Annotated in this window: 56 protein-coding genes and 1 pseudogene (2 of these 57 cut by a window edge); 31 read left to right on the top strand and 26 right to left on the bottom strand. The window is 59.2% G+C overall.

What is annotated here, in order from left to right; translation table 11 throughout:
* A protein-coding gene (gene hemB, locus HX830_RS14395) for a porphobilinogen synthase (protein WP_103496072.1) crosses the window boundary here: on the bottom strand, positions 1-651 show its 5' portion. Its footprint begins 363 nt before the window's first position; the window shows 651 of its 1014 coding nt (coding positions 1-651); the start codon lies at positions 649-651; its stop codon lies beyond the left edge, outside the window.
* 207 nt (positions 652-858) lie between these two features.
* On the opposite strand from hemB, the gene HX830_RS14390 reads away from it, so the two are divergent.
* On the top strand, positions 859-1461 hold the full coding sequence (locus HX830_RS14390) for a DedA family protein (protein ID WP_100942109.1): 603 nt from the start codon (positions 859-861) through the stop codon (positions 1459-1461).
* Here HX830_RS14390 and HX830_RS14385 read toward each other — a convergent pair.
* Positions 1439-2680 carry a sterol desaturase family protein gene (locus HX830_RS14385; protein ID WP_177100873.1) on the bottom strand — a complete coding sequence of 414 codons (1242 nt, stop codon included), beginning with the start codon at positions 2678-2680 and terminating at the stop codon, positions 1439-1441. The genes HX830_RS14390 and HX830_RS14385 overlap by 23 nt on opposite strands.
* A gap of 348 nt (positions 2681-3028) precedes the next feature.
* Positions 3029-4927: a cytochrome c/FTR1 family iron permease gene (locus HX830_RS14380; RefSeq protein ID WP_177100871.1), complete on the bottom strand. Its 1899-nt coding sequence runs from the start codon at positions 4925-4927 to the stop codon at positions 3029-3031.
* Positions 4928-5130: 203 nt separating this feature from the next.
* On the opposite strand from HX830_RS14380, the gene HX830_RS14375 reads away from it, so the two are divergent.
* From HX830_RS14375 to HX830_RS14355, 5 genes are all read left to right on the top strand, one after another.
* Positions 5131-6477 (top strand): COG3014 family protein, encoded by a 1347-nt coding sequence (locus HX830_RS14375; RefSeq protein ID WP_177100869.1) that lies wholly within the window; start codon positions 5131-5133, stop codon positions 6475-6477.
* Between the two features lie 181 nt (positions 6478-6658).
* On the top strand, positions 6659-8056 hold the full coding sequence (locus HX830_RS14370; protein ID WP_177100867.1) for a COG3014 family protein: 1398 nt from the start codon (positions 6659-6661) through the stop codon (positions 8054-8056).
* 17 nt (positions 8057-8073) lie between these two features.
* Positions 8074-8451 carry a YcfL family protein gene (locus HX830_RS14365; RefSeq protein ID WP_177100865.1) on the top strand — a complete coding sequence of 126 codons (378 nt, stop codon included), beginning with the start codon at positions 8074-8076 and terminating at the stop codon, positions 8449-8451.
* Positions 8452-8493: 42 nt separating this feature from the next.
* A complete protein-coding gene (lpoB, locus tag HX830_RS14360; protein WP_100942115.1) occupies positions 8494-9084 on the top strand; it encodes a penicillin-binding protein activator LpoB in 591 nt (196 codons plus the stop codon).
* A 3-nt stretch (positions 9085-9087) separates the two neighbouring features.
* The gene (locus HX830_RS14355; protein WP_177100863.1) at positions 9088-9831 is read left to right on the top strand and encodes a penicillin-binding protein activator LpoB; all 744 of its coding nucleotides are present in this window, start codon (positions 9088-9090) and stop codon (positions 9829-9831) included.
* Positions 9832-9983: 152 nt separating this feature from the next.
* Here HX830_RS14355 and HX830_RS14350 read toward each other — a convergent pair whose 3' ends face one another.
* Complete coding sequence (locus tag HX830_RS14350) at positions 9984-10616, bottom strand: LysE family transporter (RefSeq protein WP_152736710.1); 633 nt, start codon at positions 10614-10616, stop codon at positions 9984-9986.
* 78 nt (positions 10617-10694) lie between these two features.
* Complete coding sequence (locus tag HX830_RS14345) at positions 10695-12605, bottom strand: ATP-binding cassette domain-containing protein (RefSeq protein WP_177100861.1); 1911 nt, start codon at positions 12603-12605, stop codon at positions 10695-10697.
* A 50-nt stretch (positions 12606-12655) separates the two neighbouring features.
* Between HX830_RS14345 and HX830_RS14340 the strand changes: the two genes are divergently transcribed.
* Positions 12656-13120 carry a TIGR02444 family protein gene (locus HX830_RS14340; protein WP_177100859.1) on the top strand — a complete coding sequence of 155 codons (465 nt, stop codon included), beginning with the start codon at positions 12656-12658 and terminating at the stop codon, positions 13118-13120.
* Here HX830_RS14340 and HX830_RS14335 read toward each other — a convergent pair.
* Positions 13117-14214: an AlgP family protein gene (locus HX830_RS14335; protein WP_177100857.1), complete on the bottom strand. Its 1098-nt coding sequence runs from the start codon at positions 14212-14214 to the stop codon at positions 13117-13119. The two genes, HX830_RS14340 and HX830_RS14335, sit on opposite strands and share 4 nt — an antisense overlap.
* Positions 14215-14387: 173 nt before the next feature.
* Here HX830_RS14335 and HX830_RS14330 point away from each other — a divergent pair, with 173 nt between their 5' ends.
* Complete coding sequence (locus tag HX830_RS14330) at positions 14388-15053, top strand: FKBP-type peptidyl-prolyl cis-trans isomerase (protein WP_152736706.1); 666 nt, start codon at positions 14388-14390, stop codon at positions 15051-15053.
* A 63-nt stretch (positions 15054-15116) separates the two neighbouring features.
* Here HX830_RS14330 and rsd read toward each other — a convergent pair whose 3' ends face one another.
* The 8 genes from rsd to HX830_RS14290 form a co-directional block, all read right to left on the bottom strand.
* Positions 15117-15575, bottom strand: a complete 459-nt coding sequence (gene rsd, locus HX830_RS14325; RefSeq protein WP_103499007.1) for a sigma D regulator — start codon at positions 15573-15575, stop codon at positions 15117-15119.
* Positions 15576-15769: 194 nt separating this feature from the next.
* Positions 15770-16279 carry a disulfide bond formation protein B gene (locus tag HX830_RS14320; RefSeq protein ID WP_103499008.1) on the bottom strand — a complete coding sequence of 170 codons (510 nt, stop codon included), beginning with the start codon at positions 16277-16279 and terminating at the stop codon, positions 15770-15772.
* 225 nt (positions 16280-16504) lie between these two features.
* Complete coding sequence (locus HX830_RS14315; protein WP_177100855.1) at positions 16505-17728, bottom strand: heme biosynthesis protein HemY; 1224 nt, start codon at positions 17726-17728, stop codon at positions 16505-16507.
* Positions 17725-18852: a uroporphyrinogen-III C-methyltransferase gene (locus HX830_RS14310; RefSeq protein ID WP_177100853.1), complete on the bottom strand. Its 1128-nt coding sequence runs from the start codon at positions 18850-18852 to the stop codon at positions 17725-17727. Before HX830_RS14310 ends, HX830_RS14315 begins: the two co-directional genes overlap by 4 nt.
* 18 nt (positions 18853-18870) lie before the next feature.
* Positions 18871-19638 (bottom strand): uroporphyrinogen-III synthase, encoded by a 768-nt coding sequence (locus HX830_RS14305; protein ID WP_177100851.1) that lies wholly within the window; start codon positions 19636-19638, stop codon positions 18871-18873.
* Positions 19635-20576, bottom strand: coding sequence for a hydroxymethylbilane synthase (hemC, locus tag HX830_RS14300; protein ID WP_177100849.1), 942 nt, complete (start codon positions 20574-20576; stop codon positions 19635-19637). The genes HX830_RS14305 and hemC overlap by 4 nt, the downstream gene beginning before the upstream one ends.
* Positions 20577-20713: 137 nt before the next feature.
* On the bottom strand, positions 20714-21460 hold the full coding sequence (locus HX830_RS14295; protein ID WP_100942125.1) for a LytR/AlgR family response regulator transcription factor: 747 nt from the start codon (positions 21458-21460) through the stop codon (positions 20714-20716).
* Positions 21457-22539: a sensor histidine kinase gene (locus HX830_RS14290; RefSeq protein WP_152736704.1), complete on the bottom strand. Its 1083-nt coding sequence runs from the start codon at positions 22537-22539 to the stop codon at positions 21457-21459. The genes HX830_RS14295 and HX830_RS14290 overlap by 4 nt, the downstream gene beginning before the upstream one ends.
* A 185-nt stretch (positions 22540-22724) precedes the next feature.
* Here HX830_RS14290 and argH point away from each other — a divergent pair, with 185 nt between their 5' ends.
* Positions 22725-24119, top strand: coding sequence for an argininosuccinate lyase (gene argH / locus HX830_RS14285; protein ID WP_103499013.1), 1395 nt, complete (start codon positions 22725-22727; stop codon positions 24117-24119).
* Positions 24120-24303: 184 nt separating this feature from the next.
* On the opposite strand, the gene HX830_RS14280 is transcribed toward argH, so the two are convergent.
* Positions 24304-24963 carry a glutathione S-transferase family protein gene (locus HX830_RS14280; RefSeq protein WP_152736703.1) on the bottom strand — a complete coding sequence of 220 codons (660 nt, stop codon included), beginning with the start codon at positions 24961-24963 and terminating at the stop codon, positions 24304-24306.
* A 125-nt stretch (positions 24964-25088) separates the two neighbouring features.
* Here HX830_RS14280 and HX830_RS14275 point away from each other — a divergent pair, with 125 nt between their 5' ends.
* The 3 genes from HX830_RS14275 to HX830_RS14265 all read left to right on the top strand — a co-directional run bounded on the left by HX830_RS14275 (position 25089) and on the right by HX830_RS14265 (position 28819).
* A complete protein-coding gene (locus HX830_RS14275) occupies positions 25089-25373 on the top strand; it encodes a hypothetical protein (RefSeq protein ID WP_152736702.1) in 285 nt (94 codons plus the stop codon).
* A 176-nt stretch (positions 25374-25549) separates the two neighbouring features.
* A complete protein-coding gene (locus HX830_RS14270) occupies positions 25550-25795 on the top strand; it encodes a TIGR02647 family protein (protein ID WP_100942130.1) in 246 nt (81 codons plus the stop codon).
* Positions 25796-25972: 177 nt separating this feature from the next.
* Positions 25973-28819, top strand: a complete 2847-nt coding sequence (locus HX830_RS14265) for a class I adenylate cyclase (RefSeq protein WP_103499016.1) — start codon at positions 25973-25975, stop codon at positions 28817-28819.
* Positions 28820-28835: 16 nt separating this feature from the next.
* On the opposite strand, the gene rnk is transcribed toward HX830_RS14265, so the two are convergent.
* From rnk to cyaY, 3 genes are all read right to left on the bottom strand, one after another.
* Positions 28836-29249, bottom strand: coding sequence for a nucleoside diphosphate kinase regulator (rnk, locus tag HX830_RS14260; protein WP_100942132.1), 414 nt, complete (start codon positions 29247-29249; stop codon positions 28836-28838).
* 158 nt (positions 29250-29407) lie between these two features.
* On the bottom strand, positions 29408-29632 hold the full coding sequence (locus HX830_RS14255; RefSeq protein ID WP_177101007.1) for a DUF1289 domain-containing protein: 225 nt from the start codon (positions 29630-29632) through the stop codon (positions 29408-29410).
* Positions 29632-29988, bottom strand: a complete 357-nt coding sequence (cyaY, locus tag HX830_RS14250) for an iron donor protein CyaY (protein ID WP_103499017.1) — start codon at positions 29986-29988, stop codon at positions 29632-29634. The genes HX830_RS14255 and cyaY overlap by 1 nt, the downstream gene beginning before the upstream one ends.
* A gap of 214 nt (positions 29989-30202) precedes the next feature.
* On the opposite strand from cyaY, the gene lptM reads away from it, so the two are divergent.
* The 6 genes from lptM to HX830_RS14220 are packed head-to-tail and all read left to right on the top strand — an operon-like array spanning position 30203 to position 34801.
* On the top strand, positions 30203-30364 hold the full coding sequence (lptM, locus tag HX830_RS14245; protein ID WP_103499018.1) for an LPS translocon maturation chaperone LptM: 162 nt from the start codon (positions 30203-30205) through the stop codon (positions 30362-30364).
* Between the two features lie 9 nt (positions 30365-30373).
* A complete protein-coding gene (gene lysA / locus HX830_RS14240; RefSeq protein WP_177100847.1) occupies positions 30374-31621 on the top strand; it encodes a diaminopimelate decarboxylase in 1248 nt (415 codons plus the stop codon).
* A gap of 4 nt (positions 31622-31625) precedes the next feature.
* Positions 31626-32456: a diaminopimelate epimerase gene (dapF, locus tag HX830_RS14235; protein ID WP_103499020.1), complete on the top strand. Its 831-nt coding sequence runs from the start codon at positions 31626-31628 to the stop codon at positions 32454-32456.
* Between the two features lie 13 nt (positions 32457-32469).
* Entirely contained in the window at positions 32470-33195 is a 726-nt protein-coding gene (locus HX830_RS14230) for a DUF484 family protein (protein WP_103499021.1), read from the top strand.
* A gap of 2 nt (positions 33196-33197) precedes the next feature.
* A complete protein-coding gene (xerC, locus tag HX830_RS14225; protein WP_177100845.1) occupies positions 33198-34094 on the top strand; it encodes a tyrosine recombinase XerC in 897 nt (298 codons plus the stop codon).
* Complete coding sequence (locus HX830_RS14220; RefSeq protein WP_177100843.1) at positions 34094-34801, top strand: HAD family hydrolase; 708 nt, start codon at positions 34094-34096, stop codon at positions 34799-34801. The genes xerC and HX830_RS14220 overlap by 1 nt, the downstream gene beginning before the upstream one ends.
* Positions 34802-34933: 132 nt before the next feature.
* On the opposite strand, the gene sutA is transcribed toward HX830_RS14220, so the two are convergent.
* The 4 genes from sutA to glnK form a co-directional block, all read right to left on the bottom strand.
* The gene (sutA, locus tag HX830_RS14215; RefSeq protein ID WP_100942140.1) at positions 34934-35266 is read right to left on the bottom strand and encodes a transcriptional regulator SutA; all 333 of its coding nucleotides are present in this window, start codon (positions 35264-35266) and stop codon (positions 34934-34936) included.
* Between the two features lie 102 nt (positions 35267-35368).
* The gene (locus tag HX830_RS14210) at positions 35369-35794 is read right to left on the bottom strand and encodes a secondary thiamine-phosphate synthase enzyme YjbQ (RefSeq protein ID WP_100942141.1); all 426 of its coding nucleotides are present in this window, start codon (positions 35792-35794) and stop codon (positions 35369-35371) included.
* A 212-nt stretch (positions 35795-36006) separates the two neighbouring features.
* Positions 36007-37347 (bottom strand): ammonium transporter, encoded by a 1341-nt coding sequence (locus HX830_RS14205; protein WP_103499024.1) that lies wholly within the window; start codon positions 37345-37347, stop codon positions 36007-36009.
* Between the two features lie 34 nt (positions 37348-37381).
* The gene (glnK, locus tag HX830_RS14200; RefSeq protein ID WP_002555808.1) at positions 37382-37720 is read right to left on the bottom strand and encodes a P-II family nitrogen regulator; all 339 of its coding nucleotides are present in this window, start codon (positions 37718-37720) and stop codon (positions 37382-37384) included.
* A 416-nt stretch (positions 37721-38136) separates the two neighbouring features.
* On the opposite strand from glnK, the gene HX830_RS14195 reads away from it, so the two are divergent.
* The 3 genes from HX830_RS14195 to HX830_RS14185 all read left to right on the top strand — a co-directional run bounded on the left by HX830_RS14195 (position 38137) and on the right by HX830_RS14185 (position 39711).
* Positions 38137-38397, top strand: coding sequence for an accessory factor UbiK family protein (locus HX830_RS14195; protein WP_177100842.1), 261 nt, complete (start codon positions 38137-38139; stop codon positions 38395-38397).
* A gap of 200 nt (positions 38398-38597) precedes the next feature.
* Positions 38598-38897 carry a helix-turn-helix domain-containing transcriptional regulator gene (locus HX830_RS14190; protein WP_177100840.1) on the top strand — a complete coding sequence of 100 codons (300 nt, stop codon included), beginning with the start codon at positions 38598-38600 and terminating at the stop codon, positions 38895-38897.
* A gap of 250 nt (positions 38898-39147) precedes the next feature.
* On the top strand, positions 39148-39711 hold the full coding sequence (locus tag HX830_RS14185; RefSeq protein ID WP_177100838.1) for a hypothetical protein: 564 nt from the start codon (positions 39148-39150) through the stop codon (positions 39709-39711).
* 32 nt (positions 39712-39743) lie between these two features.
* Here HX830_RS14185 and HX830_RS14180 read toward each other — a convergent pair whose 3' ends face one another.
* Together HX830_RS14180 and HX830_RS14175 are read right to left on the bottom strand one after the other, a co-directional pair.
* Positions 39744-40217, bottom strand: a complete 474-nt coding sequence (locus HX830_RS14180; RefSeq protein ID WP_177100836.1) for a helix-turn-helix domain-containing protein — start codon at positions 40215-40217, stop codon at positions 39744-39746.
* Positions 40218-40301: 84 nt separating this feature from the next.
* The gene (locus HX830_RS14175) at positions 40302-40589 is read right to left on the bottom strand and encodes a HigA family addiction module antitoxin (protein ID WP_177100833.1); all 288 of its coding nucleotides are present in this window, start codon (positions 40587-40589) and stop codon (positions 40302-40304) included.
* Positions 40590-41070: 481 nt separating this feature from the next.
* Here HX830_RS14175 and HX830_RS14170 point away from each other — a divergent pair, with 481 nt between their 5' ends.
* From HX830_RS14170 to HX830_RS14130, 9 genes are all read left to right on the top strand, one after another.
* Complete coding sequence (locus HX830_RS14170; RefSeq protein WP_177100831.1) at positions 41071-41601, top strand: BRO-N domain-containing protein; 531 nt, start codon at positions 41071-41073, stop codon at positions 41599-41601.
* A 250-nt stretch (positions 41602-41851) separates the two neighbouring features.
* Entirely contained in the window at positions 41852-42316 is a 465-nt protein-coding gene (locus tag HX830_RS14165; RefSeq protein WP_103497686.1) for a mobile mystery protein A, read from the top strand.
* Positions 42307-42894 (top strand): mobile mystery protein B, encoded by a 588-nt coding sequence (locus HX830_RS14160; protein ID WP_177100829.1) that lies wholly within the window; start codon positions 42307-42309, stop codon positions 42892-42894. The genes HX830_RS14165 and HX830_RS14160 overlap by 10 nt, the downstream gene beginning before the upstream one ends.
* A 334-nt stretch (positions 42895-43228) precedes the next feature.
* The gene (locus HX830_RS14155; RefSeq protein ID WP_256350506.1) at positions 43229-44350 is read left to right on the top strand and encodes a YifB family Mg chelatase-like AAA ATPase; all 1122 of its coding nucleotides are present in this window, start codon (positions 43229-43231) and stop codon (positions 44348-44350) included.
* Positions 44351-44785: 435 nt separating this feature from the next.
* Positions 44786-45631 (top strand): site-specific integrase, encoded by an 846-nt coding sequence (locus HX830_RS14150; RefSeq protein ID WP_256350505.1) that lies wholly within the window; start codon positions 44786-44788, stop codon positions 45629-45631.
* Complete coding sequence (locus tag HX830_RS14145) at positions 45624-47327, top strand: site-specific integrase (protein ID WP_177100826.1); 1704 nt, start codon at positions 45624-45626, stop codon at positions 47325-47327. The genes HX830_RS14150 and HX830_RS14145 overlap by 8 nt, the downstream gene beginning before the upstream one ends.
* Entirely contained in the window at positions 47327-49372 is a 2046-nt protein-coding gene (locus tag HX830_RS14140) for a hypothetical protein (protein ID WP_218171291.1), read from the top strand. The genes HX830_RS14145 and HX830_RS14140 overlap by 1 nt, the downstream gene beginning before the upstream one ends.
* Positions 49353-49790 (top strand): hypothetical protein, encoded by a 438-nt coding sequence (locus HX830_RS14135; protein WP_177100822.1) that lies wholly within the window; start codon positions 49353-49355, stop codon positions 49788-49790. Before HX830_RS14140 ends, HX830_RS14135 begins: the two co-directional genes overlap by 20 nt.
* Before the next feature lie 236 nt (positions 49791-50026).
* The gene (locus HX830_RS14130; protein ID WP_177100820.1) at positions 50027-51268 is read left to right on the top strand and encodes a hypothetical protein; all 1242 of its coding nucleotides are present in this window, start codon (positions 50027-50029) and stop codon (positions 51266-51268) included.
* Between the two features lie 429 nt (positions 51269-51697).
* On the opposite strand, the gene HX830_RS14125 is transcribed toward HX830_RS14130, so the two are convergent.
* Positions 51698-52585 (bottom strand): hypothetical protein, encoded by an 888-nt coding sequence (locus HX830_RS14125; RefSeq protein WP_177100818.1) that lies wholly within the window; start codon positions 52583-52585, stop codon positions 51698-51700.
* The gene (locus HX830_RS14120) at positions 52585-54777 is read right to left on the bottom strand and encodes an AAA family ATPase (protein ID WP_177100816.1); all 2193 of its coding nucleotides are present in this window, start codon (positions 54775-54777) and stop codon (positions 52585-52587) included. The genes HX830_RS14125 and HX830_RS14120 overlap by 1 nt, the downstream gene beginning before the upstream one ends.
* 594 nt (positions 54778-55371) lie before the next feature.
* Here HX830_RS14120 and HX830_RS14115 point away from each other — a divergent pair.
* A pseudogene (locus tag HX830_RS14115) lies at positions 55372-55823 on the top strand (ATP-binding protein); its annotated part runs 97 nt beyond the window's last position; the annotation flags it as partial.

The raw sequence follows: 55823 nt of genomic DNA, 5'->3' as shown, positions 1-55823 counted from the left end.
GGCATCGCGGAAAGGTCCATAGTAGGCGCTGGCGTACTTGGCCGAATAGGCCATGATCCGCACGTTGACGTGATCGGCCAGTTCCAGGGCTTCGCGGATCGCCTGGATGCGTCCGTCCATCATATCGGAAGGCGCCACCACCTGGGCGCCCGCCTCGGCGTGGGACAAGGCCTGCTTGACCAGTGCATCGACGGTAATGTCGTTCTGGACGTAACCGTGCTCGTCGAGGATACCGTCCTGCCCGTGGGTGGTGAACGGGTCCAGGGCGACGTCGGTGATCACCCCCAGTTCCGGGAAGCGGGCACGCAGGGCACGGGTGGCACGCTGGGCGATCCCTTCCGGGTTCCAGGCCTCGCTGGCGTCCAGGGACTTGAGTTCGGGCGGTGTCACCGGGAACAGTGCCAGTGCCGGAATCCCCAGTTCGACCCAGTTCGCCGCTTCTTCGAGCAGCAGGTCGATGGTCAGGCGCTCGACCCCTGGCATCGACGCCACGGCTTCGCGGCGATTCTCACCGTCCAGCACAAACACCGGCAGGATCAAATCATCGACTGTCAGAACATTCTCACGCACCAGGCGGCGAGAAAAATCATCACGGCGATTGCGACGCAGGCGGGTGGCGGGAAACAAGCGATTGGCGGGGGTAAAGCTCACGGCAGACTCCTGAGCCCGCACAAGCGGGCGAGCATGGCAGTTATAAGCGGCCATTATGACGAAGGAATTACAGTTGTGCTTACTCCTGCGACCCGTCGCCACAGCCGCTCCCCTTGTAGGAAATGTTAACGTCGAGACACATTTCGACACTTTCCTCTCTGTCCTCGAAGGGTTAGGCTGCGCGTTCATTTCGCCAGCATCCAGACAATGCTCCAACAATTTCTGCAGGATTTCGGCTACTTCGCCTTGTTTCTCGGCACGTTTTTCGAAGGCGAGACCATTCTGGTACTGGCCGGCTTCCTCGCGTTCCGCGGATACATGGACATCAACCTGGTGGTTATCGTGGCGTTCTTCGGCAGCTATGCCGGCGACCAGCTGTGGTATTTCCTGGGGCGCAAGCATGGCCGCAAACTTCTGGCACGCAAGCCGCGCTGGCAATTGATGGGTGATCGAGCGCTGGAGCATATCCGCCGCCATCCGGATATCTGGGTGCTGACCTTCCGCTTTGTCTACGGTTTGCGCACGGTGATGCCAGTGGCGATCGGCCTGTCGGGTTATCCGCCGGGCCGCTACCTGTTGCTCAACGGCATCGGCGCGGCGATCTGGGCCGCGGCCCTGGCGGCGGCGGCCTATCACTTCGGGGCGATTCTCGAAGGGATGCTCGGCAGCGTGAAGAAATACGAGCTGTGGGTGCTCGGCGGCCTGCTGGTGGCCGGCCTGCTGCTCTGGAGCTGGCGACGCATCCGCAGCGCGCGCCTGGCCCGGGCCGAGGCCCGCCTGGCCGAAACTACGAACCGGCCAGACGAATGACCCGCGGCTTGCTGCAGTAGTACAGGCCGATCAGGCTCAACAGGCTGTAGCTGAACACGCCGATCCAGCCCAATGGGCTGGCCGGCCACAGCCCGACCAACGGTGCCCACCAGACCAACGGCAGGTTGGACGCCAGGCGGACCAGCTCCAGCCGCAACGCCCAAGGGCGATTCTCCAGCGCCGCGCCGAGCACGAACAACCCCAGCACCAGGGTGCCACAGCCCAGCAGCAGCGCCGCCAGCGGCAAATGCTCGCCGAAGTTCATCAGGTAGCTGCCCAAACCGACATAGACCGCGAATTGCAGGGCCAGGTAGATCTGCTGACGGATCTCCAGGGGCACCTCGAATTTGCGGAACTGGCTCAGGTCCGGCTTGTTCAGCGGGTATCTGGCCGCGACATCGGCCGGACGCCAGCCAGTGCGCATAAACCAGATCCGCAGCTTGTCCCAATAGCTTTCCGTACGCCGGGCATCGGCCCATAGCTGCGCATAGAACTGCAGGTTGGCCCACAGCGGGTTCCAGCTGGCCAGCGGCGTGGTCACGCCGAAGATCACCGGCTCGCGTTCGTCCTCTTCCTGGAAGGTGCCGAACAGGCGGTCCCAGAGAATAAACACCCCGCCGTAGTTGCGATCCATATACAGCGCGTTTTGCGCATGGTGCGCCCGATGGTTGGACGGCGTGACAAAGAACCACTCGTACCAACCCAGCTTGGGCACGTGCCGGGTATGTACCCAGAACTGATACAACAGGTTCAGCGAGGCCACGCTGATAAACACCACCAGCGGCACGCCGAGCACGGCCAGCGGCAGATAGAAGATCCAGCTCAGGAGGAAGCCGGTGCTGGTCTGGCGCAGGGCGGTGCTGAGGTTGTAGTCCTCGCTCTGGTGATGCACCGAGTGGGCGGCCCAGAGGATATTGCGCTCGTGCCCCATACGGTGCAGCCAGTAGTAGCAGAAGTCGTAGGCGACAAAGGCGAACACCCAGACCCAGGGCTTTTGCGCGGACAGCTCGAACAGCGCCAGGTGCTGCAGCGCAAAGGCGTAGGTGAGGATCCCGACCCCCTTGGTCAACAGCCCGGTGGTGGTCGACAGCACGCCGGTGCTCATGCTGTTGATGGCATCCGCCATGCGATAGTTGCTCACGCCACGCCAGCGATCGGCGAGCAGCTCGATGACGATCAATGCAATGAAAAACGGTACCGCGTAAGGCACGAAGTCCATGGGGCCAACCTTCCAGAGTCGATCTGCAAAGATTAGGGGCTATGGCGGGAAAATCCGCTGACAATGAATGCCAAAGCTGTAGACATTTAACGCCAGAAACCAGGGAACGTCGAACGCGCTCCCTGTAGGTTCACGCGGCCCCTGTGGGAGCTGGCTTGCCAGCGATGAGGCCCTTGAGCCTTGCGGTGCCCATCCGAACGCCTTCGCGGGCAAGCCCTGCTCCTACAGTACGCCGTCGTTCATCGATTTTGCGTATCACACAACACTGTAGGAGCAGGGCTTGCCCGCGAAGAGTCCCTCGAATCTTGCGCCGCTCATACGAACGTCTTCGCCGGCAAACCCGCATTATCAGGCCGCCTGGACCCGACGCTTTTCCGCCAACCGGCTGCGGCTGTACAGCACCCCAATCGCCAGCAACGCCAAAGCCTGCGCCCCCAGCGAGTAGGCATCGGCATGAATCCCCAACCAGTCGAATTCAAAGAACGCCACCGGCCGCGTACCGAAGATCCCGGCTTCCTGCAACGCCTTGACCCCGTGCCCGGCAAACACCACCGACAAGGCGCACAGCAACCCGGCATTGATCCCGAAAAACAACGCCAGCGGCAGCTTCGCCGAACCGCGCAGGATCACCCAGGCCAGGCCGATCAGCAGCACCAGCGCGGTGCCGGCACCGGCCAGCACGGCGTTATGTCCCGCCGGCCCCGCCTGCAACCAGAGGGTTTCATAGAACAGGATGACTTCGAACAATTCCCGGTACACCGAGAAGAACGCCAGCAGTGCAAAGCCGAAGCGCCCGCCACCACTGACCAGGCTGCTCTTGATGTAGTCCTGCCAGGCCGCCGCGTGCCGGCGGTCATGCATCCAGACCCCGAGCCAGAGCACCATGACGCTGGCAAACAAAGCCGTGAAGCCTTCAAGCAATTCACGCTGGGCGCCACTGACATCGATCAGGTGAGCCGCCGCCGCCCAGGTCAGCAACCCGGCGACCAGCGCCAGACCCCAGCCGACATGTACGCTGCGCACCGCCGACTGCTGGCCGGTATTGCGCAGGAAAGCCAGCACCGCCGCCAGGACCAGGATCGCTTCCAGGCCTTCGCGCAGCAGAATCAGCAACCCGGAGATAAAGCTCAGCGACTGACTCAGGCCATCATTGCCCAGCAGATCGGCGGACTCCTTGAGCTTGCCCTTGGCCACACTCAGTCGCTGCTCGACCTGCTCCATCGGCAAGCCATCCTGCAACGATTGCCGATAGGCCATCAGCGACTTCTCGGTGTCCTTGCGCACCGTGGCATTGACGTTGTCCAGGGAGCTTTCCACCAGCTCGAAGCCTTCCAGGTAAGCGGCAACGGACAGGTCGTAGGCTTGTTCATGCTCGCCGGCGCGGTAGGCCGCGAGGCTCTTGTCCAGGGTCGTCGCGGTGTAGTCGAGCAATTGCCCCGGACCGCGCTTGACCTGGGGCGGCTGGGCGCGCTGGGCACGGAAGGCGACGGCGGCGGCCGGGCCTTCGGCGGCCTGTACTTCAGCCGGCGTCGAACGGGCCAGGTCGGCCAGGTTGTAGGTTTTCCCGTCGTTGGCGGCGGCAGGAGCGGCACTGAATCCGGCAATGTAAGTCGCCAGGTCCCAACGCTGACGCTCATCCAACTGGTCGGCGAACGCCGGCATATCGGTGCCTTCGACACCCAGGCCGAGGGTGGTGTAGATCGCGTAGAGGCTCAACCTATCCAGCCGCGCGGCATCGCGCAGGTTGGCGGGTGGCGGTGTCAGGCCGACACCGGCCGGACCGTCGCCCGCCCCTGCCTCGCCGTGACACACCGAACAATGCTGGGCATACAGCGGCGCACCACGAGTCGGGTCCGGGGTGATGATCGGTGCCTGGCTGACTTCATAGGCCACGGCCAGCTTCGCCCCCAGTTGCCGGGCCTGGCGGGCAACGCGTTCACCCTCCTCCCGAGCCGTCACGGCCGCCTGCAAACCCTCGATACCCTGAACCAGCTCAGCCTGTTCCGGCTTGGCCGGCAACGCGGCGACCAGCCCTTGCAGGACCTTGATAAATTCCAGCTGCTCACGATATTCGCCATCATCGACCACCTGGCCCGCGTGCACCGTGGGCGGGTAATCGGCGCCGATATAGTCCAGCAGATGCAGGGCCTGGGGTGCGCCCTCCGCTGTTTCGGCCAACAGGTTGAAGCTGCAGAGAGCGAACAGCGGCAGCATCAGCCACGCGAGGAAACGAGAGGGAAAAGTCATGGAAAGCCTAAATCTAAATGCGAAGTAACACATTGTTCCCTCTCAATACGTTTGGCTCAACCCTGATCGGTCCGATTCCTCAATGTTTTGCTCTGGGTCATGTATCGAGATGGCCATGAGAATGCCATCTCGACCATGGCTTTGTGCATAATCCCCGCCCTCAAGTCCCACTGCCCGTCAGCCAAGGAAAGGACCGACACGCCATGCCCTCGCGCCTCTTACTCACACTGCTGTCCTGTGCATTGCTCCTGGGCGGCTGCGGGCTGCTGCACAACTACGACCAGGAACTCCAGGCCACCAACGAGCAGCTGATCTCGGGCAACGTCGATGGCGCGCTGCAGTTGCTCGAGCGACACAACCCCTGGGACGACAAGGACCTGCTCTATTACCTGGAAAAAGGTGAACTGCTGCGGGCCAAGGGCGATCTGTCCCGCAGCCAGGACGCCTGGCGCATCGCGGACCAGCGGGTGTCCCAGTACGAAGAAGGGACGCAGGTCGTCGCCACCCTGAAGAACCTGGGGCTCGACCAGATCCTCGGCATCGGACTCATCGGCGACAAGTTTCATCGCTACGAGGGCTATGACTACGAGAAGGTCATGCTGACCACGCAAATGGCCCTCAACCAGCTGGCCCGGAACGACTTCGACGGCGCCCGCGTCGATATCAAGAAAAGCCACGAACGCGAAGCCCTGATCGCCACAGCGCGCGACAAGCAATACCTGGCGGTCGAAGACCAGGCCAAGGCCAAAGGCATCAAGCTGCGCTACAAGGACCTGCAGGGTTACCCGGTGACCACCCTCGACTCGCCGCAGGTCATTGCCCTGAAAAACGGCTACCAGAGTGCGTTCAGCCATTACCTCGCCGGCTTCGTCTACGAAGCCCTGGGCGAGCGCGACCTCGCCGCGCCGGGTTACCGCCAGGCCATCGAGTTGCGGCCCAATACACCGCTGCTGGAAAAAGCCCTGGCCAACCTGGGCAAACCCGCCGACACCTCTCCTGACAGCGACGTGCTGATCGTCGTCCAGACCGGCCTGGCCCCGGCGCTCGTTTCGCTGCGCGTGCCCATCCAGGTGCAAACCGAGGACGGCCAGGCGATCACCGTGAACCAGCCTTTTCCGGTGCTGGTAGCCGACAAGTCGACCGCGCCCCTCAAGCAGATCAGCGTGGATGGCAAACCACAGTCGCTGACCCTGCTCAACAGCACGACCCACATGTCATTGCGCACCTTGCACGACGACATGCCCGCGATCATCAACTTCGCCCTTGCGAGCGTGCGCTTCAATGCCGAACTGCAAGCCAAGGAGAACAAACGCAAACCGGACAAGGCATCGTCGGTTTACCAGGGCTTCACCGGTGACTCCGACACCCGCACCTGGCGCACCCTGCCGGACAACACCCAGGTCGCGCGCCTGCGCCTCAAGCCCGGCGCGCACAAATTGCTGCTGCCAGGTGTCAAAGGCGCGGTGCCGGTCAGCCTGAATATCGAACATCCCTTCCAGGTGGTGAGCCTGCGGGTCATCGGCAACCAGGTCTTCCTCCTGCCCGGATGACGCTAAAAAGCCATTACATAGCCAATAGCCATGGTTATACTGCCCTGCCTTCGTTATTGCGATATGGCATTAAAAGCTCCTCGTTTAATGAGGAATTGGCAGGGTAGCCGCTTTCCCTCTCAATGGGTCCATCTCAGCCCGACCAGCATGCTCGGCTGATTTTTTCATCAGGGAAGATTCCATGGCATCCCGTGCCCTCCTCTCGTTCGCCCTCGGCGCCGCGACCTTGCTGTCCGGCTGTTCGATGATGCGCAGCTACGACACCGAACTGGCGCAAACCAACCAGCAACTGGCCTCGGGCAATGTTGACGGGGCGTTGGCCCTGCTGGAAAAGAACAACGGCGATGCCGACAAGGACCTGCTGTATTTCTTCGAAAAAGGCGAGTTGCTGCAAGCCAAGGGCGACCTGGCCGGAAGCCAGAAAGCCTGGGGCAGCGCCGACCAGATGGTGGGTCAGTGGGAAGACGCGGTCAAACTGGACAGCGCCAGGTACCTCGCCCAGTTCGGCAGTTTCCTGATCAACGACAAGGTCCGCCGCTACGAAGGCTACGACTACGAAAAGGTCATGCTGACCACGCAGATGGCCCTGAACCAGCTGGCCCTGAACGACTTCGACGGCGCCCGTATCGCGATCAAGAAAACCCATGAGCGCGAAGCGGTGATCGCCGATCTGCGCGACAAGCAATACCTCAAGAGCGAAACCGAGGCCGACCAACAGGGCATCAAGACCCAGTACAAGGACCTCCAGGGCTATCCGGTGGCCAGCCTCGACGCACCGGAAGTGGTCGGCCTGAAGAACAGCTACCAGAGCGCGTTCAGCCATTACCTGGCCGGGTTCGTCTACGAAGCCATCGGCGAGAAAGATCTCGCCGCCCCCGGTTATCGCCAGGCCATCGAACTGCGCCCGAACACGCCGCTGCTGGAGCAGTCACTGGTCAATCTCGACAAGCCCGCCGGCAAGGATGACGACAGCGACATCCTGATCGTGGTGCAGAGCGGCCTGGCGCCGTCCCGCGCCTCCATCAGCATCCCGTTGCCGCTGCCGATCGACCAGCATCTGGTCATTACCCCGCTGTCGTTCCCGGTCATCCAGGCCGACACCTCGACGGCCACCTTCGCCCAGATCGGCGTCGACGGCCAGCCGCAGAACCTGACCCTGCTCAACAGCACCACCGCCATGTCCCGTCGCGCCCTGCGTGACGACATGCCGGGGATCATCCTGCGCACCAGCGTGCGGGCCATCAGCCGCGGCGCCGCGCAGGCCAAGCTGAACAAGACCAATCCGCTGGCCGGCCTGGCCGTGGGCATCACTTCCGCGGTCCTAGAAGGCGCCGACACCCGCACCTGGCGGACCCTGCCGGACACCACCCAGGTGCTACGCCTGCGCCTGAAAAAGGGTGAGCACCAGGTGACCCTGCCCAACGCCCTGGGCGGTTCCCGCGTGGCCTTCACCGTCGACCGACGCTATCAGGTCATCAGCCTGCGCGCCGTCGGCAACCAGGTGTTCACCAGCGGCGTCGCCACGCAACAGCTGGCGGATGCCGGGCCAACGGCCGTGGCCAGCCTCAAACAACCTTGAAGAAAGGAGTCTCGTGCATGCGTTTCAAACTGACTGTTGCCGTCGCCCTGGCCCTGCTGGCCGGGTGCGTCACCCCGCCGCCGCCACCACCGGCCCCCGGTAGCGCGGCGAGCAAGATCGTCGCCATGGGCGAAATGGAGAACATCGAGGTCGGTGCCATCCGCGTCGCCCGGGAAAACGGCTTCCTGACCGTCAAGGTGCAGCTGAGCAACACCCGCACCAAGAACAAAATGATGTATTACCGCTTTGCCTGGTTGGGCAACGACGGTTTCCCGGTGAGTGACGACGAAGTCTGGAAGACCCTGAACCTGTATGGCGCCCAAAGCACCTTCCTGCAGGCCATCGCCCCGACGCCCAAGGCCACCGATTTCCGTCTTGAAGTCAAAACCCCCTGAGTCGACGCCGCCCTCTCGCGTCCTTTTGAAGAGAATCAGTCCATGTTTGCACGCCTGTCCCTCCTCGCCGTCGTCGCCCTGCTGGCCAGCGGCTGCGCCAACAACACCTCGCCCGTACTGGGCGGCGGAAACATCAGCTACGGCGATACCAAGGCCGTGGAACTGGTGACCAACGAGTTCGGCTCCACCGACCTGCAGATGATCGCCGAGTCCATGACCCGCTCCCTGGCCCAGTCCGGTGTCTTGCAAGGGCGTCCGGTGGTGCAGGTCTACGATGTGAAGAACAAGACCAGCGAGTACATCGATACCCGCGAGATCACCACTTCGATCAAGACCCAGCTGATGAAGAGCGGCACCGCCCGTTTCGCCAGCGACAACACCGAGATGCAGAGCCAGGTCGACCAGTTGAAGCTGCAGAACCAGAGCGGCCTGTACAAGAAGAGCACCGTCAGCAAGACCGGTAACATGATCGCCGCCAAGTACCGCCTGGAAGGTTCGATCAGCTCGATCGTCAAGCGCAGCAGCGACTACAAGGACGTGTTCTACAAGTTCAGCCTGCAACTGATCGACGTCGAAAGCGGCCTGGCCGAATGGATGGACGAAAAAGAGATCCGCAAAACCACGGAGCGTTGAACAATGCGTGCATGGATTGGCATGATCGGCCTGGTCTGCGCCTTTGGCGTCCAGGCCGCGCCCAAGGTGGCGGTGGCGGACCTGGCGTACCAGGCGCAAGTGGAGCAGTACATCCACACTATTTCGGCGCGGGACAATCACCAGGAAAGTTATTACGGCGCCAACGGCTCGTCGAGCTATGACGAGTACGAAAGCCGCAACAGCTATATCGAGCAGGGCGAGCTGCGCCGCTTCACCGGCGATATCAAGGGCGAGATCCTGCGCAGCGGGATGTTCCAGCTGATCCAGGGCACGCCTTATACCGCCAGTTCCAAGGGCGATGTCTACGACGTCATCAAGCGGATCAAGGGCGGCAGCTTCAAGGGTGCCGACTACGTGCTGTTCGGCACAGTGTCGGACATCGACTTCACCCAGGACATCAACGAGCTGGCCAATACCAACAGTTACTCGGCAGTGCTGGGGCTGACCCTGGTGGGCGATTTCAGCCTGATCAATACCCGCACCTACGAGATCACCTCGGCGTTCACCGCCATGGGCGAAGGCCAGGACACCAAGCTGGTCAACAGCCGGGATGTCCACGTGTCGCTGAACCGTCCACGGGTGATCCGCGATGTGTCCAAGGCCCTGGGCGAGGATGTGGCGCGGCAGTTGAGCCTGCAACTGGGTGGACCGGACATGGGCCCGGGGGCAGCGCCGCCGCTGCGCAACAACCTGCCGCCGGATGAGGCGCCCCGGGTTCTGCACTGATCCGGGACCGAGTCGCCCCCTTCGCGGCGGTGCGGCATCTCGACAAGCTCCGCTCCCACAGAGGACAGGGTGTCCCCGGATTCCGGGGTCGACACAAAACCTGTGGGAGCAGAGCTTGCTCGCGAAGGCGTCCGCTCAGGCAACGATGAGCTTCAGGTGGTCGCCTTGTGCAAGGTCGCCAGAAAACCCGCCGCCCCCACGAACAAGCCAGCAAAGGTACGGTTCATCCGGCGCTGCTGCTTGGGCGTGCGCAACAGGCGCAGGACCTTGGCCGCCAGGCCCGTGTAACCGGCCATGACGATCATGTCGACGGCGATCATGGTCACGCCAAGGATCAGGTACTGATGCACCAGCGGTGCATGGGGATCGATGAACTGCGGCAGCACCGCCAGCATGAACACCAGGGCCTTGGGGTTGCTGACGTTCACCAGGAAACCGCGGAACATCAAGGTCAGCGGCTTGCCCACCGGGCGAATCGTCGACTCTTCGGCCATATTGCTGGGCAACGCGCGCCACTGCTTGACCGCCAGGTACACCAGGTAGACCACGCCGAACCATTTGATGGCGTAGAAAGCCGAGGAAGAGGCTGCCAGGATCGCCCCGACGCCCGCGGCAATCACCGCGATCTGCGCCGCCAGGCCCAGCTGCAGGCCGAGGGCATTCCAGTAGCCACGCAGGAAACCGTATTGCAGGCCGCTGGACATCGAGGCGATGGCGCCGGCACCCGGGGATAGGCTGATTACCCAGCACGCGGCAAAAAAGGCCAGCCATGTCTCAAGCAGCATCACGCACCTCGGATAGAGAGTTGTTACAAACCTCTAAGCTAATCCGTGGGCGTGAAATTGACTATCGTTTTTTGTCGCTCAGGACAACGCTTCCAGCTCCGCCTGCATGCTTTCCAGCAGCTCCAGGGCTTCCATCCACGCCTCTTCCAGCTGGGACTCGCGCACTTTCAACTTGGCCTGTTCGGCCAGCAGATCACGCAGCTCATCCTTGCGCGCCGCCTCGTAGACCGCGCTGTCACCCAGGCTCGCTTCGATCTTCGCCAGCTTCTCGTGCAGCTTGCCCAACTCGGCTTCGAGCTTGTCGGCTTCACGCTTGTGCGGGGCCAGTTGCTGACGCAACGCGGCGGCCTGCTGGCGCTGGGCTTTCTTGTCGGTCTTGTCGGCATTGACTGGCGTATTGCTCACCGGCGCATTGCGCTGGCGATACTCCACCAGCCAGCGAGCGTAGTCTTCCAGGTCGCCGTCGAACTCTTCGACCTTGCCGTCCGCCACCAGGTAGAAATTATCCGTGGTGCTCTTGAGCAGGTGACGGTCGTGGGAAACCACCAGCACCGCACCGCTGAACTCCTGCAAGGCCATGGTCAGCGCCAGGCGCATTTCCAGGTCGAGGTGGTTGGTCGGTTCGTCGAGCAGCAACAGGTTCGGCCGCTCCCAGGCGATCAAGGCCAACGCCAGGCGGGCCTTTTCGCCACCGGAGAAGTTCAGCACCGGCTCGTCGATGCGCGCGCCACGGAAGTCGAAACCGCCGAGGAAGTCGCGCAGGGTCTGCTCGCGCTCGGTCGGCGCCAGGCGTTGCAGATGCAGCAACGGGCTGGCCTTGGAGTCCAGCGAGTCGAGCTGGTGCTGGGCAAAGTAGCCGACCACGGTGTTTTCACCACGGGTCATGCGCCCCGCCAACGGCGACAGCTCGCCGGCGAGGTTCTTGATCAGCGTCGACTTGCCCGCGCCGTTGGGGCCGAGCAGGCCGATCCGGGCACCCGGGGTCAGTTGCAGCTTGACCTTCTCCAGGACGGTCTTGTCGCCATAACCCAGGCGTGCGTCGGACAGGTCGAGCAGCGGGCTGGAAATCTTATGCGATTCGCGGAAGACAAAGTCGAACGGCGAATCGACGTGGGCCGCGGACAGCTCTTCCATCCGCTCCAGGGCCTTGATCCGGCTCTGGGCCTGGCGGGCCTTGGTGGCCTGGGCCTTGAAGCGGGCGATGTAGCTTTCCATGTGCGCACGCTGCGCCTGCTGCTTCTCGTAGGCCTGTTGCTGCTGGGCCAGACGCTCGGCACGGGCACGCTCGAACGCGGTGTAGCCACCCCGGTAGAGGGTGATCTTGCGCTGGTCGACATGGGCCACGTGATCGACCACTTCATCGAGGAAATCACGGTCGTGGGAGATCAGCAGCAAGGTACCGGGGTAACTCTTGAGCCAGTCTTCCAGCCAGATGATCGCGTCGAGGTCCAGGTGGTTGGTCGGCTCGTCGAGCAGCAACAGGTCCGACGGGCACATCAGCGCCTGCGCCAGGTTCAGGCGCATCCGCCAGCCACCGGAGAATGCCGAGACCTGATGGTCCATCTGGTCGTTGGTGAAGCCCAGGCCGGCCAGCAGCTTGCGCGCGCGGGCATCGGCGGTGTAACCGTCAGCGCTGTCGAGCTCCGAGTGCAGACGGGCCTGGGCGGCGCCGTCATGGGCCGCCTCGGCCGCCGCCAGGTCGTGTTGCACCTGGCGCAGGCGCACGTCACCATCGAGCACGTAGTCGACCGCCAGGCGTTCGAGGGTGTCGACCTCCTGGCGCATGTGGGCGATACGCCAATCGGCCGGCAGGAAGCAATCACCCGAGTCCGGATGCAGCTCGCCCCGCAGCAGGGCGAACAGGCTGGATTTGCCGGCACCGTTGGCACCGATCAGGCCGGCTTTATGGCCGGCGTGCAGGGTCAGCTCGGCGTCTTCTAGCAGACGTTGCGGGCCACGCTGTAAAGTCAGGTTCTGAAGTCGAATCATAATGGCGGCGGAGTCTACCAGCTTCCCTCGCAACTGGCGCGGATCTCACCATGCATGCTGACCTGTGGACGTTTTCCCTGAACACTTACGCCAAGCCCGGCGTGGAACAAACCTGCCTGGCGCTCCAGGCCCAGGGGGCGAATGTCTGCCTGCTGCTCTGCGCGGCCTGGCTGGGCCGACGCGGAGTGCGCTGCGAGGCCGAACGCGCGGGGCAATTGCAGGCTCTCGCCGAGCCCTGGCACGACCAGGTGGTGCAGCCACTGCGGCAGTTGCGCACGCAATGGCGCACGGCGGCCTTGGAGGACGTCGAGTTGAAAGTGCTGAGGGATCAGGTCAAGGCGTTGGAACTGGCCGCCGAGCAGCAGCTATTGCAGCGACTGGAAGCGTTGGCTCGGGATTGGCCCGAGGTCGGCGCGGAAGATCTGGACACGTGGCTGGAGGCGGTGACCGCCCAGGCCACAAGCCTGAATAGCGACGCGCTGCAGCAGCTGCGCGTCGCGGTGAACCAGGCTTAGGAAGCGCTGGTCGGGGTTACGGCAGCAGGCGCGGCTGGCGCTGGAGCAGCCGGTGCGGCTGCGGCGACGCTGGCGGGCGCGACCGATGCAGGTGCCGCCGGCTTGGCTGCTACGGCTGGCTTGGCGGCGGTGACAGCAGGCTTTGCGGCCGGTTTGGCAGCCACGGCTTTTGCAGCGGGCTTGGCAGCGGCTGGTTTAGCGGCAACAGCTTTTGCAGCAGGCTTGGCAGCGGCTGGTTTAGCGGCAACAGCTTTTGCAGCAGGCTTGGCAGCGGCTGGTTTAGCGGCAACAACTTTTGCAGCAGGCTTGGCAGCGGCCGGTTTAGCGGCAGCAGCTTTTGCAGCTGGCTTGGCGGCAGCCGGTTTGGCAGCTACAGCTTTTGCAGCGGGCTTGGCAGCGGCTGGTTTGGCAGCAGCCACTTTTGCAGCGGGCTTGGCGGCGGCAGGTTTAGCGGCAGCAGCTTTTGCAGCTGGCTTGGCGGCGGCCGGTTTGGCAGCTACAGCTTTTGCAGCGGGCTTGGCAGCGGCTGGTTTAGCGGCAGCCACTTTTGCAGCGGGCTTGGCAGCAACTGGCTTAGCGGCAGCAGCTTTTGCAGCAGGCTTGGCAGCAGCCACTTTTGCAGCAGGCTTGGCGACAACCGGTTTGGCGGCAGCAGGTTTGGCGGCAGCGGGTTTAGCCGCGGCAGGTTTGGCAGCACGAGTCGACAGTGCCTTGGTGACAGCCTCTTTCACACGGCCAACACCCTGGGCCAGTTTCAGGCTTTCCTGGGCATCGCGCTTGAGTTGCAGGATGTAGCCACGGGTGTCCGACTGGCTGGCTTTCAGCTTGTCCAGCAACTCTTCGAGCTCACCGACCGCGCTCTTGGCCTTGGCTTGTGCCTTGGCTTTTCCGGCAGTGGCCGAGTCCTGCAATTTGGTCCGCGCCTTGTGCAGTTTTTCCTGGGCTTTACCGCGTTGTTTTTCCAGTTTGGCGAGCAGTTTTTCAGCATCAGCCAGGGCCTGGGTGCAAGCAGTTTCCAGATGTTCGAGCAGGCTGCCCGACAACTGTTGGAGCAGATGCAACGGAGTATTTACGGGCTTCTTGGTGGCCGACATGGTGTACCTCCTGACTGATGTGAATGCGGCTCATACTAGCCCTCTGGGACTACCGCCGCTAGGGCATGTTGACAGTATCGAAGGGCCCGCGTTGCATGCCTTGAAAAATGCTTCTTCAACAACTCATCCAGAGCACTGGCATAATCCTCCGAACCTGAGGTCGGAGAGTGCTTATGCCGCGTTATTTTCTGCTGTCACTGTGTGTGTTCTGGTCGCTTGCGCACGCCGCGCCAGAGGTCGCGAACGATGACGCCCACGACCTGGCCTACAGCCTCGGCGCCAGCCTCGGCGAGCGTCTGCGCCAGGATGCTCCGGACCTGCAGATCAAGGCCCTGCTCGACGGTTTGAAGCAGGCCTACCAGGGCAAGCCGCTGGCCTTGAAGGACGAACGCATCCAGCAGATTCTCGCCGCGCATGATGCCCAGGTCGCTCAGGAAGCGGCCAAACCCCAGAGCGAAATCGCGCTGGAAGCCGAGCGAAAATTCCTCACTGAAGAAAAGGCCAAGCCCGGCGTCCACGAATTGGCCGACGGCATCCTGATGACGGAACTGACGCCTGGCAGCGGAGAAAAAGTCGCGGCCAACGGCAAGGTCCAGGTGCGCTATGTCGGACGTCTGCCCAACGGCACGGTGTTCGATCAGAACCGACAGCCACAATGGTTCCGCCTGGACAGTGTGATCAATGGCTGGCGCAGCGCCCTGCCCCAGATGCCTGTCGGTGCGAAATGGCGCCTGGTACTGCCCTCGGCACAAGCGTATGGCGCCGACGGTGCCGGCGATCTGATCGCGCCGTACACACCGCTGGTGTTCGAAATCGAGCTGCTCGGCGTGGCCAGCTGACGCTGGCACCAGAACGAAAAACGGTGCGCCTGAGCGCACCGTTTTCATGTGTAGCCATTGGGATCAGGCCTGGGCTTCAGCCTTTTCCTTGTGCGCGGTATGCAGCACTTCGATCAGGCAATCCTCCAGCTCGAAGCGCTCGTGCAGCAAGCCGCCCAGTTCCTGGAATTTATGCGCCACACACTCGCCTTCATCGCACAGATCGTTGAAGGCCAGCAGCTTCTCGGTAATCACATCGATACGCGGGTAGATCGTCTCCGCCAGCTCCAGGCCACGCTTGTCGCCAAAGGCCTTGGCCTCGCCGGTCAACTGCTCGTAGATCTCGAAGTGGCCGGCCGACACATAGTCAACCAGCAGACCGCAGAACTCCTGCAAGGGCTTGGGGTTCTGCGCCAGTGCACCCGGCTCGGCACCGAGGGCATCGTAGGCCCCCACGAGCTCGTGACGCTCCTTGAGCCAGCGATCGATCAGCAGATGCACTCCACCCCAGCGTTCCTGAGCATTCCGACAACTTTCGAGCATGGTGATCTCTTCCCTTCTGGGTCATGCCGACCGACGCCTCGGACACATCGAGGCTCCTGACTTGGCCAAACAGAACAAGCTGATTGCGATAACGCGATGCGGGCCAGATTATGCCCGCTCGACACCTGCTTCAAGGTACGCAGGAGAGAAAGTTCATACAAGTGTTTAATCCGAGGCACGACTGCCGGTTACTTTTACGCCCCGCCCGACACCGAATCCGGCCCCACCAGCTGATAGATCATCAGCAGGCTCATACCCACGAAAGCCAGCAGGCTCCACTCGGGAATGCTCAGGTCGAAGAGGGTCCACTGGATCTCCGCGCATTCGGCCGTGGCCCGGAACATCAACTTGAACGCCTGGAGGGTGGGTACCTGCTGGATCAGGCAATGCAGGTCAGGCTGGCAGATCATCAGTTGCTCGGCCGGCACCCGCTGCAACAGGACCTGCCGCGCCGCCGTGGCGGCACCGGCGAGGGCCAGCAACAGGTCGAGGCCGCCATAGACCCAGCGGCCGATACGACCCGGGCCGTGCAACACCGCCACCAGGCTGACCAGGCAGAACCCGGCGAGGAAAAAGCGCTGGACGATGCACAGCGAGCAAGGCTCCAGCCCGGTCACACGCTCCAGGTACAGCGACGCCCCCATGACCAGGGCACCTGTCAACAAGGCCAGGGAGAACAGAGAACGTGAGCGGGCCAAGAACATGGCTTATCCGTAACAGGAGAGACAGGCAGTTACGGTAGAGGAAAGCCCTTGGCCCTTTCAAGGCGAGCCAGAGCAGACAATTCCTTAAGCCTGTAAGGAATTACCGACGGACATCCTATGAAACCATTAATTCAGAAGTAGGAATCAGACTTCGTCACGGCAAGGGAAGCATCCTGACACGCAAAGACGGGATGCCTGAAGCCGCATCCCGTCTTCCAGGCCACCTCACACCGGTAGTGGCGAGGCCAGCAGACGCTTGTCCAACAGACCCAGGCCCTCCTGGAACAACTGGTTGCTGCGCTCGGTATCACCGAGTTGGGCCAGCAGTCGCGCCAGCTCCGCGCAGGCTTCAGGGTGGCGCTGCACCCGCAGGCTGCTTTCCAGGTAGTCGCGGGCCTTGCCCCACAGACTGTTTTGCAGGCTCAGGCGTCCCAGCGTCAGCAACAGGCTGGCATCCTCGGGATGGTCTTTCAACCAGCCTTCGGCAGTCTGCAGCTGTCGGGCCGGGTCACGTCCGCGCAACAAGCCGTACAGACGCGCCAGATGGCTGTCGTACTGGCGCTTGAGCGCCGCGCGCAGGGTTTCTTCGGCCTCGGCGTCGGCACCGAGCTGTCGCAGTTGCTCGGCATAGGCCAACACCAATGGCGGCTCCTGGCGCTGGGCCGAGCTCAATTGCTGCCAGGCCCGCTCCAGCGCCTGCAGGCCCGCTTCGCCGTCCTCACGCTGGGCCGCCAGGCTCAGGTTCTCACCCCAGGCACGGCGTTCCAACTCGGCCAGTTCAGCCTTGGCCAGCACCTTGTCCTTGCGCAACTCCGGCAACAGACGGATCAACGCCGACCAGTCGCCACGTTGCTGATACAGGCGCTGCAACTGACGCAGGACCTGGATGCTATGGGGATGACGCTCGTGCATGGCCTGCAGGGTATTCAAAGCCCCCTCGCTGTCGCCACGGTCCACTTGCAACTGCGCGTGACTGAGGGCAATCGCCAACTCGGCCTGGGGCTGGCGGTCGAGGGCGCGCTCCAGCAGGCTGTCGCACTCCTCGTGCTTGCCTTGTTCGTTGGCCGCCCGGGCCGCGCCGAGGTAGTACAGCAGCGGCTGGCGTTCGGCCTCAGCGGCCCGTTGCAAATGGCGCTGGGCACTGGCCCAGCGGCCCTCGGCCAGGTCCATCTGGCCTTGCTCGATGGCCACCTGGGTGCGCCGGCTGCGATTGCGCCGGGACCAGGGATTGGCCACGGAGCCCGAGGTGGTCACCAACCCCACCAGGAATTTCACCAGCCACAGCACCAGCCATGCCAGCAGCAGCACGACCAGGAAGGCCCACAGGCTCGATTCGTAACGGAAGCTGTCATAGGCGATCAGGACGTAACCCGCGTGCCGCGAGATCGCATAGCCGAGGCCCGCCGCAATGGCGGCGACCAGTACCAGGATCAGGAGGAAGCGCTTCATGGGCTGGTCCCCTCGACCGGGGTCACGCTCGGGCTGACCGGGGTCTCGATCTCGACATGTCGCCGCTCGAGATAGGCCTGCACCGCCGCCAGGGTTCCGGCCAGATCAGGCGTGACCACGGTCACCGGCTGTTTGCTCAGCTCGGCCAGGCGCTCGAGCATGACCTTGCTCTGTGGATTGTCCGGGTTGAAGCTACCGGTCAGCACGTCCCGGGCCTCGGTCAAGGCCTGGGTGTAGACCCCGGCCTGACCATTCAAGGCGGCCCACTGGGCCTGTTCCAGGGCCAGGCCGAGGGCCAGGCGGACCTGCGCCAGGCTCTGCCCGGCGAGCAACGGCCGGATGTTCTTGTTGGCATTGAAGTCGATGCGGATATAACGCGAGATCTCATCCCACCACAGGGCCCAGCGGCTGGCGCCATCGCCGTCGGCGGTCAGGCCGAGCAGGGAGTCGCCGCGATCCTTGTACTCCGGCGCCAACTCGTTGAGCAGGGGCAACTGGTCGCGCAGGGCGCCCAGTTGCAGGAACAGGCCGGTACGGTCCGGCTGCTCGGTGCTGCGCAGCGCGGCCAGGCTCCTGGCCACCTGCTCGCGGGCGGCAAAGGAACCCGGATCGTTCTGTTCACGCAGGATATCGTCGGCGCCCTGCACCAGGGCCAGGGCACTGGTGATGTCCTGCAACGCCGACAAGCGCAGGCTCGCCAGGCGCAGCAAATGCTCGGCCTCGGCCAGGCGCCAGTCCTTGCGGCTGGCACCCAGCACGCTTTCCAGCTTCTGGTTCAGACGCTGCTGATCGCCCTGCAACTGCGTCACCAGGCGACGACGCTCCTCCAGTTCACCGGCACCCGGCAACTGATCCAGGCGCGCGGCCAGTTGCTGTTCGGTCAGCTTGAGGGACTGCGCCTGGCTGCCCAGGTCTTGCAGTTGTCCGCTCTGCTGCTGATGGTTGGCTTGCAGGTTGCGCACCTGCCAGACACCCCAGCCACCCGCCGCCGCGCCGGCGGCGCCGAGCAACAGGGCGAGGAGCGCCAGGCCATTGCCACGACGCGCCACGGGCGCCACCGGCGGTTGAACCGGGGTATCGACCACCGGCTGGGCTTCTTCTTTCGGCAAGGCTGTTTCGCTCACGTGTCCATCCTTTGCATTCTAGAGAGCGGGTACGGGATGCTCCCGCAACGCCGCTAGCAAAGCCGTGGCACTGGCACCACGACAATCCACCACATGTTGGGCCCCTGCGGCGCGGGCCATTTCGGCCACCCGCGGGCTTGGAACAAACAACGGCAGGCGCGCCAGTTCCGGCCAGGCCGTCGCCGCCAACTGGAGCAGGTGTTCAAAACCCTGCCCACTGCTGACCACCAGGGCGTTCAGGCGTTCCGCCGCGACGCGCTGGGCCAGGAAGCCCTCGGCATACTCGGGCAACAGCCGACGGTACAACTCAAGGTAGTCGACACTAGCACCCTGGCCGCGCAAACGCTCGGCCAGCAGCTCGCGTCCGCCCTCTCCGCGCAGGATCAATACCCGCGGCTCGGGGCACGCCAGCGCCTGCTGCAACGCCGGCAACGCCAACAAGGCCTCACTGTCGTCGCCCTCGGCGGGATAATCAACCTCGAGGCCGTAATCGACGAGGATCCCCGCAGTCGCGGCACCCACCGTGAACCATGGCAGGAACGGCGGCTGCGGCCAGTACTGGTCCACCAACTCAACAGCCAGGCGCGCCGCCGGCTTGCTGACCACGATCACCGCACTGTAGTGGGCCAGGTCGTAGATCATCGTCCGCCCGGCACCGTCGAGGGGCACGGGTTCGATCTCCAGCAGCGGCAGGCTGCTGCTGAATATCCCGGCCGCGGCCAGGGCGCTCGCCAGCTCCGCCGACTCTGACGCCGGCCGGGTCAACAACAGGCGCCAACCACTCACTCTTCGCCAGCCTCGCCATAGACGGCCTGGAGAATCGCGTCCGCGCCTTGGGCCAGCAGCGCTTGTGCGACCTGCACGCCGAGGGCCTGGGCATCACCTTGCGGAGCCCGGGCATCGGCGCTGAGCAGCAGGCCGCCCTTGGGATCGCCGACCAGCCCACGCAGCCAGATCTGCTCGCCTTCGAGCACGGCGTAACAGGCAATCGGCACCTGGCAACCGCCGTTCAGATGTTTATTCAAGGCGCGCTCGGCGGTGACCCGCACGGCGGTATCGGCATGGTGCAGGGGCGCCAGCAGGGCATGGATTTCCGTGTCGGCGCTGCGGCACTCGATACCCACCGCGCCCTGGCCACCGGCCGGCAAGCTGTCTTCGACACTGATGGCCGAGGTGATGCGATCTTCAAAACCGAGGCGGATCAGGCCGGCGGCGGCGAGGATGATCGCGTCGTACTCGCCGGCGTCCAGCTTGGCCAGGCGGGTGTTGACGTTGCCACGCAGGAAGCGGATCTGCAGGTCAGGCCGACGGGTCAGCAATTGTGCCTGGCGGCGCAGGCTCGAAGTGCCGACCACGCTGCCGGCCGGCAGATCCTCAAGACTGGCGAAGGTATTGGAAACGAAGGCATCGCGCGGGTCTTCGCGCTCGCAGATGCAGAACAGGCCGAGGCCTTCGGGGAAATCCATCGGCACGTCTTTCATCGAATGCACGGCGATATCGGCCTCGTGCTCGAGCAGCGCGGTTTCCAGTTCCTTGACGAACAAGCCCTTGCCGCCGATTTTCGACAGCGGCGAGTCCAGCAGCTTGTCGCCGCGACTGACCATGGGGACCAGGACCACCGACAAACCGGGATGAGCCTGCTCCAGGCGGGCCTTGACGTATTCGGCCTGCCACAGGGCCAGCGCACTTTTACGGGTAGCGATGCGGATTTCGCGAGAAGACATGGATCGATCCGTACTGAATAGATACGGCAGATAATAACAGCTCGGCCCGGCCCGCTTTGACTTGTATCAGCCAATAAGCGGCCTCCCTGGCCTGGAAATACCGGGTAGACGACCTTGCGCCACGCGCAAGGCACGGATTAAAGCTGTTGCATCATCTTGCGCACGCCGGCGACATGGCGTCGGCTGACGATCAGCGCGTCACCGCCCAGGCCCTTGAGGAACAGCTGGAAGTGGCCCAACGGCGTACGTTGCAGGCGCTCGATGCGTTCGCGGGCCACCAGCGCGTTGCGGTGAATACGCACGAAGCGGTCGCCGAACTCGTCTTCCAGGGCCTTCAACGGCTCGTCCAGCAGCACTTCGCCACCCTCGTGGCGCAGGGTCACGTACTTATGGTCGGCAATGAAGTAGATCACCTGGTCCAGGGGAATCAGCTCGATGCCCTTGCGGGTGCGGGCGCTGATATGACTGCGCGGACCGGCACCGGATTCAGCGGCGGGTCGTGTCAGGGCCGCCAGTTGCACGCGGTTGGGACGCTCGGCCTTCTTCAGCGCTTCGAGCAGGTGCTCGGCGCGCACCGGCTTGACCAGGTAACCCACGGCGCTGACCTGGAACGCTTCCAGGGCAAACTCGTCATGGGCGGTGCAGAACACCACGGCGGGCGGTGCTTCGCGCTCGCACAACCGCGCAGCCACTTGCAGGCCATCGAGACCGGGCATGCGGATATCGAGCAGGACCACATCGGGCCTCAGGCTCTCGATCAGGGACAATGCCTCTTCGCCATTGGTGGCGCTGGGCTCCAGGACACTGTAACCCTCGAGTTCGCCGACCAAACGGCTCAGGCGCTCGCGGGCCAGGGGTTCGTCATCAACGATCAGGACATTCATATTGCACTGGATTCCTGCGTGAGTCTCGCACAAGGATAGCGTAGACAGGTGAAGTGACGACCGTCACGGCGATCCACGCTAAGACTAGCGCGAGGCCCGAAAAGTGCCGTAAGTCGGGCACCGATATTTGCCAGTGCCAATTGAGTACCGCCCGACACCTGCCGCGGTGCGGCATCGTCGTAGGGATTGCTGATACACAATATGAACTCTCCCTCTTTATAGTCGGCTTCGACCCTGACCACGCCGCCTTCGATGCGCGGTGCGATGCCGTAGATCAGAGCGTTTTCCAACAGTGGTTGCAAGGTTAATTGCGGGATCGGCAAATCCTCTGGAATTGTGCCCACCCTCCAGTCCAACTGTAGACGGTTGCCAAGACGATATTGCTCAATCGACAAATATCGTTGCGCTAATTCCAGCTCGTCACGCCAGGTCACCAGGTTGCCGGGCCTGGCCAGGCTGGCGCGGAACAGGTCGGACAGATCCAGCACGGCCTGCTCGGCCTGTCGCGGATCGCTCACCACCAGGCTGGCGATACTGTTCAGGCTGTTGAACAGGAAGTGCGGGCGGATCCTCGACTGCAAGGCTTCGATGCGCGCCTGCAACTCCGCCTGCTGCTGGCGACGCCACTGACTCTGCAGATAAAAGTAGCGCAACATCAGGGCCGACATGATGAGGCTGATCAAACCATGGCGCAGATAGTGCCCAAGCGTACCTTCACCCGAGGGCGGGCCGGCCAGGGAAAAGTACTCGGTCAGGCCGGTACAGGCCAGGCTCAACCCGACCACCAGGGCACAGCACAGCACCCCGGCCAGCCCCGGGCGCAAGCGCGCCAACCAGGCCCGGGCACTGCACAACAACGCCGCCGACAACAGCACGATCCACTGCACATACAAGGAAGTCAGCGCCAGGCGCACCCAGTCGAAACCGACGGGCATCGGCTCGGCCAGCACCAGCACCATGACCAGCAGCTCGGCCAACACCACCAGCACCAGCAGCGCCTCGGGCAGGCAGAGTTCCGGAAGGAAGAATTCCTGGGTCGCGGGCGCGTCACGCCCTTCGTTCGATCGTGAAATAGGCATGGGCCCAGTCTCTGCGCCCGCGCCCGTGCCGACAAGCCGTTCGACAGATTCGGTCGAAATTTAATCCACCACGACCGCAAATCCACCCTGTGCACGCCGGCCGGCTGACGGGCCTCGGCGCAACCCTGTTATGATCGGTGACAACTTTTCCGGCAACCCACTTTCAGCAGATCACGAGCGAATCCATGAGCACCGACAAGACCAACCAGTCCTGGGGCGGCCGCTTCAGTGAACCCGTCGACGCCTTCGTCGCACGCTTCACCGCCTCCGTCACGTTCGACCAGCGCCTCTATCGCCACGACATCATGGGCTCCATCGCCCACGCCACGATGCTGGCCAAGGTCGGCGTGCTGACCGATGCCGAACGCGACAGCATCGCCGACGGCCTGAAAACCATCCAGGGTGAAATCGAGGCCGGCCAGTTCGACTGGCGCGTGGACCTGGAAGACGTGCACATGAATATCGAAGCGCGCCTGACCGACCGTATCGGTATCACCGGCAAGAAGCTGCACACCGGTCGTAGCCGCAACGACCAGGTGGCCACCGATATCCGCCTGTGGCTGCGGGACGAGATCGACCTGATCCTGGCTGAAATCACCCGCCTGCAAAAAGGCCTGCTGGAACAGGCCGAGCGCGAAGCCGGCAGCATCATGCCCGGCTTCACACACTTGCAGACCGCCCAGCCGGTGACCTTCGGGCACCATATGCTGGCCTGGTTCGAAATGCTCAGCCGCGACTACGAGCGCCTGGTCGACTGCCGCAAGCGCACCAACCGCATGCCCCTGGGCAGCGCGGCGCTGGCCGGCACCACCTACCCGATCGACCGTGAATACACCGCCCAACTGCTGGGCTTCGACGCGGTCGGCGGCAACTCCCTGGACAACGTTTCGGATCGTGACTTCGCCATCGAGTTCTGCTCGGCGGCCAGCATCGCGATGATGCACCTGTCGCGCTTCTCCGAAGAGCTGGTGTTGTGGACCAGCGCGCAGTTCCAGTTCATCGACCTGCCGGACCGCTTCTGCACCGGCAGCTCGATCATGCCCCAGAAGAAGAACCCCGACGTGCCGGAGCTGGTGCGCGGCAAGACCGGCCGGGTGTTCGGCGCGCTGATGGGCCTGCTGACCTTGATGAAGGGCCAGCCGCTGGCCTACAACAAGGACAACCAGGAAGACAAGGAACCGCTGTTCGACGCCGCCGACACCCTGCGCGATTCGTTGCGGGCGTTTGCCGACATGATCCCGGCGATCAAACCCAAGCACGCGGTGATGCGCGAAGCGGCGCTGCGGGGTTTCTCCACCGCGACCGACCTGGCGGATTACCTGGTGCGTCGTGGCCTGCCGTTCCGTGATTGCCACGAGATCGTCGGCCATGCGGTGAAGTACGGCGTGGAAACCGGCAAGGACCTGGCGGAAATGAGCCTGGAAGAACTGCGCACGTTCAGCGACCAGATCGATGACGACGTGTTTGCGGTATTGACCCTGGAAGGTTCGGTCAATGCCCGCAACCATATCGGCGGGACTGCACCGGCGCAGGTGAAGTTGGCCGTTGCCCGCGGTCAGGCGCTGCTCGCCAGCCGCTGATCCCTGTGTTGTAGCCGGCTTGCTGGCGATGAACAATGACGCGGTGTGTCTGATAGACCGCGTCGCTTGAATCGCCAGCAAGCCAGCTCCCACAGAACCGTGTTTCACCGCGAGATACCGTCGAGCCCCGCTCCTTGCAGGAGCCCGGCTTGCCGGCGATGGCGCCCTGATGAGCGCTACAAAACTATTTCTTGGCCGCAACCATCGCCAGGAACGCCGGCATCCCCGCTTCCTTGTCCGCCGCGATCCGCTGCACATTCGGCCACTGCTGCAAGCGTTCCAGTAACGCTTTGGCCTCAGGCATCTCGGCCAACAAATCAATCCCGAACAGCTTCTGGCCGACCGCGCAGGCCAGGTCGACGCTGTAGAGAAAGTAGATATCCGCCACGCTGAACTCGCTGCCCGCCACATAAGGGCCGAACGTGCCATGACGCTTGAGCGAGGCGAAGCCCAGCAGCAATTCGGCCCGGGTCTTCTCCTTGATCGCCTCCGGCACCGGCATCCCGAAGAAGGCCTCGGCGAACGACGCCCGCGCCGGCAACTCGATGTACAACTCGATTTCCTTGGCCAGCGCCAACACCCGGGCCCGCTGGAAAGGATCGGCCGGCAGCAGCTTCACCCCCGGCTGGGTGTCATCGATATAGGGCAGGATCACCGCGGTTTCGTTGATAAAACCCTGCTCCACGCCCAGCACCGGGACCTTGCCACGGGGGCTTATCGCCAGGGCCTCCGGGGTCTGCCCGGCATAAAACGGCACTTCCTCGAAAGGCAGGCCCTTTTCCAGCAGCGCCAACTTGACCATGTTGTAGTAGTTGCTGACCGCGAATCCATAAAGTTTGAGCATCACAAAGCCTCCAGGCCGTGCAGGGGGTTGGCCCCGGCAGTTATAGAACCTCGAAGGCTCTCTCGCCAGCAGCATCACGCCCCTGAATACAGTTAAACTGGCCGCCTTTCCTTGAGGAGTCCGCCATGAGCGAGCCAACCGATATCGACAACGACGACGAAGCGTTCGCCGAAAGCACCCTGGTCCAGGCCATCGAAAACCAGATCGAGACCGACAACCCGCCGGCGGCCAAGGCGATCTTCAACAAACTGACCCTGGTGGGTTACGAGCGCGAAGAGATCCTCAACCTGATGGCCCACGTGCTGGCGGTGGAGATCGATGCGATGTTGGATGAAGATCGCCCGTTCAATACAGAATGGTACGAGACCGCCTTGCGTGCCCTGCCGGAACTGCCTCCCGAGATTCAGTAACCCCACTGGATTTGCAGCGCCCCCTGTCTACACTGATATCGCCCCCTCACCACTCGGTCCCGGGGCGCTGTCCCCACCGTTCGACCGCATCCACATCGAAGACTGGACAGAGCGCTCAACTGCGATCACCTTAGGGGCGCTGTCGTCCAACAATTCCTAGAAAGTCTGGAGTCCTTATGTCGTATACCCCTGAGTTGGTTGCCGAACTGGAAATCCTTGCACTGTTCAATCTGGGCAATTCCCAGGAAGGCCTGAAAATTCATCAGACCGCCGCGCCAAAAGCCATCGCCGCCGCCCAACGGCTGTTCGAGAAAGAGCTGATCACCCAAGCCGACGGCGGTTACCTGACCAGCCTGGGCCGTGACGCAGCCGAGCATGCCCAAGGCCTGCTGACCATCCTGGCCATCAAAGAAGCCGCCTGACCCTTCGCCGCGCCCACGGGATCTCCTTCTGTCGGATCTCGCGGGCGCCGACGACAAAAACACTGAAAAACCGGCAGCACGAAGAAATTCTGTTTAAGCGTCCTGGCACTTCGGCGCTAAACTGCCAGCCTTGCGAACCCCTTCCTTTCGAGCCCCGCGAGCCGGTTTGAGTTAGACATGACGCGTACCCACGAAATTCGCCCGAATCTGGACGAGGGAATCGATCGCAAAGTCCTCAGCCAACTGCGTGCGCGCTTCCTGAAGCTCAACCAGGGGCGCATGAGTCGTGCCCTCGAAGGTCTGTCACCACGCCAACAGGTGGTGCTCAACCTGCTGCCGCTGTTTTTCCACGTCAATCACCCGTTGTTGCCCGGTTATGTCTCCGGCAGCACACCGGCCGGACTTTCGGACTATGAACCCGGCGAGCTGGCCCTGGCCGAAGCCCAGCGCCTGACCCGCTCGTTTTCCTACAAGACCCGCCACGGCAATCCACCGCGGCCGATCCACGGCCTGTTCCTGATGGGCAGCCTCGGCACCCTGGCCCAGGCCGAGCAGAGCGACATGGACATGTGGGTCTGCCACGCCAGCGATCTGAGCCAGGGCGAGTTGGCCGAACTGCGCAAGAAGTGCCAGCTGCTGGAGGAGTGGGCCGCCAGCCAGGGCGCCGAAGCGCATTTCTTCCTGATCGACCCGAGCCGCTTCGTGCGCGGCGAGCGCGATACGCAACTGAGCTCGGAAGACTGCGGCACCACCCAGCATTACCTGTTGCTGGACGAGTTCTACCGCACCGCCATCTGGCTCGCCGGGCGCACGCCGCTGTGGTGGCTGGTGCCGGTGTATGAGGAACAGCACTACGACCAGTACACCCACACCTTGTTGTCCAAGCGTTTTATCCGCGCCAACGAAACCCTCGACCTCGGCCATCTGGCGCGGATTCCGCCGGGGGAATTTATCGGTGCCGGGCTCTGGCAACTGTTCAAAGGCATCGAGTCGCCCTACAAATCGGTGCTCAAGCTGCTGCTGATCGAGGTCTACGCCAGCGAACATCCCCACGTCGAGTGCCTGAGCCTGCGCTTCAAGCAGGCGGTGTTCGCCAATCACCTGGACCTCGACGAGCTGGACCCCTATGTCGTGGTCTACCGACGTATCGAGGAGTACCTCAAGGCCCGCAATGAACCGGAACGCCTGGAACTGGTGCGGCGCAGCCTGTACCTGAAGGTCAACCGCAAGCTTACCGGCCAGAGCACGCGCAACCAGAGCTGGCAGCGCCTGCTGCTGATGCGACTGGCCGCCGAGTGGGGTTGGGACCGTCGGCAACTGGCGCTGCTCGACAGCCGCAGCCAGTGGAAAGTCCGCCAGGTCAGCGCCGAACGCCGGGCCCTGGTCAACGAACTCAACTACAGCTACCGCTTCCTGACCCAGTTCGCCCGCACCGAGCAGGCGGTCAGCCTGATCAACAAGCGCGACCTGAATGTCCTCGGCCGCCGTCTGTACGCCGCGTTCGAGCGCAAGGCCGGCAAGATCGAGTTCATCAACCCCGGCATCGCCCCGGACCTGGCCGAAGACACCCTTACCCTGGTCCAGTCGCCCAACCGCAAGGAACCGGGGCAAACCCACTGGGCCCTGTACAACGGCAGCCTGAATGCCCTCGAATGGGAAAACTTCGCCCCGATCAAGCGCAGCCGCGAACTGCTGGAACTGCTGGCCTGGAGTCATCGCAATGGTGTGATCGACCCCACCACACGCCTGTCGCTGCACCCCGGTAGCAGCGACCTGACCGAGTTCGAACTGTTCAACCTGCTCGGCAGCCTGCAACAGACCATCGCCCTGCCCCTGGGCAGCGTCAGCGAGGACCAGTTGCTGCGCCCGAGTATTGCGGCCGAAGTGCTGATCCTGGTGAATATCGGGGTCGACCCGCTCAAGCACCACCGCGACCTGAATATCCTGATGACCACCGAGCGCACCGACTCCCTGAGTTACGCCGGCGTCAGGGAAAACCTGGTGCTGACCCTCGACCAGGTCACGCTCAACAGCTGGAACGAAGTGCTGATCAACCGTTACGACGGTCCTCACGCGCTGCTCGACTGCCTGTGCAACTACCTCAACCACCTGCCGGTCGGGCGCCAGCTGCCGCGCTTGCGAGTGCGCTGCTTCTGCCACAACCGCGCGCAGTTCATCGCCCAACGGGTCGAGGAAGTGCTCAACACCGCCCAGGAACTGTTGCTCGGCAACCTCAATCATCGTTATCTGGTCCAGGTCCAGCAGCACTATCACGTCCTGGAGCTGGTGCAGGGCCGTGTCAAACATATCGCCCTGGACAGCCTGGCGGAGTTGCTCAGCTACCTGAACCAGGAACTGTCCGCCTACAGCCCGCTGTACGTGGACATCCGGGCGATGGAGGAGCACGACCTGGCGCTGGTGCTGCCCATGGGCCAGCCCGAATGCGTGCAGGTGTTCTACCGGATCAACGACACCTACGCCGAGCTGTACGTGCTGGATGAGTTCAATGCCCTCTGGCAACAGCGCCTGCCGTTCCATGACGAGCAAAGCCTGCTGGTGCCGCTGCAACGCTTCCTGCAGTCGATTCTCTACCGCCGCGAGGCGCTGATGCCCATGGAGACGACAGCGTCTTCGGCGGCGCTGGAAATCCTCTACTACCAGGTGCTGCCCTCGGGCCCCGGGCGAGCACGCCGGGTTGAACCCCGGCCGGCGCCGCAAACCCCGGTCAACAAGCCGTTCTATGACGTCCAGGCGATTGTCGGCAAAACCGGGACGGATACGGTCCAGGTCACCCTGTACTGCAATCAGCGGGAGTTTTCCGAACTGGAATACGGCGACCAGTTGTTTATCACGGTCGCCCGGGAAATCGTCGGGCAGCGCCGGGAAATCGAACGCTACCGCTGCTACATCACCGACCTGGACCTGAGTGCGCTGATCGGTGACGGACAGGGTTCGAGCAATCTCTACCTGCGCTACAAGGCCGAACTGGAAAGCGCGCTGAACCTGGCACTGGACCAGGTCTGAGGGCGCCAGGGCGGGCTCAGAGGTGGAAGTCGCCGGCGGCTTCCGGCTGATATTCCACTTCCAGCAGGTTCAGCTTCAGGGTCTTGCCGCCCGGAGCGGGCCAATCGATGTGCTGGCCGACCTGCAAACCGAGCAAGGCGCTGCCCACCGGCGCGAGAATGGAAATCCGCCCTTCATCGGCATTGGCGTCCTGCGGGTACACCAGGGTCAGGCGATAATCCTTGCCGCTGACCTCTTCACGGCAGTGCACCCGGGAATTCATGGTCACGACACCGGCCGGCACTTCTTCGTGGCCTACCACGCTGTCGGCACGGTCCAGTTCGGCTTGCAACGCGATGACACCGGGCAGCGTGTCGTCCAGGCTGTCGATCAGGCGCTCCAGACGTTGCACGTCAAGGCGGGTGAGGATGATGGAAGGTGCGGTGCTCATGATCCAGGCAGACTCCTTTTTTCTGCACGATAAAAGCAAAACCCCGCCACGAAAGGCGGGGTTTTCACAGGCCTCGTCGACACGAGGCGTACCCGGACACTACCACAGCGGCGTAAATACACAACCCGAGGAGGAAGGGGTTTGCCCCCGACAATCCGTCAGGCCTGCGCCTGGCGCTGCCGGGCCTGCTCGCAGATCTCCCGCCGGCGCGCATCATCCGCCGCGCGCCACTCGCGGATATCCTCGACGTGCCGAAAACAGCCGATACAAATTTTCTGCTCGTCCAGCCGACAAAGGCTCACACAAGGCGACGGCACGGCCGGGCTGACGTTGCTGTACAACGGCTTGGCGGGGCGTGCCGGAGCGGTTTGCTGCGTCACGATCAGATCTCTTCGAAGTCCAGGTCGACACCGGCCTGTTCCAGGGTAAAGCGCGCCAGGATCTCGTTGAGCTTCTCTTCGCTCTTCACACAGAACCAATAGCTGCCGTCTTCATCCTCGCTGCTGCTTTCCTTGTACTCGAAGTGATAACCACCGGTGGGCTTGGCCGTCGCCAGCCAGAGCTGACGCAGCGGCTCCTGGCGACTGAAGATCAGCTGGCTGCCGCCTTCGAACTTCGCGGTGAGCACACCGGCGGAGTTTTCCAGGTCCACATCCAGGCCACTCTCATCGAACACTTCTTCCAGGTTTTCCAGGGTGGAATCGACCAGATCGTGAAAACGGGCTTCAGTCAAACTCATTGCGCGAACCTCGAAAAATGCGTGTCCCTTCAAGCGCCGCAAGATACGAGCGCTCCCGGACGATTGCAAAGCATAACCACGTGAAGCCAAGAGTGACATCAATAATCCACAAACGGTGCCCGGGTGCCGCCGGACGGGCAGCGGCCCGCATAGGCAAGCCGCCGGGTGGCCGGTATACTCCGGCGCAATTAATGCTTTTTCAAAGGATTTCGCCATGAAGCGCCTGATCTCTTCCCTTGCTGCGCTCCTCGCGATCGCTTGCCTCGTCTCCGCCTGTGGTCAAAAAGGTCCGCTGTATCTGCCCGATGGCAGCCAGAACCCGGACGACCAGGCCAAGTCCTCGCAGGCCAAAGCGCACCAGCACGACACCTACTAAGGGATCACCATGGAAGCTTTTAACTACCGTGGCGGTGAGCTGTTCGCGGAAGGTGTAGCTTTGTCCGCCATTGCCGAGCGCTTTGGCACGCCGACCTACGTCTATTCCCGCGCCCACATCGAGGCGCAGTACAACGCCTATGCCAATGCCCTCGAAGGCATGCCGCACCTGGTCTGCTTCGCGGTCAAGGCCAACTCCAACCTGGGCGTGCTGAACGTCCTGGCACGCCTCGGTGCCGGTTTCGACATCGTTTCCCGTGGTGAACTGGAGCGGGTCCTGGCCGCCGGCGGCAGCGCCGACAAGATCGTCTTCTCCGGCGTCGGCAAGACCCGTGAAGACATGCGCCGCGCCCTGGAAGTCGGTGTGCACTGCTTCAATATCGAGTCCACCGACGAGCTGGAACGCCTGCAAGTAGTGGCCGCCGAGCTGGGCGTGCGTGCGCCGATCTCGTTGCGGGTCAACCCGGATGTCGACGCCGGCACCCACCCGTACATCTCCACCGGCCTTAAAGAGAACAAATTCGGTATCGCCATTGCCGATGCCGAGGATGTCTACATCCGCGCCGCACAGCTGCCGAACCTGGAAGTGCTGGGCGTCGATTGCCATATCGGCTCGCAACTGACCACCCTCGAGCCCTTCCTCGATGCCCTCGACCGCCTGCTGGCGCTGATCGACCGCCTCGGCGAATGCGGCATCTACCTGCAGCACATCGACCTCGGTGGCGGCGTCGGCGTGCGTTATCGCGACGAAGAGCCACCGCTGGTCGGCGACTACATCAAGGCCGTGCGCGAGCGTATCGCCGGTCGCGACCTGGGGCTGATGTTCGAGCCGGGCCGCTACATCGTCGCCAATGCCGGCGTGTTGCTGACCCAGGTCGAGTACCTCAAGCACACCGAACACAAGGATTTCGCCATCGTCGACGCGGCGATGAACGACCTGATCCGTCCGGCCCTGTACCAGGCCTGGATGGGCGTCAGCGCCGTACGTCCGCGCGAAGCCGCCGGGCGGGTCTACGATATCGTCGGGCCGATCTGCGAGACCGGCGACTTCCTGGCCAAGGAACGTCAGCTGGCCCTCGAGGAAGGTGACCTGCTGGCCGTGCACTCGGCCGGCGCCTACGGTTTCGTCATGAGCTCCAACTACAACACTCGCGGCCGCGCCGCCGAAGTGCTGGTGGATGGCGAGCAGATGTTCGAAGTGCGTCGTCGCGAGACGCTCGCCGAGTTGTATGCCGGCGAAAGCCTGCTGCCGGAGTAAGACCATGCTGCTGCGTTTTACCAAGATGCACGGCCTGGGCAACGACTTCATGGTCCTCGACCTGGTCAGCCAGCACGCGCATATCCAGCCCAAGCACGCCAAGCAATGGGGCGACCGCCACACCGGTATCGGCTTCGACCAGTTGCTGATCGTCGAGGCACCGAGCAATCCGGAAGTGGATTTCCGCTATCGGATCTTCAACTCCGACGGTTCGGAAGTGGAACAGTGCGGCAACGGTGCGCGCTGTTTCGCCCGTTTCGTGCTCGACAAACGCCTGACCGCCAAGCGCCTGATCCGCGTCGAAACCAAGAGCGGAGTCATCGAGCTGGATGTCCGCCAGGACGGCCAGATCAGCGTGAACATGGGCCCGCCGCGCCTGGTGCCGGCCGAAATCCCGTTCCAGGCCGAGCAACAGGCCACGAGCTACGCCGTGGATGTCGACGGCCAGAACGTCGACCTGGCGGCCGTGTCCATGGGCAATCCCCATGCGGTGCTGCGGGTCAGCGACATCAACAGCGCGCCGGTGCATGAACTGGGACCGAAGATCGAACATCACCCGCGCTTTCCGGCCCGGGTCAATGTCGGCTTCCTGCAAGTGATTGACCGCCACCGCGGACAACTGCGAGTCTGGGAACGTGGCGCCGGGGAAACCCAGGCCTGCGGGACCGGCGCCTGCGCCGCCGCGGTGGCTGCCATCAGCCAGGGCTGGATGGATTCACCGGTGACCCTCGACCTGCCCGGCGGACGCCTGTCCATCGAATGGGCGGGTGTCGGCGAACCGGTGATGATGACGGGTCCTGCCGTTCGGGTGTATGAAGGACAAGTGCGTCTATAAGCGAGCCAATACCATGACCGACCAGCCTCAGGTTCCAGCCGAACAGCCCAACGAGTCGCCTGCACAGAGCCTTGAGGCGGCGCAGGTCGCCGCCTATCTGGAGGCCAATCCGGATTTCTTCGTCGAGCACGAGGAACTGCTGCCGGCGCTGCGCATTCCTCATCGACGCGGCGATACGGTGTCGCTGGTCGAGCGCCAGATGAAGATCCTCCGCGAGCGCAACATCGAGATGCGCCATCGCCTGTCGCAACTGATGGATGTGGCCCGGGACAACGATCGCCTGTTCGAGAAGACCCGCCGCCTGATCCTCGCGCTGATGGACGCCACCAGCCTGGACGACCTGGTCATGGCCGTGGAAGACAGCCTGCGCCAGGACTTCCAGGTGCCCTTCGTCAGCCTGATCCTGTTCGGCGACAACGCCATGCCGGTGGGCCGCTGGGTCAGCCATGCCGAAGCCCAGCAAGCCATCGGCGGCCTGCTCTCGGAAGGCAAGAGCATCAGCGGCAGCCTGCGTGAGCACGAGCTGGACTTCCTGTTCGGCGAAGAACAACGCAAGCAGATCGGCTCCACCGCGGTGGTCGCCATCAGCTATCAGGGTGTACATGGCGTCCTGGCCGTGGCCAGCCGTGACCCGCAACACTACAAAAGCTCGGTGGGCACCCTGTTCCTCAGCTACATCGCCGAAGTCATGGGCCGCGTGGTTCCGCGCTTCACCCCCGCCCTGCGCTCGGTGCGCTAGCCATGGAGCGGCAGCTGGACGCCTACTGCGAGCACCTGCGCAGTGAGCGCCAGGTGTCGCCCCATACGCTGCTGGCTTATCGCCGCGACCTGGACAAGGTCCTGGGCTTTTGCACCAAGGAACAGATCGGCAGCTGGAGCGCCCTGGATATCCAACGCCTGAGGCGCCTGATCGCCCGCCTGCACCAGCAGGGTCAGTCTTCTCGCAGCCTGGCCCGCCTGCTGTCGGCGGTGCGCGGGCTGTACCAGTACCTCAACCGCGAAGGCCTCTGCACCCACGACCCGGCCACCGGCCTGGCACCGCCCAAGGGCGAACGCCGCCTGCCCAAGACCCTGGATACCGACCGCGCCCTGCAATTGCTGGACGGCGGGGTGGAGGACGACTTTATCGCCCGTCGCGACCAGGCCATTCTCGAGCTGTTCTACTCCTCGGGCCTGCGCCTGTCGGAGCTGACCGGGCTCGATCTGGAGCAGTTGGACCTGGCCGACGGCCTGGTGCAGGTTCACGGCAAGGGCAGCAAGACCCGCGTCCTGCCCATCGGCCGCAAAGCCCGGGAAGCCTTGCAGAGCTGGTTGCCGCTGCGCGCCCTGAGCAATCCCCTCGACGACGCCGTATTCGTCAGCCAGCAAGGCCGTCGCCTGGGTCCACGGGCCATTCAACTGCGGGTCAAGGCCGCCGGCGAGCGCGAACTGGGGCAGAACCTGCACCCGCACATGCTCCGGCACTCCTTCGCCAGCCACCTGCTGGAGTCGTCCCAGGATTTGCGCGCCGTGCAGGAGCTGCTCGGCCACTCGGATATCAAGACCACGCAGATCTACACCCACCTGGACTTCCAGCACCTGGCAACCGTCTATGACAGCGCCCATCCCCGGGCCAAACGCAGCAAGGACAGTGAGTAATGACGATTCAGCTGATCACCTTCGACCTCGATGATACCCTGTGGGATACCGCGCCGGTTATCCACAGCGCGGAGGCCGTTTTGCGTGAATGGCTGGCCGAGCATGCCCCGAACCTGGGCGGCGTGCCGGTGGAACACCTGTGGGCGATTCGCGAACGGGTATTGCTCAAGGAGCCGACGCTCAAGCACCGCATCAGCGCCTTGCGCCGGCGGGTTCTGTTCCATGCCCTGGAAGAGGCCGGTTATCCCCATGCGCAGGCTTTGCAGCTGGCGGAGGAGAGCTTCGAGGTGTTTATCCACGCCCGGCACCAGATCGAGGTGTTTCCGGAGGTCGAGCCGACCCTGGAGGCTTTGGGCCGCTCCTTTGCCCTGGGAGTGGTCACCAATGGCAATGCCGACGTGCGCCGCCTCGGGCTCGCCGACTATTTCCGCTTTGCGCTGTGTGCCGAAGACATCGGCATCGCCAAGCCGGATGAACGGCTGTTCCACGAAGCCCTGGTGCGCGGCGGCAATGTCCCGGCCAGCGCGGCGGTGCATATCGGCGATCACCCCGGGGACGACATCGCCGGGGCCCAGCAGGCCGGCCTGCGGGCGATCTGGTACAACCCGACGGGCAAGGCCTGGGAAGCAGAGCGGCAGCCGGATGCGCAGGTTCGCAGCCTGAGCGAGCTACCGGCACTGCTGGCCGGTTGGAATATCCCTGCCTGAGCGCATGCCCCTGTAGGAGCAAGCTTGCTCGCGATCACCGGCGCAGCCGGTGCCAAACACCTCTGTCCGCCCATGAAAAAGCCCGCAGCGACGGCGGGCTTTTTCAACAAAGCAGAAAACCGACGCTGAGACTCAGATAGGCCGGCTGCCGTATTTGTTATCGGGCTTCTTGGGCGGATCGGCCACCACATTGGCCTCGACTTCCTGCACCTTGCCGCCACGCGCCAGGAACTCTTCCATGGCCTTGGCCAGGGCGTCGCGTTCCTTGTTCTTGGCTTCAACGCTCGGCAGTTCGTCAACCGACACCGCAGCCTTGGCTTTGCCCTTGGCAGTCGGTACCGGTGCATCACCACCGTCGTCATCGGCAACATCTACATCTTCAGCTGACGCCGCTTCCAGACCTTCTTCGGTTTCGTCGTCTTCACCGACCTCGAGGTCGTCGTTTTCCAGATCATCGTCGCTCATGTTCTACCTCATGACTTGCGAAAAGCAGATTAGTTATAGCCCAGCTGTGCCGACTGTCGAAGGCCGCCGGAAAAAAATCAACATCCGCTGCATACCAGCGGCTTATGCCCCGTCACCGTAAAGGGTGGCAAGGACTTTACGAGCACCGCCATGATCCCGGTGCTCGCCCAGATAGACACCTTGCCAGCTACCCAGAGCCAACCGTCCCGCCGTCACCGGCAAAGTCAGCTGACAGCCTAGCAAACTGGCCTTGAAGTGCGCCGGCAGGTCGTCCGCGCCTTCGTCGTTGTGTTCATAATCGGCCTTGACCTGGGGTACCAGCCGGTTGAAAAAACGCTCGAAGTCGCGACGGACCGCCGGATCGGCATTCTCGTTGATGGTCAACGAGGCCGAGGTATGCTGCAGCCACAGATGCAAAAGACCGACCTGGCACGCCTGGAGTTCAGGCAAACCGTCGAGCAACTCCTGGGTCACCAAATGAAAACCCCGGGGCCTGGCCCGCAAGGTAATCAGGGTCTGTTGCCACATACAGTTCTCCGCCCTTCGGCGCGCATTCTAGCGCGCTGTGGAAAAAAGCAAAGCGCCTAATCCTCTTGCTTTGCTGTAAGCAATCGACCCTTACAAAAACGCCCTGGGGTTTTGGCCGTAATGCCTTTGGATAAATCCTTTCAGTCCCTTTTTCAATGACAAACTCCAGGCAAAAAAATGCCCGGCAAGCCGGGCATTTTTTTTCAGTGCGGTTACACGTTCAAGCCACGCTCGTTGTGTTGCGCCAGGTCCAGGCCCACCGACTCTTCTTCGTCGGTCACACGCAGCCCCATCACGGCATCCAGCACCTTGAGGATGATGAAGGTGACGATCGCGGTGTAGATGACGGTGAAGCCGACGCCTTTGCACTGAATCCAGACTTGTGCGGCGACATCGGTGGTAGCGGTGTTGAAGCCGCCCATGGACGGTGCGGCGAACACACCGGTCAGGATCGCGCCGAGCATACCGCCGATACCGTGCACGCCGAAGGCGTCCAGGGAGTCGTCGTAGCCCAGTTTGCGTTTCAGCGTAGTGGCGCAGAAGAAGCACACCACACCGGCCGCCAGGCCGATGATCAGCGAGCCCATCGGGCCCACGGTGCCGGCAGCAGGCGTAATGGCAACCAGACCGGCGACCACACCCGAAGCGATGCCCAGGGCACTTGGCTTACCGTGGGTCAGCCACTCGGCGAACATCCAGCCCAGCGCAGCGGCGGCGGTAGCGATCTGGGTGACCAGCATCGCCATACCGGCGGTGCCGTTGGCCGCCGAGGCGGAACCGGCGTTGAAGCCGAACCAGCCGACCCACAGCATGGCCGCGCCCATCAGGGTGTAACCGAGGTTGTGTGGCGCCATCGGGGTGCTCGGGAAGCCTTTGCGCTTGCCCAGCACCAGGCAGGCCACCAGGCCGGCAACACCGGCGTTGATGTGCACCACGGTGCCGCCGGCGAAGTCGAGCACGCCCCAGTCGCCCAGCAGGGAACCCGGGCCGCTCCAGACCATATGCGCAATCGGCGCATAGACCAGGGTGAACCACACGCCCATGAACACCAGCATCGCGGAGAACTTCATGCGTTCGGCGAAGGCACCGACGATCAGCGCCGGGGTGATGATGGCGAAGGTCATCTGGAAGGTGACGAACACCGCCTCGGGGAACAGCGCCGTCGGCCCGGTGATGCTGGCCGGCGTGATGCCCGCGAGGAAGGCCTTGGCCATACTGCCGACGAAGGAGTTGTAGTTGACGACGTTGGCTTCCATCCCGGTGGTATCGAACGCAAGACTGTAGCCATAAATGAACCACAGAACGGTGATCAGCCCGGTAATGGCGAAGCACTGCATCATCACGGAAAGAATGTTTTTCGAACGCACCATGCCGCCGTAGAACAGCGCGAGGCCTGGGATCGTCATGAACAGCACGAGGGCTGTGGAGGTCAGCATCCAGCTGGTATCGCCGGAATTGAGGACTGGAGCAGGTACCGGGTCCGCCGCCATGGCCAAGGCCGGCATTACGAGGGACAACAGGGCTCCTAGCCCTGCGAATTTACGCAGAGTCATATTGTTTTCTCCTGGGGCGTTGGGGTTTGGCGGCTTAGATTGCGTCGGTATCGGTTTCGCCGGTACGGATGCGAATAGCCTGTTCCAGATTGACCACAAAGATCTTGCCGTCACCAATCTTGCCGGTGTTGGCCGCCTTGGTTATCGCCTCGATAACCCGGTCAAGATCCTTGTCGTCAATGGCGACATCAATCTTCACCTTGGGCAGGAAGTCGACCACGTATTCCGCGCCGCGATACAGCTCGGTGTGACCCTTCTGCCGACCGAAGCCTTTGACCTCAGTAACGGTAATGCCCTGCACGCCGATCTCGGACAACGACTCGCGCACGTCGTCCAACTTGAACGGCTTGATGATGGCAGTGACTAGCTTCATGAAAACTCTCTCCCGAATTGGTGGACTTGCCCCAGGAAAACAAACCCGACTCAAGTCTAAGCGCAGTGCCTGGCTTTGTAACGCATCGTCGGTCCACATCTACCGCCCGACGCCAGCTAACCGCTGCCGGCGAAACTTCCCAGCTTCGCCTGCCGCACTGCATTCGTCACAGCGACTGCATCAGTGCATGGGTCACTGGCAACTAAGCAGAAAGCTTGCCAGCTCCGTAAAAACCAATGATTTCAGTCCCTTGGTCGCTATGGAGGGTGAAAAAGCACGTTGCGCCCGGGCTATACGCACAACAACGGTGCGCACTGCGCCAGCGCGATGCGCGATAACCGTGCGCCCGCCCCATGGAAATGACTATAGACACTGCGTGGTACACTGGTCGGTAATCTGTTTCCGGAACCTTAGCCATGCTTGCGCCCAAAGCTTTCCTCGATGCCCTGAGCGGCCACGCCTCCCGTTTGTTCAGCGGTGAAACACCCCTGCCCCGCCAGGAATTCGAAAGTCAGTTCAAGGTGCTGTTGCAGAGCGGCTTCAGCAAGCTGGACCTGGTCAGCCGGGAAGAGTTCGACAGCCAGATGGTGGTGTTGGCCCGGACCCGCGCGCGGCTGGAGAGTCTGGAGGCGAAGGTGGCGGAGTTGGAGGCGAAGCTGAATCCGCCAGTGGAGTGACGTTGCATCACCCGCTCCTGCTTCTTGCGGGAGCGGTGGATTACCGTTCGATCGCTCCTGCTGGAAATATTGACTCCTCGCAATCCCCTGTCTGAATCCTCCTACTTCACTCTCCCGTTAATCGACCAACGTTGACATTTAATCGTTTATAAACGACAAATGATCACAGCGAAGCTCGGTAACGGACAGGAGAACGAAGAATGAAAGACAGATCCCATGATGCAGCAATGGCCGGGGTGTTCCGCGGCGACCCGGCCTACGCGGCAGAACTGCTGAACAGCATCCTGGCAGACGGCGAACAGGCTGAGCTGCTGATTGCCCTTCGCCAGATGGCTGAAGCTTTTGGCGGCGTGCGTGGCGTCGCCAAGGCAGCCGAGCTAAATCCGACTCAGCTCTATCGAACCTTGTCCGCCGAAGGCAACCCGGCTGTCAGTAGTCTCACCGCGATCTTGCGTGTTATGGGGTTGAGGTTGGCAGTTCAACCACTGACTGCTCACTGAGAGAATGTGGGACGAAAAACGTCCCACTCAATTGAATACCCTGCGCTGAAACCTCTATCGAAAACACCGACCGTTATAATATCCTAAGCGAAATGCTCACGGTTTTTATTGCCTAATAGAACATGCGATATATATCTATTGTTCTAAAATTATCATGATCTATCTCGGGAACATCATCGATTAAATCAGACCTTACTCGTTCATTAGCTTGTCACCGCAACCCATCTATTGAAATACAGTTTTAATGCCCATGAAAAGAACATTAAAGTTCCTCATTTTCACTTCGCTACTTTTGACCGTCGGTTGCGCGAGCAAGATCAAGGTCCCCGAAGTCTCGGGAACCGTCCTTAAGGATGGCCAACCTGTGGAAAATGCGAAGATCAGGATCATTACCGAAGTCCCGCGAGAAACCACCACGCCTCTGCAACACCTGATGGTCCAGGCGCTCGCCCAAACCACAACACTGCAAACCCGTAGAGAATTCAAATTCGTGGTAACTGTCTCCGAATTGACCTACACCAATGCGAAAGGGGAGTTTTATTTCTACCCCTTCGAGGTTGATCTACCCGCCGCAGAAACCGATGACACACCTACGCCACGAAGTCGTGATCAAGCCGCTGAAAATCCGCTGCGCGGAGATACACCTGCGAGCCGGCTACAAATCCAGTTCGAATACAATAATCAATGGATTCGGGGATGGGGCTTTGAACGCGGAAGCCGGGCCTTGCCTCAAGAAGGTCTGGAACTGCAATGCGAGTTGCCGTCAGACAAAGGCACCGCCCCAAGGACGGAAGTTATCTGTCACGAAAGATAATAAAACGCTCCAATGTCCCCCAATCGCGGCGTTCATTGCCTGTCAGCCCTTCGACGAGAAGGAATCAGGTCTGCCAATGAGTCGCTGCTGATTGCGCCGTTATCGCTTCGAATTACAACCTGGGAGGCCGCTAGCTTCTTGGGCACGCGCACCTTGCTCTTTTGAGGTATCAGCGCGTCACCTAGAGCTCGTGTAGCGGTAGGTGCTTTCTTCTTACTCAAAAGAAGACTCGCATCCTGCAGATGGCGACCAAGCTCATCCTCGCCAGCGAGCTTGGCCAGGTCCTTTTCGAGTCCCAGCACCTGCATGATGGCCAGATAGGCACCGATGGTACTGCCGGACGAACCGCGCTCAAGGGCGCGCAAGGTCATCTGGGACATACCGGCGCGCTCGGCGGCCTGTTTGGCCGTAATTTTGCGCCGCAACCGAGCGAGTTTAAGCCGCTCGCCGAGGTCAGCAAGCAAGCGTTCGGTTGCCAGCAGAAGCGGCGCAGTTTTCTTGGCCATACTGTTATCACTTCACTTAAGCGAAGTAAGTGCAATTATTCTGGCTATATCGCGCTGAAGACACCAATTTAATTGCACTTCTGTTCAGGGTGTACCGAGTTGCCGTGTCGGATACTGATAAATCTCTGAGCTACGCAAATCATAGGTCGATTGCAGGTTAAGCCAGAGCTCGGGCGTGGTTCCCAAGCAGATGGATAACCGGAGCGCCACGTCCGCGCTAACACCTCGACGTTGAAGCACGATGTCATTAATTTCCGATGCTGAGACATTCAGAGCTCTGGCCAAGACCGCAGCCTCCAGCGCCAAAGGCTCCAAGTATTCTTCTTTGAGGATTTCGCCGGGGTGTACCGAGCGCATACCATTCTTGATCATTGTTCACCTCCGTAATGGCCAACGATCCCGCATGATTAACGCTAGGCGTCCTCATGACCAGACAACGAATCGTCTGGACACATAAAAGTCTCCACGGATCTTCCACACTCGACTAACCGCCCATAGCCGCTCCCAGATTGACGCATCTCCCACCGTCCCCGTTGAAACACATCATTTACTCCACGAAAAATCTAGAGACGAAATCGCCCCTTGCGAAACCCTACCCACCGCCCTAACCTCACAACTGCCGATCACCTCGGCACTGGGTTTGGCGACCCGGAAAGCTTAAGGCGCACGACGCCCACCATCCGATAGCGGGCGTTTTTTCATGCTCGTCGATTCGTGTCATGGCGGCTGTGCGTGGGAGATCTTCGGGTCTGCCGGGTTCCTTTTGCTCCGGTTCGCCAACCCGCGTACAGCTGCCACCCAATTGTTTGGCGACGATTGCCGGCAGTCCTTTCAAGCAAAAGGAGCTGTCTTGATGAATAACGCTGAAACGTATCTGGTTCCTCACGTCTTTACTCGTCACAAGCTCAATCTCCACGCGCTCCTGCTGGAAAACCAGGCCTGGTTCAGCGCTCGGGATCTTGGACGATTGCTTGGACGACATCTCGATGACCGTGCCGTTCGCAAGCTCGATGCCGACCAGCATCAGAGCCTGTGGATGCTCAGTCATGGCCGGGTCGAATACACACTCCTGATCAGCGAGTCCGGGGTTTACGCTCTGCTGATCTATCACTACTGCCCGGAATACCGGAGCCTGCGGGAGTGGCTGACTCATGACGTGGTACCGGCTCTCAGAGATGCAGAGCAACCCGACTCAACCGAGCGCCCCATCCTGAGCTTGCTGGATTGGCCCGAAATGTCCCTCAGCCTGCTGCACTGGAACAATCAGCCCTGGATCAGGCTGCAAGATGTTCCCCATATGCTGCCGGAGGGAGAACAGCCACGCAGCACTCGAAACGCACCGTGGTGGAAACGAGCGTCACGCCTGCTTCCATCGTTTTCGTAAGGTTGGGGCTCTGGGGCCTCCTCAATGCACCGGAGGACTGCACAGAGCCACCGGCACCAGCTTTCACACCCAAGCCATTGTCAAAACTGTTAGCCTATAGGCATACAAAATCTTTATTTTTGTATGCCTATGGGCTTTCAAAAACATTATTTTGTTAGCCTATAGGCTAACAAAAATGATACATTGTTAGCCTATAGGCATACACAAATACCTATTTTGACAGCTTATAGGCTGTCAAAAAGGAGATCTCATGCGTAATTCCTCACTCAGCAACCTGCGTCTGGCTCAGGTGGAACGGGCTCTCGAGCCCTTCGTAACCCTCAAAGGGAAAACTACCCCTCGTGGTGGCTGGCTGCGCTCGATTCGAGAATCCCTGGGCAGAACTGTACGCAGTCAGGCTGCTCTGCTCGGCGTGGCGCCCGCCACGCTTCAAAAATCCGAGCAATCGGAGGCAGATGACCGAATTACCCTCGGTCAACTGAGAAAACTGGCCAACGGGCTGGACTGCGAGCTGGTCTATGCACTGATACCGAAGAAGCCTTTGCATGACATGGTCGAAGAGCGCGCAGAATCGTTGGCCCGGAAAGAGGTCATGGGGGTTTCGCACATGATGGCCCTTGAAGACCAGCGCCCGTCCGACTCATTCATCGAACGCAAGGTAACTGAACGACGCCAGGAACTGCTGGCAGGAGCGTGGGCTCGACTATGGCGGTAGAACTCGAACTGAAACCCGGGCAAACCCCTCTCGACCATGACGAAGCCGCAGGCCTCAAGCCAAAACACATCAGTACCCAGGGCGAGCTTGACGAGTGGGAAGCGGAAAACCTGCTCAAGGCCCGGCAATGGCTGAATCGCCAGAAAAAGCTTGATGTGCTTAACGAACACTTCTGCCGCGACCTTCACAAGAAGATGTTCAGCGACACATGGAACTGGGCAGGCACATTCCGCAGAACTGAAAAAAATATTGGCTGCGATCCGATACAGATCTCGATCAAGCTGAATCAGCTCCTGGGCAATGTGGCGTACTGGGTAGAGAACAAGACCTTCACACCGGATGAGATAGCGGCTCGCTTTCATCACCAGCTCGTGTCGATACACCCCTTTCCAAACGGAAATGGTCGCCATGCTCGTTACATGACCGATGCACTTCTAAGGCAGTGCGGTTGCCCTGATTTCTCCTGGGGTAACGGGAATCTGGTTTCAACCAATGAGGTCCGTGATCGCTATATCCAGTCCCTCTGTGACGCCGATGCCGGCGATTACGCCCCACTTATGGTCTTCGTACGTAGTTGAGCCCCCCCTTGGGAACTACGTATCAAGCGCAGTGAGCGCCGGCCCGCTGTTGCCATCACTACCAAGAGAAAAAAGATTCCAATACAATTTCTTCGCAGCCCTGGCCATTCCACTCCCGGGTTACTGAAACGGTGAAGAACCTAGGTATATATGGCCCCGCTATGCGGGGCCTACTCGTTTCTGACGACCTCGCTGGCCGATGCTAACCCTGCTTCCCGCCCCCCACGAACAGACATCGAATCGTCTGGACACATAAAAGCCCCCAAGCCCCTCCCCCTCTCAACTAATCTTCCAGAACCGCAGGAAGCGGCCCCTTCGCGTTCAAGGAAAGAACATGTCCCTGGCCATCGTCCACAGTCGCGCCCAGGTGGGCGTGGAAGCCCCCGCCGTCACCGTCGAAACCCATCTGGCCAACGGCCTGCCGATGCTGACGCTGGTCGGGCTGCCCGAAACCGCCGTGAAGGAAAGCAAGGACCGGGTCCGTAGCGCGATCCTCAATTCAGCCCTCGATTTTCCGGCACGACGCATTACCCTGAACCTCGCTCCGGCGGATCTGCCCAAGGACGGCGGACGCTTCGACCTGGCGATTGCCCTCGGCATCCTGGCCGCCAGCGTGCAGGTGCCCGCCCTGACACTGGACAACCTGGAATGCCTGGGCGAACTGGCCTTGTCCGGCGCCATTCGCCCGGTGCAAGGCGTGCTGCCGGCGGCCCTGGCCGCTCGCGCCGCCGGACGTACGCTGGTGGTGCCACAAGCCAACGCCGAGGAGGCCTCGCTGGCCTCCGGGCTAACAGTGATTGCCGTCGACCATCTGCTGCAACTGGTGGCCCATCTCAATGGACATGCGCCGATCAAACCCTTCGAATCCAACGGCCTGCTGCACTTGAGCAAGCCCTACCCGGACCTGAGCGAAGTGCAAGGCCAACTCGCCGCCAAACGCGCCTTGCTGATCGCCGCCGCCGGGGCGCATAACCTGCTGTTCAGCGGCCCGCCCGGTACCGGCAAGACCCTACTCGCCAGCCGTCTCCCCGGATTGCTACCGCCGCTGGACGAACAGGAAGCCCTGGAGGTCGCGGCCATCCAGTCGGTCGCCAGCCATGTGCCGTTGAGCAGTTGGCCCCAGCGGCCTTTTCGCCAACCGCATCACTCGGCCTCGGGACCCGCGCTGGTGGGGGGCGGATCGCGACCACAACCCGGCGAAATCACCCTGTCCCATCACGGCGTGCTGTTCCTTGATGAACTACCGGAATTCGACCGCCGGGTATTGGAGGTTTTGCGCGAACCGCTGGAGTCCGGCCATATCGTGATTTCCCGCGCCCGCGACCGGGTGCGCTTCCCGGCACGCTTCCAACTGGTGGCGGCGATGAATCCCTGCCCCTGCACGGTCGACATGGACGACGTGGACAGACATAGTCTACATTGCGCGCCCCATGGACATTTAGACCCTCACACCTAGATGGCAACCCTAGAAAGAATTCGCTACACCCCCAGCCAAATTAAGCTGCTAGACGGTGAGTTGCACAGAACACCAGCGTCAGCTAAGAACATCATCGAGTCACTCCCGCAAATCGTTTGGGCTGACCAGACCCCGTGGAGAGAGGCGAACCTTTGGGCATTCGAGCAGGCGAGCAAAAGTACCGACTCGAAAACTACTTTATCTTCGATCACCCACCTTCACGCTTACGCCAAATGGCTAGAGAGCCAGGATGTTAAGTGGTGGCATTTTCCGGCGCGTGAGGCAGATCGATGCTTAGTGAGATTCCGAGGCGACCTGATCGCGGCTAGAGATTGCGGAGAGCTGGCACCGTCTACGGCGTCTCAACGCATGGCGGCAGTTGTCAGATTCTATAAGTGGTTGGCAGCGTCCCGGTTGCTGTCTACAGAATGGCCCATGTGGACTGACGAGCAAGTCGGCGTCCGGCTGGTGGATGAGTTCGGTTTTGCTAGAACGATGATGGTCGCGACAACAAATTTGGCGATCCCAAATCGCAAGGCTCCGGGAGAAAAACTTGAAGATGGGCTCATCCCACTTACCGTAGAGGCTGCCAGTCAGGTGGTCAGCTTCGCTTTGATACATGGGAATTATGAGCTCTACCTTCTATTGAGGCTCGGCTTCGGCACAGGGATGCGGATAGGCACCCTATGTGATCTGAGGATCGGCACAATTAAGCGGGCCGTACCTGATCCCATGTTCCCAGGCTTCAACAAGCTTGCGGTTGGCCCAGGAGCGCACCCACCAGTACACACTAAGTTCGGTGTTACTGGTCAGGTCTGGATCAGCGACGAAGATCTGAAGCTTTTGAATGAATACATTTATTCGACTCGAAGGTTAGCCCGCCAGAGCCAGGCTGCGCCTGGTAGCCGCGATGTGATCTTCCTGAGTCGTTACGGGAAAGCTTTCGGCCACGGGGATGGCAACGCCAGTCACGGTATCAGTGTGCAACTGGGCAGGCTGCGAAAAGACGGGATTTCAAATGGGATCAGCGCCTTCCGGAACTTCCGATTTCATCAAAGTAGGTGCACTTTCGCGACTGAACTCGCACGTATTGCACTAAAACACGGCACAGTTAGTACGGCTATTCAAATGGTTCGACAAGCGCTGCTCCATAAAAGCGAAAAAACCTCCCTGACCTACATTCGCTTCATCGAAAAGATGGAAGTGATGTCAGAAATAGCGGACGCCTTCACACGTGACTTCTTAGGAATAGCCGGCTCGGATGCATTCGGCAATGAGTGAAATTCTAGACCTAACCTTTCCAGCGCTCCCCTATGGCACGCATGAAGCTAGGTTTGACCTCGCTTCTTTGCTCTACATCGGGGCCTCGAAAGCTCCCGCTGACAAGGCTATGAAATTGATTGAGGCTGGCCATTTCGGCCTCCCTGACGCTAAGCGCCTCCCGCTGGCTCAGGCATTACATGACGAATTAAGTGCACAGATAGTCCGTGGCGTTCAGCCAGTTACTGTCAAAACCAGAATCCGCACTTTGCGGACCTTTTTCTCATGGTGTGACCAAAGCTCTTCCCAGGCGACTATAGAGCAAGTCGCTGCGTCCTACCAATCTTGGGTAGAACACTTGATCCAGAGAGTACGGGTCAACCGAGACTTAAAAAATATGACCGCCTACAGGCAGGCACAAACGATTGACAACCTACTAAAGCCTTGCCTCGGGCTCACTGTCGGTCTTCTATCCACAACTAGGCTTAGTGCGAACTCAAAAAAATATAAAGCCTTGGGTACAGAGGCTGACAAACAAAACTTAGAGGAGCTCTTTAGGTTCGGTAGCTTCTTGATGGATGTATCAAATAACTTAACAGTAGACGCGATGACTGGACCTCTGCCGTTAGTAATAAAATTAAAATCCGGTGATATACTTACTGAACAACCGGGACTGCAAAACATAAAAATCGAAGATTCTTGCCAAGCCGCCTCAGAAAAAAATAGATTTTTAGAGCGCAGGGCGGTAATTCCATCTCATCTTGTTTTTGAAAAGCGGAAATCCCTGGTAAACCTCCGGATAGAGGCCGAGATTTTAATTTTCATATCGCAGACCGGAATGAATCTTTCCCAAGCCGCAAGACTGAAAGTTGGAAATTTTAGATATAAGACTGATGGGGATGATGTTGTAGTTTACAGAGTCTACAAGGGGCGTCTTGGCGGCGAAGCTGAGTTTGTAATATTCAAAGAATATGTACCACTGTTTAAGAGATACCTAGAATGGATTAACATTTTAGGAGTCGCTGACGACGACCGATTGTTCCCTTTTGTTTATTCAAACAAGATCCCCGTCGAGGGGAGTTTTCCAACATTTCAGGGTATTATTGCTCGCTGTAGAACGCTAGGAATTAAACATTTTCGCCCTATGGCCTTGCGTAAATCTAGAATCAATTGGTTACTTCGGAAAAGTCGCAGTCCTGACCTCGTGGCTGAGATGGCCCAACATACAAAAGAAACCTTGCTACATATATATGAGGAGCCGCATCACCAAGCAGCGGCTGTAGAGATATCTCGATTCTATAGAATGACCGATCCAGCTGTCGCGTCAGTGGGGCCCGGAATGTGTATAGCACCAGTGCACCCCATGATGTCGAGCACGTTATTGGACGGAGCCTATAATCCTGATTGCTCAACACCTGCAGGTTGCCTTTTCTGCGAATACCAACGCGATATAGATAGCGAAGATTACGTGTGGTCTTTAGCTACCTATAAGTACCTAAAAGCGTTGGAACTGGATCGTTCTGTTCCTTCCAAAGAAACTAAAACAAATCACCACATAATTTCACTGATAAACCGCATCGATACAAAGCTCAACCATTTTTCTAAAAGTGGTGAGCCTCGTGCATCTTGGGTGATAGAATCTGAGAACAGAATGAGAGAAGGCCGCTTTCATCACAACTATGAGGGACTGATACAACTTATGGAGCTAGCGCGGTGATGCCGAGTATGGTTTTTGCAGGATTGAATATAGTTACAGCCACGGTATCGCCAGGCGACGTGAACTTTATGCCGAGCGCTTGGCCGCCCGCACCTGACTTTCCAATCTGCATATCTGCCGAGGGTGAAATCACAGCGAGGTATGGCGATAACGAGTGGGATCTAACACCATGGGCAGGCTTTGTACTAAAGCTAAACTTTGGAGAATCTAAGAGAAAAAATTTCGGAAATATCAGCCCGGAAAACTCTGAAATCTTCAAGCGCATTATAGCATTTTGGATTTACGGCCCTAATCCGTGTAGAGAAATCCGGACACTACAGAGTCAGTATGAAAATCTCAGACAGGTCTTCACACACTGCACGAAAAACAATATTGTCGCATCTGATTTGTATCGCTTCCCAAAAGTTATTGAAAGCTTTTCAAAGGTCATCTGGCCGTCCCAGGCTGGTCGACTTATCGTACTACTTCATACCTTATGGGAGCGGCGCGAGCATTCTGGAGTATACATTCTTGACGACAAAGGGATAGCCGAATTACAGTCAAAAATCCCTGTGCATGAGAAATCACAGACCGCTTATATACCACCCCGTATATGGCTATATCAATTAAGTCGGCTCCGTGATTTCCTTGAAGACTTCAGAAGTAATTTGGATGCTTTGGAAGCATGTGCGGAATACTGCCTTCAAGCATATGCTATAAGCGCCGGTAGCGTGGAAGCCGCATGCTCACTATTGACAAAGCATAATCGCCCCTTTATATCAGTAAACAACCCAACTAGAAATGATAAGCTATCTGGCGCTCATGGATTCGGACCCTTTTATATCACGGCCGAAAACTTCGGAATTTCGGATCTGCTAGAGAAATGGTGTGGAGATGTCCGACATAATGGCGTAACTATCTTATCGCAGTATTTTTCAATGGCTACCCAGATCGGCAAAGCATATTTACTAAATTTTACGCTAATGCGGATCGATGAAACCTCCTCGCTTCGATCCGATTGCTTGGTCATTGAAAAAGACAAGATTACAAAAGAGGATATCTACCTCCTCAGAGCATCGACTAGCAAAACAGTCGAGGACGATGAGGCATGCTGGATCACCTCTCCATCTTCTAAGGTAGCCATTGAGGTAATGAACTCAGTTAGTAAATTTAGGACTAGGTGTGCCTCCTTCAACTCAGAGATTTCACTGACTGAGGAAGACAGACAGAATCCTTTTCTTGAACTTAGAGCTTACGAGCCATGGCGTAGAAGTACCAGATTTGATACCACGCCAGATGTCCGGCGTAATGAACTGCATTACGGTATGTTTCCAACCAGATATCCAAGACTATTTGATGAGGGCGAGCTTCAGATCCAGGAAGGTGATTTAATGGGGGCTCTTCTGATCACTCCAACATTATCCCCTGCAAAATATGCTGTGGGTAAAACCTGGCCGCTTGCATGGCATCAGCTTCGGCGCACGGGGGCGGTTAACATGAGCGCCTCTGGGATTGTGAGCGACCCCTCCGTTCAGTATCAACTGAAGCACGCGAGTCGTGCCATGACTAGATATTATGGAAACGGTTATTACCATCTCAATGCAAATTTGAATCAAGAAGCGCAGGCTGAGTATATCCGCGCTATGTATGAATCAGTGGCTAGAAGCTTCTCTGCACTCAACACATCTACCTTCGTAAGCCCCCATGGTGAAAAGAGAAAAGACCAAATATTACATCTGGTCAGTGTGAATGATCACATCAAGCTTGTTAAGGCTGCGAAAAGCGGCGCGATTGGTTACCGCGAAATTCTTCTAGGAGCATGCGCCAACCCAACGCCCTGCCCCTATGGGGGGATAGACTACGTTGGTAGATGTGGAGGTGGCGATGGCAAACCCGCATGCCTTGATCTACTGATTGATAAGGGCAAAAAACAACAAATCCTAAAGCTGAGGGACATCCTTCAAAAACGTTTGAGAGACGCCGACGAGGGATCTCCGTTGCATACATCGATCAAATATCAGCTGCAGGCTATAGAGAGCGTCTTGGATGCCATCAAAAATTCCTGATTCACCTCGCGGCGGGCGTGCCGAGACAGCGTTCCGTGAGGCTTTTGACAGGCTCAAGCGGGGTAACCCGAACCTATTACCCAAAGGAGCGCGGGTTACTCAAAACAATGTGGCCAGGGAGGCGGGGTTAGATCCATCGGCTTTGAAAAAAGCTAGGTTTCCCACTCTTATTGAGGAGATCCAGCATTGGATCGACCAATACGGTGATCAGCAGCCCCGCTCTCCATCACAATCAATTTACGCCCAGCGCAATCGCAATAGGACGCTACGGGAGCAGATTGAGGCCCTCAAAAGCCAACGAGATAATGCTTTGGCTCTGCTAGTGGAGGCTGACTCAAAAATCCTTGAACTCACGATGGAAAATCAACGGCTCCAAGCAACAAAGCCAAAAAGCAACATTTCCAGGCTAGGTGGGTAATTGCAGAGACTTGCCCCCCCATTTGCATTCGGCATGACCAATCATTTCCAACGGATTTAACCATCAAACTGGGAGGCCGTGACCGGCAGAAGTAACCCAAAGCGGGCGTTGGCGAAAGGCTGCTATCGGTTTTTTTGGGGGGCCAGTCCCATGTCGCCCTAGCGTATCTACACTCTAGGCCTTAAGTCCCAAAATCTAGATTGATGGCTCGTTTCCAAAGAGTCAGGAGAAATGTAGTGCTTTCAATAACCCACCCAATTGTAATGTCGTATATCCATGAGCTGCCGGTAGGCCTGTTGCCGATAATTTTTAAGGGTGACTCATTGCCAAGGCTAGTGGTGAAGGCTAACAAGGAAATTATCCTATCGGCAAAGGTGCGAAAAAGTTTTTCGATACATTTGATCCCGTACGATGTTAATGGGGTTAAATCAGTGGGTTTTATGGCGGCGTTCTTCGATGACCAACAACACCCATTAGTTCTTTCTGGAGCGCTTGCTAAAGAATTGTTAGGGTATGAATTCTGTAAAGTGTTTTTGTCAGAAGAAGTGAATGTACACTTTTTCGACGAGCTTGGGCGTGAAACTCTCGGGTACAAGGCTCGGTTCAAGTCATCAAATATTCATCGGAGTCTATTAGAGCAGTCTGAGATTCCTAGTGCGGAAGGACTTAACCAAAGTGCGATACTGAATGATCTTCGAAGATGGTTTCAGCTGTCTGGGGAACGGGAGGACGAGCAGGCAATAAAAGTTGAATTCATTGAGCCGCTATTTCCCGAAAATTTTGTATTTGCCGACATGCGCGATGAGAGCCACTTGTATCATGGTAGTCCTCCCGTGAGCCACTTCACCCTAGAGCGCAATGAACCGGGAAGCTATCAGGAACAAGAGATAATCGCATTGTTGCAGCGAACGTTCGCACCTGAGGAAATTTATTTTTCACCAAAGCGGTATTACGACAGAGAAGAAGTCTCTGATATTCTGGTGATTACTAATGATAACGTTTTTGTTATACAGGCTAAAGACAGTCCTAACTTGGAAAAAACGATCAATCTTCCAATAGATAGAAAAAAGGCCACTGCACTCAAGGCACTGAAAAAAGCAGCTGCCCAGGTCAAGGGGGCTACGACCTATCTTAGGCGTAGGAAGCCGGCCGTTTTTTTTATCGATGATAAAGAAATAGTGGTGGACCTCGAAGGCAAAGGTTTATACGGCCTGGTGATCATGAAGGAATTGTTTGATGACAGTTATGATGAGTACACGTCGATTTTGATAGGTTTGTATGAGCAAACTCAAGTTCCCACAATTCCGCTTTCGTATAGCGAACTTCATCAGTACACTCGCTTTCTGGCCGGTGATGAAGCATTTCTTGAAGCTTTCATGAAGGTTTTCAACTGGGGGCATAAAACCGGTATGTTTCCTAGACTTCGGGTCATGGCGCCAGGATCGGTGGTCAATGAAGATCCACCACTGCCCTCTTAAATTTGTTCTTTGAGTTCGTAATCAGCTTTGGATCAGTCGGAACCAAAACCAGTGCTAGGATAATTGGCTGTATGGATGGAGCCTGGATAGCCGCCTGAGTTGAGAAACTTGGTGCTTGGCGATAGCGGTAAACCAAAGGTAATTAACGGGCAAATGTTCGGGTAGCTCCAAGCATCGCCTGTAGCACATGCAATGTCCGCTTTTAGCCCATGCTGCTGACCGAGACCGAGATACAGAACAAATTTTTGTCCTCCAAGGTTTTGTTCCCGAAGGCCAGAATTTAAGTCGAAAATAAAAAGCCCGTGTAATGCGGGCCTTCTTATGTATGAAGCTCAGCTAGGCCAGACCAGCACCGACAATCGTACCCAATAACTGCCATACAGATTCGTCTAGGAAACCAGAGGCAATTCAGTTATCGCCCATATTAATTTAATTAGGGGCCACCCATTGATCCAAAAAACGCACGCAATCCTGAACGGATTTGGATTTAGCCAGGTTTTCTGAAGTAAGCATATTTGTTTGATCCAAAATGACACTTAGGCTGCCGCCTGGCTTTTCGCGCTGCCCTTCGACGCATAACGCTGCCTTTAATCGCTTTGCAGCGAGGGCACAAACCTGATCAGGTTTTGCTTGCTTTGCAGCGACCCAGGAAAAGCGCTGATCCAAAAATTCGAACGTTCTCAGTATCGTTTCACTTTCCGACAAGCACTCAAGAGTCAAATCTTCCAATGTCCCTATATCTTGTGACCACTGCCTCCATATATAAGCTGAGACTTCGCCGTTTGTTGTGGACTGTGTAACAGCACGCGTTTCGCCGAACGGGGCCCATTCGACTTTAAGCCATTCTTTATCGCCGATTATAGCCAAGTCTTTTTGGATTTGATCAAGAGCTAGTTTCGAGCCTATCGCGTCAGCATCCGCGAACACGGCATAGCGTACCTTCGCGCTAGCACCATTCGCATCAGGTCCCCCAAAGCTTGACTGGACCGCCAAAAGTTCAAATACATCTGAAAGGAATGGGCCGATTGATTCGCTTCGCCGTGATGCCCCGCCAGAATTGAAAATCATCACCAGTGTTTCGCCTTTTGTCAGCAGGAAATCTGGAAGAAAGAACTTCTTGGCGAGGTCTAACCTTAGATCCTCAGCAGAACGAGTGAGCATGCTCTGGCGAAAAATATTTGAGAATGGGTAAGGGATCTCTGAAATTTTGAGTTGTTTTCTTTCAAAGCCAATAATCCGCCTCAATAAAAGAGCTAGGAATGCCGCGTCATGGGGCCCTTCGCAGAACAATAGGTGAATGTTCGAGAAGCTCGACATCAATTCGCTCCTCGCAAGTCTACATCTCCGATATCCAGCAGGCGCTTGAATTGGGGACCACTGAAATCACGAGTCCGAATACCATCTTCCGTATTCACAACAGCATGACAAGATAAATCATCTTTTGTTGCTATCTCCATTACGAATGCATCAATGCACTCCTTGCTATGGCTGGTGATGAAAACTTGCACATTGAATTTGAGTGCCATCTGATGAATAAATCGCGAAAACGGGCCTATCAAGCTGTAATGCAAGGCGTTTTCAAACTCATCTATCAGAACCACTCCGTGCTGCGCCGAAGCAAACAGTAACGAAAGTAGGAACATTCTTTGTAGACCTTCGCCATAAGAGGACAAATCCACCCCAGCAGGGAATTTGCTATCAATCACCACAAACCGCTGTCTCTCATCCGTCAGTCGAATATCTTCTAACGTCGGAAGCATATGTATCCGCAAGAATTCGAATATTTCCGGCAGGGCCTTAGACTGAACACTCTTGTGATAAAAACCTGAATAGCGATGCGGCTCATTGAAAAAGAATGGGCTGCTAAATACAATAGGGCAAAGTATACGAAGACTGTCAGCATGAGTCTCTCGATCTTGCCCCTTATAGATCCGATTGATTGAGTTAAGTTGATTGCTGCCGAAGGCAGAATTAATCTCCACAGATCCAAGATAACGAGTTCTGTCAAGAGTCGAATCTTCTTCCTGGCGAAGCTGAATTTCTACATTCGTTGCCAGATCGTCGAATATCCCTTCGATAAATAGTTGAGTCTGACCCAATTGTTCGAGCATCCATTCAGGATCCAGTTGATCCGTAGCCACCTTTCCGCGGCGGCGCATTATTTCTATAAGTCCATCGAAATCATTTTGCCTTGTTAATAGATAGATTGCTTCCAGTAAAGATGTCTTTCCGGAGTTGTTGATGCCCGCAATCAAATTAATTCGTGTGAGGCCGGTCATGTGTAGGCCCGCCATACTTCGATAGCATTTCACATGAATTTGAGTGAAGTGGGTATCCACCCGGTCACGGAATACTGCTTTCTGTTCGACGCCACTAAGGCCGATGGTTCTTGCACGATCGATAATGGTTTGTAAACGACCGCGTATACCTTCAAGTTCGGGCAGGTTCTCTGGGCGTATAGTTAACTGACTCAAGGACTTAATGTCAGCTACAACAGAGTTGATAGTGGATTCTTGTCGCTCCCGAAAGACCAAGTCGCTGCTTCGGTATGCACCATTCAGATCGCGGGTTTTCTTAAGATGCTCAAGTGCACGCTCATCCGAAACAACCTTGCCTAGCGTATCGATGTCGTCGCGCTTGGTGATCGCCGGGTCCAAATATTTGTCTCCGTAACCGATCGAACCATCTTCTTCCGGTTCATCCATAGGTTCGCGTGACAGTAGTGAGAAGAAGAAGTCTCGGTTGGCTGTATTGTGACTTTTCCGGTTGAAGTCATCCCATTGCAGCCAATCCTTCAAGGCAGCATTGCGTACTGCATGACGAAAAATGGGGAACATAGCCTCAGTAAACTGATCCCCATAATCGGAGGCCTGGTATTCAGCCACCATCGATAGGGCGCGTAGACCACGGCGTAATTCGACTGTACTAATACCGATGCGGCTGCGTATCTCTCCCTCTGTTAGTCCATGGGTGCTATGCAACGTCTCTAGCAACTTGGCCTGGTTCCACTCCCCCCATTTTTTGTTGCCGCTAATATGCTTGAGCGCCATCAGCGTCAAATGGTGGACCTCATCGGCATCGGAGTACAGAACAACCGGAACCTGGCTAAAAAAATCTGGATCTAGTTCCCCTAGATCGATCCCTTTGGTTTCATACTCCAGTTGCAGAAACTTGAGTGCGGCTATACGTCGATTGCCTTCGATTACTAGATAGCCAGAGCTCGGCAACTCCCGAACTTGGATTTGATCAACTGGTAAGTAACCGTTGGCTTTAAAGCTTTCGATCAAATCTTGGATGTTCTGGTTCCGATCGCCAGTCAGCAAACGCATTGTGCGTTGGGCCACAGTGCGATCCTTTACTTGATCGTCCGGTACCGCTTTCTGGTCTGGCTCGTGAATGATGCGGAAATTGTTCGGGTCGAGGTAAAGGTTGCGTAGGCTGACACGACGCATACTCGCTGTGGCTTTGGAGCTTGCCGGCTCCTGATCAGGAGGTGTCGAGTTGGACATTTTCAGTTTCCTTGAGTGTCATTTCTACAAAGCGCGCCATCTTCAAATGCGCACATGCCCTACCCACGACGCTAGTAGCGACATTTTTCCAGCCATCAATCTAAGGGGTAGTCCTATCCAGTTGTCATAATCGCATCGCCTCATGGATATATCTACTACTGCTCCCCCATGCTGAAGGGAGCGTAACCTTTGGTCTGCGAGGTAATGTCGAGCCTCCGCTTCTGGCCGATTCTGTTGAAAAAGTCGGCCATGGCTTCCACGGCAGAAAAGTACGCGCTTGAGATTGAAATCTTTACATTGAGCAGAGGATTCGGGGGCTTGGATTTCGCGTAGCTGCGCGCAAAAAAGGCATTTTCAGCAGTCAGTACGAGGGCAGTCTAGAAGGACCGACTTTTTCAACAGAATCGGCCGTTTTCTGCCGATCATGGTCACAAAGTGTGCATGGCAAATCTGGTGCAATCGGTGGTCAGCACGAATGCAAATGACTGGTCAGGTCGAATGCAAAGGGGTGGTCAAGTGGAGCGCAATTTCGCACTAGGTAAGGCCAATGGCTAAATTCCATTACCTATGGACATTTTCGGGGCTGATGTCCACGTTTATTCAAGATATCCATGGACGCTTTATGTTCCGTCCAAACCATTGGTTTACGCCGCCTTCAGCGCTTGTCCATTGATATCATGTCGACTGTGCATATGTGGATATCTTGGCGACCCCAGTGGACGTTGCCGCTGCACCCCGGAACAGATCCAGCGCTACAGCAACAAACTCTCCGGCCCGCTGCTGGATCGCATCGACCTGCACCTGACCGTGGCCCGCGAAGCCACGGCGCTCAGCCCCAGCCAGCAAGACGGCGACAACACCGCGCAGGCCGCCGCCAGAGTCGCCGAAGCTCGACAACGTCAGCAACAGCGCCAGGGATGCGCCAACGCGTTTCTCGATTTACCGGCATTGCGCGTGCACTGCAAGTTATCCACAGGCGATGAAAAATGGCTGGAGACAGCGTGCGAACGACTGACGCTTTCTCTGCGGGCAGCCCATCGGCTGCT

The sequence above is a fragment of the Pseudomonas gingeri genome (assembly GCF_013385425.1).
In the GTDB taxonomy this organism is placed as follows: domain Bacteria; phylum Pseudomonadota; class Gammaproteobacteria; order Pseudomonadales; family Pseudomonadaceae; genus Aquipseudomonas; species Aquipseudomonas gingeri_D.
This window is presented reverse-complemented; position numbering and strand designations above follow the sequence as displayed.

What these genes read in the sequence shown, in the direction of transcription:
- HX830_RS14390 (WP_100942109.1), top strand. Translation starts at nt 859, where the DNA reads ATGCTCCAACAATTTCTGCAGGATTTCGGCTACTTCGCCTTGTTTCTC.
- HX830_RS14385 (WP_177100873.1), bottom strand. Translation starts at nt 2,680, where the DNA reads ATGGACTTCGTGCCTTACGCGGTACCGTTTTTCATTGCATTGATCGTC.
- HX830_RS14380 (WP_177100871.1), bottom strand. Translation starts at nt 4,927, where the DNA reads ATGACTTTTCCCTCTCGTTTCCTCGCGTGGCTGATGCTGCCGCTGTTC.
- HX830_RS14375 (WP_177100869.1), top strand. Translation starts at nt 5,131, where the DNA reads ATGCCCTCGCGCCTCTTACTCACACTGCTGTCCTGTGCATTGCTCCTG.
- HX830_RS14370 (WP_177100867.1), top strand. Translation starts at nt 6,659, where the DNA reads ATGGCATCCCGTGCCCTCCTCTCGTTCGCCCTCGGCGCCGCGACCTTG.
- HX830_RS14365 (WP_177100865.1), top strand. Translation starts at nt 8,074, where the DNA reads ATGCGTTTCAAACTGACTGTTGCCGTCGCCCTGGCCCTGCTGGCCGGG.
- lpoB (WP_100942115.1), top strand. Translation starts at nt 8,494, where the DNA reads ATGTTTGCACGCCTGTCCCTCCTCGCCGTCGTCGCCCTGCTGGCCAGC.
- HX830_RS14355 (WP_177100863.1), top strand. Translation starts at nt 9,088, where the DNA reads ATGCGTGCATGGATTGGCATGATCGGCCTGGTCTGCGCCTTTGGCGTC.
- HX830_RS14350 (WP_152736710.1), bottom strand. Translation starts at nt 10,616, where the DNA reads ATGCTGCTTGAGACATGGCTGGCCTTTTTTGCCGCGTGCTGGGTAATC.
- HX830_RS14345 (WP_177100861.1), bottom strand. Translation starts at nt 12,605, where the DNA reads ATGATTCGACTTCAGAACCTGACTTTACAGCGTGGCCCGCAACGTCTG.
- HX830_RS14340 (WP_177100859.1), top strand. Translation starts at nt 12,656, where the DNA reads ATGCATGCTGACCTGTGGACGTTTTCCCTGAACACTTACGCCAAGCCC.
- HX830_RS14335 (WP_177100857.1), bottom strand. Translation starts at nt 14,214, where the DNA reads ATGTCGGCCACCAAGAAGCCCGTAAATACTCCGTTGCATCTGCTCCAA.
- HX830_RS14330 (WP_152736706.1), top strand. Translation starts at nt 14,388, where the DNA reads ATGCCGCGTTATTTTCTGCTGTCACTGTGTGTGTTCTGGTCGCTTGCG.
- rsd (WP_103499007.1), bottom strand. Translation starts at nt 15,575, where the DNA reads ATGCTCGAAAGTTGTCGGAATGCTCAGGAACGCTGGGGTGGAGTGCAT.
- HX830_RS14320 (WP_103499008.1), bottom strand. Translation starts at nt 16,279, where the DNA reads ATGTTCTTGGCCCGCTCACGTTCTCTGTTCTCCCTGGCCTTGTTGACA.
- HX830_RS14315 (WP_177100855.1), bottom strand. Translation starts at nt 17,728, where the DNA reads ATGAAGCGCTTCCTCCTGATCCTGGTACTGGTCGCCGCCATTGCGGCG.
- hemC (WP_177100849.1), bottom strand. Translation starts at nt 20,576, where the DNA reads ATGTCTTCTCGCGAAATCCGCATCGCTACCCGTAAAAGTGCGCTGGCC.
- HX830_RS14295 (WP_100942125.1), bottom strand. Translation starts at nt 21,460, where the DNA reads ATGAATGTCCTGATCGTTGATGACGAACCCCTGGCCCGCGAGCGCCTG.
- HX830_RS14290 (WP_152736704.1), bottom strand. Translation starts at nt 22,539, where the DNA reads ATGCCTATTTCACGATCGAACGAAGGGCGTGACGCGCCCGCGACCCAG.
- argH (WP_103499013.1), top strand. Translation starts at nt 22,725, where the DNA reads ATGAGCACCGACAAGACCAACCAGTCCTGGGGCGGCCGCTTCAGTGAA.
- HX830_RS14280 (WP_152736703.1), bottom strand. Translation starts at nt 24,963, where the DNA reads ATGCTCAAACTTTATGGATTCGCGGTCAGCAACTACTACAACATGGTC.
- HX830_RS14275 (WP_152736702.1), top strand. Translation starts at nt 25,089, where the DNA reads ATGAGCGAGCCAACCGATATCGACAACGACGACGAAGCGTTCGCCGAA.
- HX830_RS14270 (WP_100942130.1), top strand. Translation starts at nt 25,550, where the DNA reads ATGTCGTATACCCCTGAGTTGGTTGCCGAACTGGAAATCCTTGCACTG.
- HX830_RS14265 (WP_103499016.1), top strand. Translation starts at nt 25,973, where the DNA reads ATGACGCGTACCCACGAAATTCGCCCGAATCTGGACGAGGGAATCGAT.
- rnk (WP_100942132.1), bottom strand. Translation starts at nt 29,249, where the DNA reads ATGAGCACCGCACCTTCCATCATCCTCACCCGCCTTGACGTGCAACGT.
- cyaY (WP_103499017.1), bottom strand. Translation starts at nt 29,988, where the DNA reads ATGAGTTTGACTGAAGCCCGTTTTCACGATCTGGTCGATTCCACCCTG.
- lptM (WP_103499018.1), top strand. Translation starts at nt 30,203, where the DNA reads ATGAAGCGCCTGATCTCTTCCCTTGCTGCGCTCCTCGCGATCGCTTGC.
- lysA (WP_177100847.1), top strand. Translation starts at nt 30,374, where the DNA reads ATGGAAGCTTTTAACTACCGTGGCGGTGAGCTGTTCGCGGAAGGTGTA.
- dapF (WP_103499020.1), top strand. Translation starts at nt 31,626, where the DNA reads ATGCTGCTGCGTTTTACCAAGATGCACGGCCTGGGCAACGACTTCATG.
- HX830_RS14230 (WP_103499021.1), top strand. Translation starts at nt 32,470, where the DNA reads ATGACCGACCAGCCTCAGGTTCCAGCCGAACAGCCCAACGAGTCGCCT.
- xerC (WP_177100845.1), top strand. Translation starts at nt 33,198, where the DNA reads ATGGAGCGGCAGCTGGACGCCTACTGCGAGCACCTGCGCAGTGAGCGC.
- HX830_RS14220 (WP_177100843.1), top strand. Translation starts at nt 34,094, where the DNA reads ATGACGATTCAGCTGATCACCTTCGACCTCGATGATACCCTGTGGGAT.
- sutA (WP_100942140.1), bottom strand. Translation starts at nt 35,266, where the DNA reads ATGAGCGACGATGATCTGGAAAACGACGACCTCGAGGTCGGTGAAGAC.
- HX830_RS14210 (WP_100942141.1), bottom strand. Translation starts at nt 35,794, where the DNA reads ATGTGGCAACAGACCCTGATTACCTTGCGGGCCAGGCCCCGGGGTTTT.
- HX830_RS14205 (WP_103499024.1), bottom strand. Translation starts at nt 37,347, where the DNA reads ATGACTCTGCGTAAATTCGCAGGGCTAGGAGCCCTGTTGTCCCTCGTA.
- glnK (WP_002555808.1), bottom strand. Translation starts at nt 37,720, where the DNA reads ATGAAGCTAGTCACTGCCATCATCAAGCCGTTCAAGTTGGACGACGTG.
- HX830_RS14195 (WP_177100842.1), top strand. Translation starts at nt 38,137, where the DNA reads ATGCTTGCGCCCAAAGCTTTCCTCGATGCCCTGAGCGGCCACGCCTCC.
- HX830_RS14190 (WP_177100840.1), top strand. Translation starts at nt 38,598, where the DNA reads ATGAAAGACAGATCCCATGATGCAGCAATGGCCGGGGTGTTCCGCGGC.
- HX830_RS14185 (WP_177100838.1), top strand. Translation starts at nt 39,148, where the DNA reads ATGAAAAGAACATTAAAGTTCCTCATTTTCACTTCGCTACTTTTGACC.
- HX830_RS14180 (WP_177100836.1), bottom strand. Translation starts at nt 40,217, where the DNA reads ATGGCCAAGAAAACTGCGCCGCTTCTGCTGGCAACCGAACGCTTGCTT.
- HX830_RS14175 (WP_177100833.1), bottom strand. Translation starts at nt 40,589, where the DNA reads ATGATCAAGAATGGTATGCGCTCGGTACACCCCGGCGAAATCCTCAAA.
- HX830_RS14170 (WP_177100831.1), top strand. Translation starts at nt 41,071, where the DNA reads ATGAATAACGCTGAAACGTATCTGGTTCCTCACGTCTTTACTCGTCAC.
- HX830_RS14165 (WP_103497686.1), top strand. Translation starts at nt 41,852, where the DNA reads ATGCGTAATTCCTCACTCAGCAACCTGCGTCTGGCTCAGGTGGAACGG.
- HX830_RS14160 (WP_177100829.1), top strand. Translation starts at nt 42,307, where the DNA reads ATGGCGGTAGAACTCGAACTGAAACCCGGGCAAACCCCTCTCGACCAT.
- HX830_RS14155 (WP_256350506.1), top strand. Translation starts at nt 43,229, where the DNA reads ATGTCCCTGGCCATCGTCCACAGTCGCGCCCAGGTGGGCGTGGAAGCC.
- HX830_RS14150 (WP_256350505.1), top strand. Translation starts at nt 44,786, where the DNA reads ATGTGGACTGACGAGCAAGTCGGCGTCCGGCTGGTGGATGAGTTCGGT.
- HX830_RS14145 (WP_177100826.1), top strand. Translation starts at nt 45,624, where the DNA reads ATGAGTGAAATTCTAGACCTAACCTTTCCAGCGCTCCCCTATGGCACG.
- HX830_RS14140 (WP_218171291.1), top strand. Translation starts at nt 47,327, where the DNA reads ATGCCGAGTATGGTTTTTGCAGGATTGAATATAGTTACAGCCACGGTA.
- HX830_RS14135 (WP_177100822.1), top strand. Translation starts at nt 49,353, where the DNA reads ATGCCATCAAAAATTCCTGATTCACCTCGCGGCGGGCGTGCCGAGACA.
- HX830_RS14125 (WP_177100818.1), bottom strand. Translation starts at nt 52,585, where the DNA reads ATGTCGAGCTTCTCGAACATTCACCTATTGTTCTGCGAAGGGCCCCAT.
- HX830_RS14120 (WP_177100816.1), bottom strand. Translation starts at nt 54,777, where the DNA reads ATGTCCAACTCGACACCTCCTGATCAGGAGCCGGCAAGCTCCAAAGCC.